This is a genomic window from Janthinobacterium sp. BHSEK (assembly GCF_056174685.1).
Genome location: NZ_JBWBYV010000057.1, coordinates 1 through 53460 on the forward strand (window position 1 = coordinate 1; position 53460 = coordinate 53460).

At 62.1% G+C, this 53460-nt stretch carries 40 protein-coding genes, 1 rRNA gene and 1 pseudogene; 15 read left to right on the plus strand and 27 right to left on the minus strand.

Annotated features, from left to right (window positions below; all coding sequences use genetic code 11):
- Window positions 1-101: 101 nt before the first annotated feature.
- The 7 genes from AC0V2Y_RS19170 to aptA form a co-directional block, all read right to left on the minus strand.
- Entirely contained in the window at window positions 102-1337 is a 1236-nt protein-coding gene (locus AC0V2Y_RS19170) for a Zn-dependent hydrolase (RefSeq protein ID WP_475414067.1), read from the minus strand.
- Between the two features lie 15 nt (window positions 1338-1352).
- The gene (hydA, locus tag AC0V2Y_RS19175) at window positions 1353-2744 is read right to left on the minus strand and encodes a dihydropyrimidinase (protein WP_475414068.1); all 1392 of its coding nucleotides are present in this window, start codon (window positions 2742-2744) and stop codon (window positions 1353-1355) included.
- Window positions 2745-2765: 21 nt separating this feature from the next.
- The gene (locus tag AC0V2Y_RS19180; protein WP_475414069.1) at window positions 2766-4250 is read right to left on the minus strand and encodes an NCS1 family nucleobase:cation symporter-1; all 1485 of its coding nucleotides are present in this window, start codon (window positions 4248-4250) and stop codon (window positions 2766-2768) included.
- A gap of 109 nt (window positions 4251-4359) precedes the next feature.
- Window positions 4360-5640 (minus strand): NAD-dependent dihydropyrimidine dehydrogenase subunit PreA, encoded by a 1281-nt coding sequence (gene preA, locus AC0V2Y_RS19185; protein ID WP_475414070.1) that lies wholly within the window; start codon window positions 5638-5640, stop codon window positions 4360-4362.
- Window positions 5640-7007, minus strand: a complete 1368-nt coding sequence (locus AC0V2Y_RS19190) for an NAD(P)-dependent oxidoreductase (protein ID WP_475414071.1) — start codon at window positions 7005-7007, stop codon at window positions 5640-5642. The genes preA and AC0V2Y_RS19190 overlap by 1 nt, the downstream gene beginning before the upstream one ends.
- Before the next feature lie 44 nt (window positions 7008-7051).
- On the minus strand, window positions 7052-8557 hold the full coding sequence (locus AC0V2Y_RS19195; protein WP_475414097.1) for a CoA-acylating methylmalonate-semialdehyde dehydrogenase: 1506 nt from the start codon (window positions 8555-8557) through the stop codon (window positions 7052-7054).
- Between the two features lie 75 nt (window positions 8558-8632).
- Entirely contained in the window at window positions 8633-9949 is a 1317-nt protein-coding gene (aptA, locus tag AC0V2Y_RS19200; protein ID WP_475414072.1) for an omega-aminotransferase AptA, read from the minus strand.
- Between the two features lie 199 nt (window positions 9950-10148).
- On the opposite strand from aptA, the gene AC0V2Y_RS19205 reads away from it, so the two are divergent.
- Both AC0V2Y_RS19205 and AC0V2Y_RS19210 read left to right on the plus strand, forming a co-directional pair.
- Entirely contained in the window at window positions 10149-11606 is a 1458-nt protein-coding gene (locus AC0V2Y_RS19205) for an aminotransferase-like domain-containing protein (protein ID WP_475414073.1), read from the plus strand.
- Between the two features lie 10 nt (window positions 11607-11616).
- Window positions 11617-12315: a TetR family transcriptional regulator C-terminal domain-containing protein gene (locus AC0V2Y_RS19210; protein WP_475414074.1), complete on the plus strand. Its 699-nt coding sequence runs from the start codon at window positions 11617-11619 to the stop codon at window positions 12313-12315.
- Between the two features lie 13 nt (window positions 12316-12328).
- On the opposite strand, the gene AC0V2Y_RS19215 is transcribed toward AC0V2Y_RS19210, so the two are convergent.
- Window positions 12329-13273 (minus strand): choice-of-anchor A family protein, encoded by a 945-nt coding sequence (locus AC0V2Y_RS19215; protein ID WP_475414075.1) that lies wholly within the window; start codon window positions 13271-13273, stop codon window positions 12329-12331.
- A 301-nt stretch (window positions 13274-13574) separates the two neighbouring features.
- On the opposite strand from AC0V2Y_RS19215, the gene AC0V2Y_RS19220 reads away from it, so the two are divergent.
- The 4 genes from AC0V2Y_RS19220 to AC0V2Y_RS19235 all read left to right on the plus strand — a co-directional run bounded on the left by AC0V2Y_RS19220 (window position 13575) and on the right by AC0V2Y_RS19235 (window position 16226).
- On the plus strand, window positions 13575-14057 hold the full coding sequence (locus AC0V2Y_RS19220; RefSeq protein WP_139090112.1) for a hypothetical protein: 483 nt from the start codon (window positions 13575-13577) through the stop codon (window positions 14055-14057).
- A gap of 142 nt (window positions 14058-14199) precedes the next feature.
- Window positions 14200-14469: a hypothetical protein gene (locus tag AC0V2Y_RS19225; protein WP_475414076.1), complete on the plus strand. Its 270-nt coding sequence runs from the start codon at window positions 14200-14202 to the stop codon at window positions 14467-14469.
- A gap of 159 nt (window positions 14470-14628) precedes the next feature.
- Window positions 14629-15051: a VOC family protein gene (locus tag AC0V2Y_RS19230; RefSeq protein ID WP_475414077.1), complete on the plus strand. Its 423-nt coding sequence runs from the start codon at window positions 14629-14631 to the stop codon at window positions 15049-15051.
- 11 nt (window positions 15052-15062) lie between these two features.
- Complete coding sequence (locus AC0V2Y_RS19235) at window positions 15063-16226, plus strand: dipeptidase (protein ID WP_475414078.1); 1164 nt, start codon at window positions 15063-15065, stop codon at window positions 16224-16226.
- Window position 16227: 1 nt separating this feature from the next.
- Here the strand turns inward: AC0V2Y_RS19235 and AC0V2Y_RS19240 are convergent, their stop codons facing one another.
- From AC0V2Y_RS19240 to xapA, 7 genes are all read right to left on the minus strand, one after another.
- A complete protein-coding gene (locus AC0V2Y_RS19240) occupies window positions 16228-17445 on the minus strand; it encodes a nucleoside deaminase (protein WP_475414098.1) in 1218 nt (405 codons plus the stop codon).
- A gap of 4 nt (window positions 17446-17449) precedes the next feature.
- Entirely contained in the window at window positions 17450-17857 is a 408-nt protein-coding gene (locus AC0V2Y_RS19245; RefSeq protein ID WP_099379413.1) for a cytidine deaminase, read from the minus strand.
- A 100-nt stretch (window positions 17858-17957) separates the two neighbouring features.
- Window positions 17958-19280: a thymidine phosphorylase gene (gene deoA / locus AC0V2Y_RS19250; RefSeq protein WP_475414079.1), complete on the minus strand. Its 1323-nt coding sequence runs from the start codon at window positions 19278-19280 to the stop codon at window positions 17958-17960.
- A gap of 75 nt (window positions 19281-19355) precedes the next feature.
- Window positions 19356-21737: an aldehyde dehydrogenase family protein gene (locus tag AC0V2Y_RS19255; RefSeq protein ID WP_475414080.1), complete on the minus strand. Its 2382-nt coding sequence runs from the start codon at window positions 21735-21737 to the stop codon at window positions 19356-19358.
- A gap of 12 nt (window positions 21738-21749) precedes the next feature.
- Window positions 21750-22709, minus strand: coding sequence for a deoxyribose-phosphate aldolase (gene deoC, locus AC0V2Y_RS19260; RefSeq protein ID WP_034785577.1), 960 nt, complete (start codon window positions 22707-22709; stop codon window positions 21750-21752).
- Window positions 22706-23899: a phosphopentomutase gene (locus AC0V2Y_RS19265; protein ID WP_475414081.1), complete on the minus strand. Its 1194-nt coding sequence runs from the start codon at window positions 23897-23899 to the stop codon at window positions 22706-22708. Before AC0V2Y_RS19265 ends, deoC begins: the two co-directional genes overlap by 4 nt.
- 118 nt (window positions 23900-24017) lie before the next feature.
- Window positions 24018-24857 (minus strand): xanthosine phosphorylase, encoded by an 840-nt coding sequence (gene xapA, locus AC0V2Y_RS19270; protein WP_092798101.1) that lies wholly within the window; start codon window positions 24855-24857, stop codon window positions 24018-24020.
- Window positions 24858-25218: 361 nt separating this feature from the next.
- Between xapA and AC0V2Y_RS19275 the strand changes: the two genes are divergently transcribed.
- The 7 genes from AC0V2Y_RS19275 to AC0V2Y_RS19305 all read left to right on the plus strand — a co-directional run bounded on the left by AC0V2Y_RS19275 (window position 25219) and on the right by AC0V2Y_RS19305 (window position 33334).
- The gene (locus AC0V2Y_RS19275; RefSeq protein ID WP_475414082.1) at window positions 25219-26376 is read left to right on the plus strand and encodes a carbohydrate kinase; all 1158 of its coding nucleotides are present in this window, start codon (window positions 25219-25221) and stop codon (window positions 26374-26376) included.
- Between the two features lie 12 nt (window positions 26377-26388).
- Window positions 26389-27309 (plus strand): pseudouridine-5'-phosphate glycosidase, encoded by a 921-nt coding sequence (locus tag AC0V2Y_RS19280; protein WP_436499157.1) that lies wholly within the window; start codon window positions 26389-26391, stop codon window positions 27307-27309.
- Window positions 27310-27393: 84 nt separating this feature from the next.
- Window positions 27394-28296, plus strand: a complete 903-nt coding sequence (locus AC0V2Y_RS19285; RefSeq protein ID WP_475414083.1) for a LysR family transcriptional regulator — start codon at window positions 27394-27396, stop codon at window positions 28294-28296.
- A gap of 379 nt (window positions 28297-28675) precedes the next feature.
- Window positions 28676-29671, plus strand: a complete 996-nt coding sequence (locus tag AC0V2Y_RS19290) for a BMP family lipoprotein (RefSeq protein WP_475414084.1) — start codon at window positions 28676-28678, stop codon at window positions 29669-29671.
- A gap of 81 nt (window positions 29672-29752) precedes the next feature.
- Entirely contained in the window at window positions 29753-31282 is a 1530-nt protein-coding gene (locus AC0V2Y_RS19295) for an ABC transporter ATP-binding protein (protein WP_475414085.1), read from the plus strand.
- Complete coding sequence (locus tag AC0V2Y_RS19300) at window positions 31279-32358, plus strand: ABC transporter permease (RefSeq protein WP_070219324.1); 1080 nt, start codon at window positions 31279-31281, stop codon at window positions 32356-32358. Before AC0V2Y_RS19295 ends, AC0V2Y_RS19300 begins: the two co-directional genes overlap by 4 nt.
- A 4-nt stretch (window positions 32359-32362) precedes the next feature.
- Window positions 32363-33334: an ABC transporter permease gene (locus AC0V2Y_RS19305; RefSeq protein WP_034754516.1), complete on the plus strand. Its 972-nt coding sequence runs from the start codon at window positions 32363-32365 to the stop codon at window positions 33332-33334.
- 507 nt (window positions 33335-33841) lie between these two features.
- On the opposite strand, the pseudogene AC0V2Y_RS19310 reads toward AC0V2Y_RS19305, so the two are convergent.
- Window positions 33842-34432, minus strand: a pseudogene (locus AC0V2Y_RS19310) (NUDIX domain-containing protein); the annotation flags it as partial.
- An 85-nt stretch (window positions 34433-34517) separates the two neighbouring features.
- On the opposite strand from AC0V2Y_RS19310, the gene AC0V2Y_RS19315 reads away from it, so the two are divergent.
- The gene (locus AC0V2Y_RS19315; RefSeq protein ID WP_475414086.1) at window positions 34518-35282 is read left to right on the plus strand and encodes a DeoR/GlpR family DNA-binding transcription regulator; all 765 of its coding nucleotides are present in this window, start codon (window positions 34518-34520) and stop codon (window positions 35280-35282) included.
- A gap of 35 nt (window positions 35283-35317) precedes the next feature.
- Here AC0V2Y_RS19315 and AC0V2Y_RS19320 read toward each other — a convergent pair whose 3' ends face one another.
- From AC0V2Y_RS19320 to puuE, 10 genes are all read right to left on the minus strand, one after another.
- Window positions 35318-36388, minus strand: coding sequence for a S1/P1 nuclease (locus AC0V2Y_RS19320; protein WP_475414087.1), 1071 nt, complete (start codon window positions 36386-36388; stop codon window positions 35318-35320).
- A gap of 8 nt (window positions 36389-36396) precedes the next feature.
- Complete coding sequence (locus tag AC0V2Y_RS19325) at window positions 36397-37626, minus strand: phospholipase D-like domain-containing protein (protein WP_475414088.1); 1230 nt, start codon at window positions 37624-37626, stop codon at window positions 36397-36399.
- 17 nt (window positions 37627-37643) lie between these two features.
- Window positions 37644-39353 (minus strand): bifunctional metallophosphatase/5'-nucleotidase, encoded by a 1710-nt coding sequence (locus AC0V2Y_RS19330; RefSeq protein ID WP_475414089.1) that lies wholly within the window; start codon window positions 39351-39353, stop codon window positions 37644-37646.
- Between the two features lie 113 nt (window positions 39354-39466).
- Window positions 39467-42883 (minus strand): TonB-dependent receptor, encoded by a 3417-nt coding sequence (locus AC0V2Y_RS19335; RefSeq protein WP_475414090.1) that lies wholly within the window; start codon window positions 42881-42883, stop codon window positions 39467-39469.
- A gap of 793 nt (window positions 42884-43676) precedes the next feature.
- Window positions 43677-45179 carry an adenosine deaminase family protein gene (locus AC0V2Y_RS19340; RefSeq protein WP_475414091.1) on the minus strand — a complete coding sequence of 501 codons (1503 nt, stop codon included), beginning with the start codon at window positions 45177-45179 and terminating at the stop codon, window positions 43677-43679.
- 43 nt (window positions 45180-45222) lie between these two features.
- Entirely contained in the window at window positions 45223-46539 is a 1317-nt protein-coding gene (guaD, locus tag AC0V2Y_RS19345; RefSeq protein ID WP_475414092.1) for a guanine deaminase, read from the minus strand.
- 9 nt (window positions 46540-46548) lie between these two features.
- On the minus strand, window positions 46549-47628 hold the full coding sequence (gene xdhC, locus AC0V2Y_RS19350; RefSeq protein WP_475414093.1) for a xanthine dehydrogenase accessory protein XdhC: 1080 nt from the start codon (window positions 47626-47628) through the stop codon (window positions 46549-46551).
- A gap of 9 nt (window positions 47629-47637) precedes the next feature.
- Window positions 47638-49983: a xanthine dehydrogenase molybdopterin binding subunit gene (gene xdhB / locus AC0V2Y_RS19355; protein WP_475414094.1), complete on the minus strand. Its 2346-nt coding sequence runs from the start codon at window positions 49981-49983 to the stop codon at window positions 47638-47640.
- Window positions 49984-49993: 10 nt separating this feature from the next.
- Window positions 49994-51460 (minus strand): xanthine dehydrogenase small subunit, encoded by a 1467-nt coding sequence (gene xdhA, locus AC0V2Y_RS19360; protein ID WP_475414095.1) that lies wholly within the window; start codon window positions 51458-51460, stop codon window positions 49994-49996.
- Between the two features lie 99 nt (window positions 51461-51559).
- The gene (puuE, locus tag AC0V2Y_RS19365; protein WP_475414096.1) at window positions 51560-52513 is read right to left on the minus strand and encodes an allantoinase PuuE; all 954 of its coding nucleotides are present in this window, start codon (window positions 52511-52513) and stop codon (window positions 51560-51562) included.
- 120 nt (window positions 52514-52633) lie between these two features.
- Between puuE and uraH the strand changes: the two genes are divergently transcribed.
- Window positions 52634-52987, plus strand: coding sequence for a hydroxyisourate hydrolase (gene uraH / locus AC0V2Y_RS19370; protein ID WP_086145089.1), 354 nt, complete (start codon window positions 52634-52636; stop codon window positions 52985-52987).
- A 248-nt stretch (window positions 52988-53235) separates the two neighbouring features.
- On the opposite strand, the gene rrf is transcribed toward uraH, so the two are convergent.
- A 5S ribosomal RNA gene (gene rrf / locus AC0V2Y_RS19375) occupies window positions 53236-53348 on the minus strand.
- Between the last annotated feature and the right edge of the window lie 112 nt (window positions 53349-53460).

Below are 53460 nucleotides of genomic sequence, written 5' to 3' on the forward strand. Positions count from 1 at the left end.
GTCTCATCCTGGTCAACTACAACTGTTTTAACTGACTAGCTGAGTGCCGTAACGGCCCCCAATAGCCCTTACGGCACTATTTATTTCTTGGCATAGCCCTGTTACACGGCCACGGCCCGCTCCAGCATCGCATGCAGCAGCACGTTGCAGCCCGCTTCCAGGTGCTCGGGCTTGGCGTCTTCGATTTCATTGTGGCTGATGCCGTCCTTGCACGGCACGAAGATCATGCCGGCCGGCGCCAGCCGGGCCGCGTAGATGGCGTCGTGGCCGGCGCCGGACACCACGTCCATCACGGAGTAGCCGAGTTTGGCCGTGGCGTTGCGCACGGCGCCCACGCAGTCGGGGTGGAACGGACATGGCGGGTAGTAGGAGACTCTTTCCAGTGAAATGCCCAAGCCTGTTTTTTCGCGCGTGGCATCGATGAAAGCCGTGATCTCGCCGTGCATGGTGTTGAGCAGCTCGTCGTTCACGTTGCGCAGGTCGATGCTGAATTTGACTTCGCCGGGGATCACGTTGCGGCTGTTCGGGAAGACCTGCACCATGCCCACCGTGCCGCGCCCGTACGGCGGGTAACGGTTGGCAATCGCCACGACTTCCTGCATGATGGTGGTGGCTACCTGCAGCGCATCCTTGCGCAAGCCCATGGGCGTGGGGCCCGCATGCGCTTCCATGCCCGTCACCACGCAGTCATACCAGGAGAGCCCCATCACGGCCGGCACCACGCCGATAACCTTGTCCGCGTCTTCCAGCACGGGGCCCTGTTCGATATGCGTTTCAAAATAGGCGCCGATCGGATGGTCGCCCGGCACCTGCTCACCTTTGTATCCGATGCGCGCCAGCTCCTCGCCCACGGTCTTGCCTTCCGTGTCCTTGGCCGCATACGCTGTTTCGAGCGAAAAGGCGCCGCAAAACACGCCCGAGCCCATCATCACGGGCACGAAGCGCGAGCCTTCCTCGTTGGTCCAGAAGGCCACTTCGATCGGTGCCTGCGTCTTGATCTTCAGATCGTTCAGGGTGCGCACCACTTCCAGGCCCGCCAGCACGCCGTAATTGCCGTCGAACTTGCCGCCCGTGGGCTGCGTGTCGATATGGCTGCCCGTCATCACGGGCGGCAAGGTATTGTCGGTGCCGTCGCGGCGCATGAAGACATTGCCGATCTGGTCGATCGTGATGCTCATGCCCGCTTCGCGGCCCCAGCCCACCACCAGGTCGCGGCCTTCCTTGTCGAGGTCCGTCAGGGCCAGGCGCTTCACGCCACCCTTCGCTGTCGCGCCGATACGCGCCAGTTCCATCAGGGCTGCCCACAGCCGTTCGCCATTGATGCGTAGATCATCCATTATTGTCTCCTGACTTCATGCGGTCGTGGCGGCAAACGCGGGACGCTCGATATAGCGCCCTGCCCCTTCGAGGGCCGTCAGTTCACCCTGGTGGAACACCACCTTGCCGGCGGCAATCGTGGTGCGGGGAATGCCGCGCACGGTGCGCCCTTCGAAGACATTGAAGCCCCCTTTGGCGAACTGGGTGGCGGCGGAAATGGTGCGCGTGCCTTGCGGATCCCACAGCACGATGTCGGCGTCGCTGCCAACGGCGATGACGCCCTTGCGCGGATACATATTGAAGATCTGCGCCGCATTGGTGGACGACACCTTGACGAATTCGGAGGGCGTGAGCATGCCTGAATTGACGCCAGCATCCCACACGACGGCCATGCGTTCCTCGACGCCGCCGCAGCCGTTCGGGATGCGCGTAAAGTCGTTCTTGCCAGCCGCCTTCTGCTCGGCGCAAAAGGTGCAGTGGTCGGTGGCCGTCGTGTGCAGGTTGCCGCTTTGCAGGCCGTGCCACAGGGCCGATTGATGGTGCTTGCCGCGGAACGGCGGGCTCATGACGTGGCCCGCCACGTAGTCGAAATCGTCGCCATGGTAGACGCTGTCGTCGATCACCAGGTGGCCCGCCAGCGCTTCGCCATACACGCGCTGGCCGTTGGCGCGCGCCCGCGTGATGGCGTCAAGCGACTCGGCGCACGAGACGTGCACGATGTACACGGGGGTATTCAAGACATTGGCGATGGCGATGGCACGGTTGGCCGCCTCCGCTTCCACGGCCGGTGGGCGCGACAGCGGGTGCGCCTGCGGCCCGGTAATCCCCTTCTTCAGCAAGGCTTGCTGCAACTGGAAAACCAGCTCGCCATTCTCCGCGTGCACGGTGGGCAGCGCCCCCAGTTCCAAGGAGCGGGTAAAGCTTTTCACCAGCGTTTCATCGTCGGCCATGATGGCGTTTTTATAGGCCATGAAATGCTTGAAGCTGTTCACGCCATGCTCGCGCACGAGAGTGCCCATCTCTTCATGTACCTGCTCGCTCCACCAGGTGATCGCCACGTGGAAGGTGTAGTCGCCGGCCGCCTTGGCCGACCACTCGCGCCACTGGTGATAGGCCTCGATCAGCGACTGCTTCGGCGCGGGGATGACGAAGTCCATGATGGTGGTGGTGCCGCCCGCCAGGCCCGCCGCCGTGCCCGTGAAAAAATCGTCGGACGTCACCGTGCCCATGAAAGGCAAATTCATGTGCGTGTGGGTGTCTATCCCGCCCGGCATCACGTACAGGCCGCCCGCGTCGATCACGGTGGCACCGGCCGGCAGCGCCAGGTTCTCGCCGACGGCGGCAATCGTGTCGCCCTCGATCAGCACATCGGCGCGAAACGCGCGGTCGGCGTTGACGACGGTACCGCCACGTATCAGTGTAGTCATCTTGTCTCCCTCTCGAAAAGATCAGGACTGCGGCGCCTGCTGTACGCGCGCAGCTACCTTGCCCTTCATCATGACGCCGTAGACGACGGCGGCGATGGCCACGCCCACGAACCAGGCGTAGGTATAGATCGTCTTGAAGCCTTCGCCCACGCCGGGAAACGCCATGGGAAAGGCCGCGTTCAAAAAGCCCGGGATATTCGGCAGCACGGCGATGACAAAGGCGATCAGCGCCGCCATGTTCCAGCCATTGCCATACGAGTAGACGCCGTCGTCGCGGTACAACTGCCTGACGTCGAGCTGCGTCTTGCGCACAAAATAATAGTCGACGATGAGGATGCCGGCGATGGGACCCAGCAAGGCCGAATAGCCGATCAGCCAAGTGAAGATATAGCCCTGTGTCGATTCGAGCACCTTCCACGGCATCATGACGATGGCGATGAAGGCGGTGATGTAGCCGCCCATCTTGTACGAAATCTGCTTCGGCGCCAGCGAGGAAAAGTCATACGCCGGCCCGACCAGGTTGGCCGCCAGGTTGACGCTGACCGTGTCGATCAGGAGGATGATCAGGGCGATCAGCACGGCGGCGCCCGTCATGCGGCTGGCCAGATCGACGGGGTCCCAGATGGCCTTGCCGTACATGACGACCGAACCGGCAGTGACGATCACGGCCAGCATGGCGAGCAAACCCATGGGCACGGGCAAGCCGACCGACTGGCCCACGATCTGGTCGCGCTGCGTCTTGGCGAAGCGCGTGAAGTCGGGGATGTTCAAGGCCAGGGTGGCCCAAAAACCCACCATGGCCGTCAACGATGGCCAGAAGACGCTCCAGAACTGGCCAGCCTTTTTACCGCCGGGGATGAATTGCGATGGCTGGTCCAGCAGGCTGGCCACGCCGCCGGCCTTGCTGTGCACCCAGTACAGCAGCACGAAGCAGATCAGGATTTTCAGGGGCGCCGTATAGGTTTCCAGTTTGCGGATCGATTCCATGCCGTGCAGGATGTAATAGAACTGGATGGCCCAGAAGGCCAGGAAGCACAGCAGCTGGCTGCCGTTGATGCCCAGGCCCGCGATCTTCTCGCCGCCCAGTTCATGCCCCACCAGCACGCCCATCAGCGTGTAGATCATCTGTCCGCCGAACCAGGTCTGGATGCCGTACCAGCCGCAGGCGACGATGGCGCGCATCAGGGCCGGCAGGCGCGCGCCCATGGTGCCGAACGAGGCGCGCGCCAGCACGGCATACGGGATGCCGTACTTGGTGCCCGCATGGCCGATCAGCAGCATCGGCAGGAGCACGATGGCATTGGCGAGAAATACCGTGAGCACGGCCTGGTAGCCGGACATGCCGCTGTCGATCAGGCTGGCCGACAGGGTGTAGGCGGGAATGCACATCACCATGCCCACCCACAGCGCGGCGAAGTGATACCAGCGCCAGGTGCGCTGCGCCGCCGTGGTGGGCGCCAGGTCTTCATTCCAGAGTTGCGTGTTGCCTGAATAGTCGTGGTTCACAGGGTTGCTCCGTCGGTTGGGAGGTTGGGCGTTTTAAAAACGGCGGCGGCCTAGCTTACTGCAAAGTTGGGCAACTGTTTATAAAATATACGTACGCAAAAAACGTGCCCTATACCGACTCCGCCAATGCCCGGGGGTTGCGCGGATCCTGCGTCCAGTTCATGTACGGCTTGCCCGTGGCTTGCGGCACCATCGTGATGCAGCCCTGCACCGGACAGGTGATTTCGCACAGGTTGCAGCCCACGCATTCCTCCTTGATCACCTCATACGTGCGCGTGCCGGCGGCGTCGATCAGCTGCGCAATCGACTGGTGCGACGTATCCTCGCAAGCCACGTAGCACTTGCCGCATTTGATGCAGTCATCCTGGTTGATCTGCGCGATCACCTGGTAATTCATGTCCAGGTATTTCCAGTCCGTCGTGTTGGCCACGGCCTTGCCGGAAAAATCGCTGATGCGTGCATAGCCCTTCTCATCCATCCAGCGCGACAGGCCATCCTTCATCTCGTCGACGATGCGAAAACCATGCAGCATGGCGGCCGTGCACACCTGCACGCAGCCGGCGCCGAGGGCGAGGAATTCGGCCGCGTCGCGCCAGTTGCCGATGCCGCCGATGCCGGAAATGGGCAAGCCGCGCGTCTGCGGATCGCGCGCGATTTCCGCCACCATGTTCAGGGCGATCGGTTTCACGGCCGCACCGCAATAGCCGCCGTGCGTGCTGGCGCCACCGACAATCGGCAAGGCCACCATGCGGTCCAGGTCCAGCGAGGTGATGGAATTGATGGTGTTGATCAGCGAGACGGCGTCCGCGCCGCCCGCCTTGGCCGCGCGCGCCGGCATGCGCACGTCCGTGATGTTGGGCGTGAGCTTGACGATGACGGGTAACTTGCTGTGCTTCTTGCACCAGGCGGTGACCATCTGCACGTACTCGGGCACCTGGCCCACGGCGGCGCCCATGCCGCGCTCCGGCATGCCGTGCGGGCAGCCGAAATTGAGTTCGATGCCGTCCGCCCCCGTCGCCTCGACCTTGGGCAGGATGTCGGCCCAGTAGTGCTCTTCGCAGGGCAGCATCAGGGAGACGATCATGGCGCGGTCGGGCCAGTCCTTTTTCACCTGCGTGATTTCGCGCAAGTTGATCTCCAGCGAGCGGTCGGTGATCAGTTCGATGTTATTGAAGCCGACCACTTCGCGGTTCTTGCCGTACAGGGCGGAATAGCGCGACGAGACGTTGACGGCGGCAGGGTCTTCGCCCAGCGTCTTCCATACGACGCCGCCCCACCCCGCCTCGAAGGCGCGCACCACGTTGTAGGCCTTGTCGGTCGGCGGTGCGGACGCCAGCCAGAAGGGATTCGGTGCCTTGATGCCGCAAAATTCGATGCTGAGATCAGCCATTATGCAGCCTCCACTTTATTCAACAAATCGGAATGGATGGCCAGTGCGGCCAGCTTGCCATGCTGGACGGCCTGCACCGTCAAGTCCTGCCCCGGCGCCACGCAGTCGCCGCCCGCATAGATCCCCGGCAGCACCGTACGAAAACCCGCATCGACGGCGATCTTGTCGCCTTCGCGCTGCAACAGGGATGCCATCGGGTCATGCAGCACCTGCGTATCGAGGCTCTGGCCGATGGCCTTGAAGATGGCGTCGGCCGCCACGTCGAAGGTTTCGCCCGTGCCCGCCAGGCGCGTGCCCCGCATGGCGGTTTTTTCGAAGCGCATGCCGGCCACCTTGCCCCCGCTATCGAGCAGCACCTGCTGCGGCTGGGCCCACGTCAGCATGCGCACCTGGTTTGCCTTGGCAATCTCCTGTTCGTGGTGCGTGGCCGTCATGGCGTCGAAACCGCGCCGGTAGACGAGCGTGACTTCCTCGGCGCCCAGGCGCTGGATTTGCACGGCCATGTCGATGGCCGTATTGCCGGCGCCAATCACGATCGCCCGTTTCGGCACGGGCAGCGCGGCCAGGTCGTCCGCCTGGCGCAGCGCGCTGATATAGTCGACGGCGGCCAGCAAGCCCGGTGCCTCCTCGCCCGTCAAGTCCAGCTTGCGGCTGGCGCCCAGACCCAGGCCGAGGAAGACGGCGTCGTACTGCGCATGCAAGTCGCGCAGCTGCACGTTTTCGCCCAGCGCCTGGCGACATCGGATGGTGATGCCGCCTATGCCCAGCAGGAAGTCGATTTCCTTTTGCGCGAAATCGTCCGTCAGCTTGTACTTGGCGATGCCGTATTCATTCAGGCCGCCCGCCTTACCCTCTTTTTCAAAGATCACCACATCGTGGCCCAGCATGGCCAGGCGGTGTGCGCACGACAGGCCGGCTGGTCCCGCGCCGACGATGGCGACGGTCTTGCCCGTGGCGGCCGCGCGCCGGAACGGGTGGCTGGTGAAGTGCATGTGGTCGACCGCGTAACGCTGCAAGAGGCCGATCTTGACGGGCTGGCCTTCGGCGTCGTGATTGCGCACGCAGACGTCTTCGCATAGGATTTCCGTGGGACAGACGCGGGCGCAGCTGCCGCCCAGGATGTTCTGTTTCAGGATGCCGGCGGCGGCGCCGTTGATGTTCTTGTCGTGGATATTGCGGATGAAGCTGGCCACGTCGATTTCCGACGGACAGATACGGCTGCACGGCGCGTCGTAGCAGTACAGGCAGCGGGCGCTTTCGATGGCGGCCTGGCGCGCCGTCAGGGGCGGCGCCAGGTCCGTGAAATGGCCCGCCAATTCCTCGTTGGGCAAGGCGGGATGCGGTAAATAGTTCAAGGACTCGATCATCGCGGTTTCCTTTTTTTGTGCGGCCGATGTTTGACTTAAAACCCTTACTTCATCTGGGGAAAAGCAAATTCCACACCAGCGCTTGCCGTGTTCGGCCAGCGCTGCATCACGGCCTTGTGGCGCGTGTAGAAGCGCACGCCTTCGGGGCCATACGCGTGGTGGTCGCCGAACATGCTGCGCTTCCAGCCGCCGAAACTGTTGAAGGCCATCGGCACGGGCAAGGGGATGTTGACGCCCACCATGCCGACCTGGATCTGGCGCACGAATTCGCGCGCCACGCCGCCGTCGCGCGTGTAGATGGCCACGCCGTTGCCAAACTCGTTGGCGTTGATCAGCTCCACCGCCTGCACCACGTCAGGACACCGCAGCACGCACAGCACGGGGCCGAAAATCTCTTCCTTGTAGATGCTCATGTCGCGCGTCACATGGTCGAACAAGGTGCCGCCGACAAAGAAACCGTTCTCGCGGCCAGGCACCACATGGTTGCGTCCATCGACGACAAGAGTCGCGCCCTGCTCCACGCCCGAGGCGATGAGTTTTTCGATGCGCTGCTTGGCTGCCAGCGATACGACCGGTCCCATTTCCGCACCATCTTCCATGCCGTCGCGCACTTTCAGTGCGGCCGTGCGCGTTGCCAGTGCATCGATCAATTTGTCGCCCGCGTCGCCCACGGCCACGACGACGGAGATGGCCATGCAGCGCTCGCCCGCCGAACCGTAGGCCGCGCCGATCAGCGCATCGACCGTCATGTCCATGTCCGCGTCGGGCATCACCACCATGTGGTTCTTCGCGCCGCCCAAAGCCTGCACGCGCTTGCCGCTGGCGCTGCCGCGCGCATAGATGTATTCCGCGATCGGCGTCGAGCCGACAAAGCTGATCGCCTGCACGACGGGGTGGTCGAGCAAGGCGTCGACCGTCACCTTGTCGCCCTGCACCACGTTGAAGACGCCGTCGGGCAAGCCGGCTTCTTTCAACAGTTTCGCGTGCAGCAGCGAGGCCGACGGATCGCGCTCGGATGGTTTCAAGACGAAGGTATTGCCGCAGGCAATCGCCACCGGGAACATCCACATCGGCACCATCACGGGAAAATTGAATGGCGTGATGCCGGCCACCACGCCGAGCGCCTGGCGCATGGACCAGGCGTCGATGCCGCGCGAAATCTGGTCCGTGAATTCGCCCTTCAACAGTTGCGGTATGCCGACGGCAAATTCCACCATCTCGATACCGCGCGCCACTTCGCCCTGGGCATCGGCAAAGGTCTTGCCATGCTCGCGCGTGAGCATGGCGGCAAATTCATCCGTGTGCTGCTGGCACAGCTGCAGGTAGCGGAACAGGACCCTGGCGCGCGTCAGCGGCGGCGTAGCCGACCACGAGGGAAAGGCGGCGGCGGCCGCCTGCACGGCCGCGTCCACGTCTTCCACGGTGCCCAGCGCCACGCGCGCCACAGGCTCGCCCAGGGCCGGGTTGTAGACGTCGCCGTAGCGGCCGCTTTGGGTGTCGACCTTGGCGCCGTTGATGTAGTGGGTGATGGTGTCGAGCTGTGTGTTAATTTGGTTCACGTTATTTCCTCTCTTTACCCCAAGGGCAAATTCTGGGGTCAGACCCGGCGGGTCTGACCCCGGGGCTTAATCAAGGTTCTTCAGCACCGTGGCCAGCTTGCCGAACAGCTCGTCGACATGCTGTTTCTCCAGCACCAGCGGCGGCGACAGCGCGATGATGTCGCCCGTCGTGCGTATCAGCACGCCGTCGGCGAAGGCCTGCTTGAAGGCGTTGAAGGCGCGCGTACCCGGCTTGCCGGCGATGGGATCGAGCTCGATGCCGGCGATCAGGCCGATGCTGCGCAGGTCGATCACGTGCGGCAAGCCTTTCAAGGAATGCACGGCGTCGCTCCAGTACGCCTGCATCGCTTTCGCGTGGCCCAGGATGTCCTGTTCCTCGAACACCTGCAAGGTGGCCAGCGAGGCGGCGCAAGCGAGCGGGTGGCCGGAATACGTATAGCCGTGGAACAGTTCGATGCCCGGTGGCGCATCCATGAAGGCGTCGTGGATATACTTTTTGCTGAACACGGCGCCCATCGGCACCATGCCGTTGGTCAGGCCCTTGGCCGTCGTCATCAGGTCCGGTTCGACGTCGAAATAGTCGGCGGCGAACGGCGTCGTCATGCGGCCGAAACCCGTGATCACCTCGTCGAAGATGAGCAGGATGCCGTGTTTGGTGCACAGCTCGCGCAAGCGCTTCAGATAGCCTTTCGGCGGAATCAATACGCCCGTGGAGCCGGCCACCGGTTCGACGATGACGGCGGCGATCGTCGAAGCGTCGTGCAGGGCGACGATGCGCTCGAGCTCGTCGGCCAGGTGGGTGCCGTATTCGGGCTCGCCCACCGTGTAGGCGTTCTGGTTCAGGTTATGCGTATGCGGCAGGTGGTCGACGCCGGGCAGCAAGGGCCCGAAGGTCTTGCGGTTGCCGCCGATGCCGCCCACGGAAATGCCGCCGAAGCCCACGCCGTGGTAACCGCGTTCGCGGCCGATCAGGCGGGTGCGTGCGCCCTCGCCGCGCGCCCGGTGGTAGGCCAGCGCGATCTTCAACGCCGTGTCCACGGCCTCGGAGCCGGAGTTCGTATAGAACACGTGGCCAAATTTATGCCCCGTGTAATCCATCAGTTTTTCCGCCAGATCGAAGGCGGCCGGATGGCCCATCTGGAAGGTGGGGGCGAAGTCGAGCTGGCCCACCATCTCGCGGATGGCGCCGACGATTTTCGGCTGCGCATGGCCGCACGGCACGCACCACAGGCCCGCCGTGCCATCGAGGATGGCGTTGCCATCGACGTCCTTGTAGTACATGCCTTCGGCCGACACCAGCAAGCGCGGATGGGCCTTGAAATCGCGGTTGTTCGTAAAGGGCATCCAGAATGCCGACATCGATTCCGGCCTTGTTTCGTTCATGACCTTCTCCTTGGGATGGGCTGGCGCGGGGCCAGGATCGTTTTTGACGAAGCGTAAAATAATTTACCAGTTGGCAAAAAGCTGATGTAATAATAGACAGGCCATCCCCAATGGCACAGATACACAAACGGCAAAGTATCCCAACCGTACAGGTCGAAAAACCACTACAGTTTTGTGCAAGGCAGCAAAGGAGCCACCGGTGACACACAACGTGAAGCAGGACGAGGGCGAAGGTCACGCCAGCGGCTGGCCCGTGCTGGACATCGACCGCCAGAAGAAGGGCGGCCTCGTCGAGCAGATCGTCATCGCCATCAGCGTCATGGTGGGCAGCCGCGCCCTGCGTATCGGCACGCGCATGCCGTCCGTGCGCCAGTTCGCCCGCTGCAATGGCGTATCGACCTTTACCGTCGTCGAATCGTACGACCGCCTGGTCAATCTGGGCTTGCTGTCGTCGCGGCGCGGTTCCGGCTATTTCGTCGCGCGCCACGATATCGCCGCCTCGCCGCAACTGGCCGTGCATGCGAGCCCCACGGCCATCGACGCCCTCACGCCGGACCTGTATTCGGGCGTGTCCGACGCCCTGCCCGTGGGGGCGGGCTGGCTGCCGCCCGAGATGTATGGCGAAGCGACGGTGCTCGACGCCGTGCGCCAGGCCATGCGCATTCCCGCCAGCCGCCTGCGCGGCTATGGCCACCCTCTCGGCTTTCCCTCACTGCGCCAGCACCTGGCAACCAGCCTGTCGGAAGAGCTGTTCCAGGTGGAGCCGGACCAGGTCCTGCTGACGCACGGCGCCACGCATGCCTTCGACCTGATCCTGCGCAGTCTGACCAAGCCGGGCGACACGGTGCTGGTGGAAGACCCCGGCTACAGCAACCTGCAGTCGCTGATACGCCACCACGGCTGCATCCCCGTGGGCGTCCAGCGCGGCGAAGCGGGCCTCGATCTCGATGCGCTGGCCGTTGAAGCCGCGCGCACCCAGCCGAAACTCATGTTCGTCAACACGGTGCTGCAAAATCCGCTCGGTACTTCCTTGAGCCAGGCGCAGGCGCACCGCCTGCTGGCGCTGGCCGAGCAATTCGATTTCTGGCTGGTGGAAGACGATATCTACCGCGAACTGGCGGCGCGCGGCGAAGCGTCGCTGGCGGCGATGGACGGCTTGCGCCGCGTGATCCGCGTGGGCAGTTTTTCCAAGACCCTGTCGCCCGTGCTGCGCGTGGGATCGATTTGCGCCTCGCCGCCGCTGGTGGCGGAACTGGTGCGCGTCAAAATGCTGGCAGGGTTGACGACGTCGGAAATCAACGAGCGCGCCGTCTACCACGCCATCTCTGCGCGGCCCTACAAGCGCATGGTCGAACGGCTGGTGGCGCAGCTCGATGCGGCCCGCGAGCGCAGCATCGACTGCCTGGCGCAGGCGGGCATGGCGCCCGTGGCGCGTCCGCGCGGCGGCATGTTCGTCAGCGCCGGCTGGCCCGACGTGCAAACGCCGGAATGGAATGGCAAGGTCATCGCCGACATGGCCTTGAAGGCGGGCATCCTGCTGTCGCCGAACGAGTTTTTCATGCTGCGCGCGCCCGAGACGGTATGGTTCCGCTTCAACGTGGCCTACACCGATACCCCCGTGCTGCAGGCCTTCCTGCAATCGATACGCCCACGCTAAAGAATCCGCCATGGCCAGCGACAAATCCCCTGCCCTTCCCGTGAAAAATGCCGGCGGACGGCGTTTGCAAAACCGCGACCGCCTGGAAGCGGACATCCTCGAACAAGCCGTGCGCGCGTTCGCGGAATGCGGCTATGAGGGCGCGTCGATCGCCACCATCGCCGAGCGGGCCGGCCTGTCGAAGCAAAACCTGATGTATTACTTCCCGTCCAAGCAGCTGCTGTACCAGCGCGTGCTCGACGACGTGCTCGACGACTGGCTGGCGCGCATGGAATCGCTGGCCAATGAACACGACGAGCCGCGCGACGTACTGCGCGCGTATATCGGCGCCAAGCTGCGTTTTTCGCGCGAACAGCCGTGGGCCTCGCGCGTGTATGCGCTCGAAGTGATCAATGGCGCGCCCCTGTACGGCGCGCAGATACGCGACAGGGTCGTGCCGCTGCTGCGCAAGGATATCGCCGTCTTCGAAGCGTGGATCGCGGCCGGCAAGATCGCGCCCGTCAACGCCACGCACCTGATGTTCGCCATCTGGGCCATGACGCAATCGTATGCGGATTTTTCGGCGCAGATGGCCCTGGTGCTGGAGCGCAAGCAGCTCACGCGCAAGGATTACGAGAATGCGGAAGCCCTGATCGCGCACATGGTGCTGGCGGCGGTGGCCATGCCGCCAGCGGGCGAAAAAAAACCGCCTCGACAGGCGGTTTCCTGAACGGCGCGAACGCTTACGCTGCCGTCCTGCTCTTGCGGCGGCGCGCCATGAAGCCGACCAGGCCCAGGCCTGCCAGCAGCATCGCATAGGTTTCCGGTTCCGGCACGGCCGACACATAACCGGCTACATTGGTGGCGTTGAAATAATGGTTCGCATTGACCTGGATGTTCGAGGCCCAGTTCCCCACCACCACGCTGCCGTTGATCTGGCCATTGCCGCCGGCCAAGGTCGCCAGCGGCGCCAGGACGCTGCCGTACAGGCCCACGCCGTTCAAGGTGATGGTTTTCGCTTCATAGAAGTTGTACAGCACATTGTATTTGCTGAAATCGCCGTAGCCGCCGGACAGATTCACATTCGTGCCGCTGATATTGAGGATCAGGGTGTCGTTCGCGTGCAGGTTGCTGAACTTGAAGTTGTTCACCGAGCCCAGCGCCGCGGAAGTCAGGTCGAACACTTGCACATTGCCCGTGCCGCCCTTCAGGGTCATGCCGCCATAGGCCACCGAGCTGCTGCCCGTCGATGCCACGTTGGCCAGCGAGGTCGAAGTGTTTTTCAGCTGGGCCGACGTCGCGGCGAACGATACGGGCGAGGCCGTGGTCTTGCTTGCCGTGTTCAGGCCCACGCTGCTCGTCGTCGTGCTGCCGCCCACATAGTAATTGCCGTTCTTGATCGAGCCGGAGCTATAGTTCAGGTTGCCGCCAACGACCAGCGCATAACCGGTGTTGCCATGCGTGACGTAGGCATCCTTGTTCTTGTCATTGACCGAATAGTTCGATGCCGTCAAGTTACCGGCAACCAATACGCCGCCTTCGACATCGCTGCCGGACGCGCTGAAGTTACTGAGGGAATACAAATTGGCGCCACCGATGCCCAAATCGACAACACCGGCTTGCGCGGCGCCGGCGGCAAACGCGGTCGACAGAACGAGAACGAATGATGATTTGAGCATGATTGACATTTTATTTCCAAAAAGAAAATTAACTTGACGCCAGAATATCATATCCATCGTGTTTGACATGTCGCAAATCAACAACTTTTGTAACAATAATGAAAACATAGTTGCACAATGAGAATCATTCTCCTCGCGCTGCCCGGAGAACGCCCCAGCCATCCGGCTGACGCTGAAAACAGACGGGCAAACAGCCGTCTGTTCTGCACTTTCAATATTGCTTAGAAGCGCAGCCAACTTGGTGATACGATCGCGGCAGCGCCAGACCAGGCCAGCCCACAGAGTACGAAATCATAAGGATGAAGCACGCATGAAACGATTGTCCCTAGGCGCACTGATGCTGGCATATGCCTGCGGCGCGCACGCCGATGTGTTTAACATGATCGACAACCAGCCGCTCAGCGAAACCTGGCTCAACGCGGGCTTTTATTCGTATCACTTTCAGCGCGACAAGAATCTGAACGACAGCAATCCGGGCCTGGGCGCCGAATACCGCTTTTCCACGGTCGCGTCGGTCACGGCCGGCCGCTTCTACAATAGCGACCGTGCCTACTCGAACTACCTGGGCGTGTACTACCAGCCGATCAAGGTGGGCCCGCTGCGCATCGGCGCCGTCGTTGGCGGCTTCAGCGGCTATCCGAAGATGCGCGACGGCGGCTGGTTCCCGGCCCTGGTCCCCACCATCAGCTATGAATACCAGCGCGTGGGCGTGAATATCGCCATCGTGCCGTCCTACAAGGACCGCCTGTATGGCGCCCTCAGTTTCCAGCTGAAACTGAAGGTATTCGACTAACCGTTTGTCCCGGCCTGTCGCCGTTCGGTCCGCCATTCCTGCGATTCGTCGCATACGCAATGCCCGGCAGCAAGGATTTGCCTATAGTGGATTCATCGCCAGCATGCATACGGCAGCGGCACCCACACGACAGGAGAACGGCATGAAAGACATCAATCCGGCACCGGGCAGCACTTCCTTCAGCGCTTTCTGGAACGAGCTGTGCGCCTATGCGCGCCAGGGCATGGCCGCCATGCGCGCCATGTCCTGGCCCATGTTGCTGGCGTGCTGCCTGGGTCTGGCGTTCCTGATCACCATCTTGCCGCTGGCCATCATGCTGTTTGCCCTCGTCATGCTGCTCAGATGGGCGAGCAACAGCGACGATACGGGCGCGGACACGAAGGCGGCGGGCGCTCAGCAGCCACCGCAGTAAAATTTGCGTTGTGGCAGGAGTGTCATGATTGTTTTATGGCACTATGGATGCGCGCAGCATTGACAGGCGTCAATACCATCCCGATGGATGGTGCGAACGCGGAACGCCGCGCATCCTGGACGATCGAAGCTACTCCCCACCTGCCATAGGAGTTTTCAGATGACCAATACAGCAAAAGCGACAACCGCAACCACCATCCCCTGCCTGCGCTACCGCGACGCGCCCGCCGCCATCGAATGGCTGTGCAAGGCGCTCGGTTTTGAAAAGCAATTGATCGTGCCCGATGGCGAAGGCGGTGTCGCGCACGCCCAGCTCAGCTTTGGCAACGGCATGGTCATGGTGGCGCCCGCCCTCGACAGCGACTACGGCCGCCTGATGAAACTGCCAAGCGACGTCGGCGGCGCCAACACGCAAAACTGCTACCTGGTCGTCAGCGACGCCGATGCCGTCTACCGCAGCGCGCGCGAAGCCGGCGCCGAGATCGTGCTCGACATCAAGGATGAAGATTACGGCGGACGGGGCTTTACCTGCCGCGACCCGGAAGGCCACATCTGGAGCCTGGGCACCTACGATCCATGGTAAAACGGAGAACAATGATTATCAGCACCCTCACCGCCGCCAGCCTTGCGCTGATCGGCGGTTTCCTGTCCGCTCCCGTCCTCGTCGACGAGCACCTCAACCGCATCCACGCACCATCCGGCAAGACGCCGTCGCCAGCGGCCATGGCCCTGCACCAGAGCCTGTGGATCGCCGACCTGCACGCCGACAGCCTGCTGTGGCAACGCAATCTGAACCGCGACAGCCAGCGCGGCCATGTCGACTTCCCCCGCCTGCAGCGGGCCAACGTGGCGCTGCAAGCCTTTTCCGTCGTCACCAAGACGCCGCGCAAGATGAATATCGCGCGCAACGGCGGCGACACGGACAACATCACGGCGCTGGTGGTGGCGCAAGGCTTGCCGCCCGCCACCTGGAACAGCCTGCTGGCGCGCGCTACTTACCAGGCCGACGAGCTGCGCCAGCAAACAGCCAAGAGCCACGGCAAGGTCCGGGTCATCGGCAGCCGCGCCCAGCTGCGCAACTTCATCGCCGCGCGCGAAAAAGACCCCGCCCTGCTGGCCGGCTGGCTGACGCTGGAAGGCGCGCATGCGCTCGAAGGCAAGCTGGACAACCTCGATACCTTGTACAAGGCCGGCTACCGCATGGCCGCGCCCACGCATTTCTTCGATACGGAACTGTCGGGCTCCCAGCACGGCCTGAAGAAAGGCGGCCTGACGCCGCTGGGCCGGCAATGGCTGCGCGACATGGAGCAGCGCAAGATGATCGTCGACCTGGCGCACGCCTCGCCGGCCACCATCGACGACGTGTTAACGATGGCGAAACGCCCCGTGATGGTGTCGCACACGGGCGTGCGCGGCACCTGCGCCAACGGGCGCAACCTCAGTGACAGTCAATTGAAGCGCATCGCCGCCCAGGGCGGCCTGGTGGGCATCGGCTTCTGGAATACGGCCGTCTGCGGCAAGGACGTGGCATCGATCGCGCGCGCCATCCGCTACACGGTCAAGCTGATCGGCGCCGAACACGTGGCCTATGGCTCGGACTTCGACGGCGCCGTCACCACGGCCATCGACGCGGCGGGCTTGCCGCGCTTGACGCAGGCGCTGCTGGATGCTGGCCTGTCGGAAGCGCAGATCCGCCGCGTGGCCGGCGCGAACGTGCGCGACTTCTTGCTGAAAAACCTGCCCGACGATGACGCCTAGACTAGCCTAGCGCCTGGACCAGGGCCTGGTCCGCCACCTGGCGCGGCCGGATGCGTATCAGCTTGCGGTACAGGGGCGGCATCGACTCGCACAGCGCCAGCAGCGCGTCTGGCGCCATGGCCGGACGCACGTACTGGAACTGTGCGGGATTATTCTCCGGCAGCGCCCCTTCCATGGTGGAGCCGTAGGCGCCCAGGGTCATGAAACTGGCGGCGCTGTCGTCCGGGCCGATGGCCAGCACGAAGGTGCCGTGCTTGGGGTGACCCAGGTAGCTTTTGATTTCTTCCTGCAGCGCCGGCGCCGCATTCGCCATCAATTCATAGCGCAGCTGCGCGTACTGGCGCGTGCATTCCATGAACGGCGTGCGGATGGCCGACTGGCTCAACTTACCCGGCATGCACAGCAGCAGGTTGCCGAAGGAATCGAGCAAGGCGGCCGCATCGCCCTGGCCGCCATCGCGCGCGTCCTGCTCCATGGCCGCCTGCAGGAATGGCGCCAGGCCCGCATCGGGCGCGTGCGGGCCGCAACGGTAAGTCAGGGCGTCGGGATAGCGGCGCCGCAAGGCGCGCACCACGGCATGCTCAGACGGCAAGGCGGCGGGATCGCGCAGGGGCACGTCGTCGCCGGCGTTCAGCAGCTGCATCACCTGCGCCGATGTTGCTTCGAACACGAGCGAGCACAGTGCCTGCGTCGCCTCGTGGATGCTCTTGCCGATGAAAAAAGATTTGGGCACGGCGCCGGACGGCAGGCGCGCATACTCCGTGGCGCCGCGCACGGCCGGATAGCAAAAACTGCGGCCCGCCTGCGCCTGCAGCGGCGCCGGCAAGGCCGTAAACGTGGCGCTGCCATCGTAATTGATGCCCGCCTTGACGTCGGGCGCGGCCACCACCACGTTGAAACCGGCCGCCAGGATGGCGCCCGTGCACATGCAGCAGGGATCGAGCGACGTGACGATGGTCAGTTCCCCCGGCGGCGGCAAGGGCGTGCCCTTGGCCCGCTCGGCGAAATACCAGTCCACCAGCTGGCGCTCGCCATGCGCCGTGGGGTCGAACACGAGGCCCTGGCGCACGACGTTGTTGTGCATCGATTGCAGCACGTTGCCGGCGCCATCGAGCAGCACGCCGCCCACGCCAAAGGTACCCTGCGTCTTGGCCGCCATGGCTTCGGCCGCGGCGATGGCCACGGCGGCCTGGATGTCGATCGTCTTGTTCAAGCGGATCCTGTTACTTCATGTCCAGGTCGGAATTGCCGAAGCCGTGCGGCAGCAGCCAGCCCGCCGTCACTTCCATGATGTCGTTTTTCAGGTTCGTCAGGATCACCGGCAGGTCGGCGCCGCCCATCTCGAAGATCACCTGGCGGCAGGCGCCGCATGGCGAAATCGGTTCGGCCGTGTCGCCCGTGACGGCCAGTTTGGCGAAGTCGCCCGGTTTGCAGCCATGCGCGATGGCGCTGAAAAACGCCGTGCGTTCGGCGCAGTTGCACAGGCCATACGCGGCGTTTTCCACGTTACAGCCGCGGAAGACGCGGCCATCCTTGCACAGCAATGCCGCGCCCACCTTGAAACGCGAGTATGGCGCGTAGGCCAGTTCGCGGCCGGCGTTGGCTTCGGCGATCAGTTCTTGGTTGTTCATTTGTTCTCTCTACACTAGACAACTACCGGGGTCAGACCCTCAACACCGCTGACACATAGCTCTACGCCATCGCAAACGGGGGTCTGACCCCAGATTTAAATTATGGACGAATGGTACGATAAATCACCGGATTGCCCGCCAGCGCCACGGCGCCGATGGCATACGCGTCCTGGATTTCCCTGACGGCTTGCTGCGCCGCCGCTTCCGTGCGCGCGTGGACCATGGCCAGCGGCTGGCCGATCGCCACCTGCTCGCCCAGGCCCACGAGGTCCGTCAGGCCGACGGCGAAATCGATGCTGTCGCTCGGACGTCGGCGGCCACCGCCCAATGCCACCACGGCCAGGCCGATGGCGCGGCAATCGCGCACGTTGGCATAGCCGGCGGACAGCGCCGGTGCCGGCACGACGAACGGCGCCTGTTCCAGGTGTTTATCAGGATGCTCGACCAGGTCGGCCGGGCCGCCCAGGGCCGACACCATGCGCGCAAAGCGCTCGGCCGCCGCGCCCGAATCGAGGGCCGCCGTCAATTTCACGCGCGCTTCCTCTTCGGTGGCGGCCAGGCCGCCCAGCACCAGCATCTCGGCGCACAGCGCCAGGGTGACTTCATGCAGGCGCGCGGGACGCGAACGGCCCGTCAGATAATCCATGGCGCCGCGCACTTCCAGCGCATTGCCGGCGTACGGCGCCAGCGACTCGTTCATGTCCGTCAGGATCGCCGACGTCTGCATGCCCGCGCCATTGCCCACGGCGACGATGCTCTCGGCCAGTTCCACCGACTTGTCGTAGCTCGGCATGAAGGCGCCCGTGCCCACTTTCACGTCCATCACCAGCGCGTCCAGGCCGGCCGACAGTTTCTTCGACAGGATGGAGCCGGTGATCATCGCCACCGATTCCACCGTGGCGGTGACGTCGCGGATGCTGTAGAAACGCTTGTCGGCCGGCGCCAGCTGCGCCGTCTGGCCGATGATGGCCACGCCGATCTCCTGCACCACCTTGCGGAACAGTGCATTGTCCGGCACCGTGCAATAGCCTGGAATGGCGTCGAACTTGTCCAGGGTGCCGCCCGTGTGGCCCAGGCCGCGGCCCGAGATCATCGGCACGTAGCCGCCGCACGCGGCGACCATGGGGCCCAGCAGCAGGGAGACGACGTCGCCCACGCCGCCCGTCGAATGCTTGTCGACGATGGGACCCGGCAGGTTCAGCGAACGCCAGTCCAGCACCTGGCCGGAATCGCGCATGGCCAGGGTGAACGCCACGCGCTCGTCCATGTTCATGTCGTTGAAATAGACGGCCATGCCCAGCGCCGCGATCTGCCCTTCGCTGACGCTGCCGTCAGTGATGCCACGTACGAAAAACTGGATTTCCTCGGCGCTCAAGACGCCCTTGTCGCGCTTCTTGCGGATGATTTCCTGGGTTAGAAACATGAATTAACTCCGATCATAATAGACTGGGGTCAGTCCCTACGGTTCTGACCCCAGCTTTGCAACTCCAGTTGTCAATCAGACGCCGTAAGGAATCCACACGTTTTTCACTTGCGACGCATGCGCCAGCACGGCACGGCCACCGCTTTGGGCGGCGCTGTACCAGTCGCGGCCCTTGGCGCCGCCGACCCAGGTGCGTTTCAGGGTGCCGGCAGACAGGCGCTCGACTTCGGCGCAACCGTCGGCGGAACCGTCATGGCGCCAGACGGCGTCGATATCGGCGTGCGTGGCCAGCGTGCGCGCCAGTTCATCGGCGTTGCCGCTGATGATGTTGACGACGCCGCCCGGCAGATCGGACGTGTCGAAGACCTGGTACAGGTCCAGTGCGGACAGCGGATGCGCTTCCGACGGCACCACCACCACGCGGTTGCCCAGCGCGATGGCCGGCGCCACCAGCGAGATGAAGCCGAGCAAAGGCGCTTCATTCGGGCAGACGATGCCGATCACGCCGACCGCTTCGTTCAGCGCCACGGTGATGCCCTTCGTCGGCGGCTGGTGCGCCAGGCCGTCGTACTTGTCGGCCCAGGCGGCGTAGTAGAACAGGCGTTCGATCGATGCCTGCACTTCCTTCTCCGGATTTTTACTGCCCGTCATGGCGGCGATGCGGGCGGCGAATTCGTCGGCGCGCGCTGCCAGGTTTTCAGCGATGTAGTACAGCACTTGCGCGCGGTTGTGCGCCGTGGCGCTGGTCCAGCCGGACGCCTTGTGCGCCGCCTCGACGGCGTTGCGGATGTCCTTGCGGCTGCCCACGCCCACTTCGGCCAGCAGGGCGCCGTTGGCGCCGAACACCGGAGTGCTGTAGGCGCTGTCGGGGCGTGCCTGCTTGCCGCCGATGTACATCTTGGCCGTGCGGTCGATGGCGAACGGGTCGGCTGCCGCCGGCTTCACGTTGGCCTTGGTTTTCGCTTCCACCACCGGCAGGGCCGGACGTGCATCTTCGGCCAGGGCCGTCATGTATTCCAGCATGCCTTCGCGGCCGCCTTCGCGGCCGAAGCCCGATTCACGGTAGCCGCCGAAGCCGCAAGCGGCGTCGAACTGGTTCGCGCTGTTGATCCACACCACGCCAGCCTTGATGGCGGGCGCGATATCGAGGGCCAGGCTGATCGACTCGGTCCACACGCTGGCGGCCAGGCCGTACACCGTGTTGTTGGCCAGCTGCACCGCTTCAGGCGGCGTGCGGAAGCTCATGGCCACCAGCACGGGGCCGAAGATTTCAGCCTGCGCCACGGCGGCCGAGGTCGACGCACCGGTGATCAGGGTGGGCGGGAACCACGAGCCGTCAGCCGGCAGTTCGCACGCCGGTTGCCACACGTCGCAGCCTTCGGCGCGGGCCGAATCGACGAGCGCGGCGATGCGCTGGCGCTGCACGGGGTCGACCAGCGCGCCCACGTCCATCGATTTGTCCAGCGGTGAGCCGAGACGCAGGTTTTCCATGCGCGCGCGCACCTTGTTCAGGAAGCGCTCCTGAACCGATTCCTGCACCAGCAGGCGCGAACCGGCGCAGCACACTTGCCCCTGGTTGAACCAGATCGAATCGACCAGTCCTTCCACGGCGCCGTCCAGGTCCGCGTCTTCGAAGACGATGAACGGCGACTTGCCGCCCAATTCGAGGGACAGCTTCTTGCCGCTGCCGGCCGTCGCTTCACGAATGAGGCGGCCCACTTCGGTGGAACCCGTAAACGCGATCTTGTCGACGCCAGGATGGTTGACGATGGCCGAGCCCACGCGGCCGTCGCCGGTGACGATGTTGACCACGCCGGCAGGCACGCCCGCCTGCACGCACAATTCGGCGAACAGCATGGCGGTCAGCGACGTGAATTCGGCCGGCTTGAAGACGACCGTGTTACCGGCCGCCAGTGCCGGGGCGATTTTCCACGACAGCATCAGCAAGGGGAAATTCCACGGCACGATCTGGCCCACCACGCCCACGGCGCGGTAGCCGGCGAATTCTTCCGACTGCAGCTGCGCCCAGCCTGCGTGATGGTAGAAGTGGCGCGCGGCCAGCGGCAAATCGATATCGCGCGTTTCGCGGATGGTCTTGCCGTTGTCCAGGGTTTCCAGCACGGCGAACAGGCGCGAATGCTTTTGCAGCAAGCGGGCCAGCGCGTACATGACTTTCGCGCGGCCATGGCCGCCCATGCCTTGCCATACGGGCAGCGCGCGGCGCGCCGCTTCCACGGCGCGTTCCACGTCGGCGTCGGTGGCTTGCGTCAGTTCGGCCAGCTGCGTGCCGTCGGCAGGATTGGTCGAGGCGAACAGTTCGGCCGGCTCGCTCCATGCATTGTCGATAAACAGGCCGAATGTGCGCTGGTGGCCGTCGAGCCACGCCTGCGCTTCTTTTTGACTTTCGGGAGCAGGGCCGTAGTCCATAGTAGTGAGAATCTCGTTAATTGTAGGCATGACGATTGTTCTTTAAGGTTGTGCGTGACGATGATTGGCCGAGTAGCTGCCGGTGACGTAGTGCTCGAGCTGGCGCTCGATGTCGGTCAGCAGGCTGGAAGCACCGATGCGGAACAGGTGCGGCTGCAGCCATTCGTTACCCAGTTCTTCCTTCATCAGGGTCAGGTATTGCAGCGCGCTCTTGGCCGAGCTGACGCCGCCGGCCGGCTTGAAGCCCACCTGGAAGCCCGTCTGCTCGTGGTATTCGCGGATCGTGCGCACCATCGTCAGGGCGACGGGAATGGTGGCGTTCACGCCTTCCTTGCCGGTGGAGGTCTTGATGAAATCGGCGCCCGCCATCATGCAGACCCACGATGCCTTGGCCACGTTTTCCATGGTCAGCAAGTCGCCCGTGGCGAGAATCGCCTTCACGTGCGCCTCGCCGCACGCCTTGCGGTAGGCCAGCATTTCGTCGTACAGCACCTGCCAGTTGCCGTTCAGGACGTGCTGGCGCGTGATGACGATATCGATTTCGGAAGCGCCGGCGGCGACCGACAGTTCGATCTCGCGCAGCTTCGTTTCCATGCTCGTCAGGCCGGCCGGGAAACCCGTCGACACGGCGGCGATGGGCAAGCGGCCCTGGATGACTTTCACGGCTGGCTGGATCATCTCGTGGTACACGCACACGGCGCCGGTGCTCAGCTGCGTCAGGCCCAGCGCGTCCATCAGGTCGGCGCGCAGCGGGCGCATGGCCTTCATGCACAGGCGTTCCACGCGGCCCGGCGTATCGTCGCCGCCCAGGGTGGTCAGGTCGATCATCTGGATGGCTTTCACCAGCCAGGCGGCCTGGTATTCCTTTTTCACGGTACGGCGGTTCGCCAGGCTGGCCGCGCGGCGGTCCGTCGCGGCGCGGTTGACGCGGATCTGGTTGATCCAGCCCAGGTCGAGGCCGACGGCCTCGTTACGCTTGAATTCGGGGTGCATGAGTGTCATAACAAGCTGGTTCCATTAGCAAGTGGTGGTACGCCAAGGTGCTTGGCGAGGGTTTGGCCAATATCGGAGAACGTCTCGGAAATGCCCAGTGCGCGCGGGGCGACGCCGGGACCGAAGAAGATCATCGGAATGTGTTCGCGGGTGTGGTCGGAGCCGTGCCAGGTGGGGTCGCAGCCATGGTCGGCGGTGATCACGACCAGGTCGCCTTCCTTCAGCTTGGCCATGAATTCCGGCAGGCGACCATCCATTTCGCGCAGCGCGTCGGCATAGCCCTCGACGTTGCGGCGGTGGCCGAACGCCTGGTCGAAGTCGACGAAGTTCACGAAAGTGAGCGACTTGTCCTGCACTTCATCGGCCGTCTTCAGCAGCGCTTCGAACAGCGCCATGTTGTCGACGCCCTTCACGACACGCGAGATGCCCTGGGTCGCGAAAATGTCGCTGATCTTGCCCAGGCCGACGACTTCGCCGCCCGCATCCTTGACGTGGTCGAGCAGGGTCTTGCTTGGCGGCGCCACCGCATAATCGTGGCGGTTGGAAGTGCGCGTGTAGTTGCCATTGCTGCCCGTGAACGGGCGGGCGATGACGCGGCCGATGTTGTACGGCTCGACCAGCTTGAAGGCCATTTCGCACACCTGATACAGGCGCTCGAGGCCGAACGATTCTTCGTGCGCGGCGATCTGCATCACCGAGTCGCCCGAGGTATAGATAATCAGCTTGCCGGTGGCGACGTGTTCATCGCCATGCTTGTTGATGATGTCCGTGCCCGAGGCATGGCAGTCGCCGAGGAAGCCGGGCACGCCGGACAGGGCTTTCAATTTATCGGTCAGGTCGGCCGGGAACGATGGCGTGGTGCGTGGGAAGTAGCCCCAGTCGAATTCGACGGGCACGCCGGCGATTTCCCAGTGGCCGCTCTGCGTGTCCTTGCCGGTGGAGCGCTCGCGCGCCGCGCCGTAGGCGCCGGTGTAGCCGTCGCGCTGGTCGAAGCCGGTGGCCCATTCGCCGCTGGCCAGGTGCGCGGCGGCGCCCAGGCCCAGGCGTTCCATGTTCGGGAGTTTCAAGGTCTTGCCGCTTTTGGCGACAGTGCTGGCAATGTGGCCAAAGGTATTGGCACCTGCGTCGCCATACTTGGCGGCGTCTGGCGTTGCGCCAAGGCCGAAGGAATCAAGCAGGAGGATAAATGCGCGTGACATGATAAGGCTCGCTTTATGGAATGATGCAAAGATGATGCGGACAGTGTAGGCCGGATTTTCCCGGCCTGCCGCGCGGCGGCGCCGATGGCCGGCGCGCCGCTGCTGCGTAAAAAAGTGCTTAGGCTTGCGGCGTAGCCGATACGGTCGCCAGGAAGGCCAGGATCAGCTTGACCAGGTCTTTCGCGCCGATGGCCGCGTATTTCAGGGTTTGTTCGTGCGACAGGGCGAATGGCGACATGCCTTCGGCCAGGTTGGTGATGACGGACACGCCCACCACTTTCAGGTCGCAATGGCGGGCCGAGACCACTTCAGGCACCACGGACATGCCGACCGTGTCGGCGCCCAGGCGGGCCATCATGCGGATTTCGGCGGCCGTCTCGAAGTTCGGGCCAGGGTAGGCGACGAACACGCCTTCGTGCAGGGTGATGCCGTTCGACGCGGCCGTGTCCTTGACCAGCTTGCGCAGGTCCGCATCGTAGGCATTGGCCATGCTGAAGAAGCGCGGGCCGAAGCGGTCGTCGTTCGGGCCGACCATCGGCGTGCCTGGCAGCAGGTTGATATGGTCGCTGATGGCCACCAGGCTGCCGGCGTCCACTTCAGGGCGCAGGGAACCGGCGGCGTTGGTAACGAACAGCATTTCGCAGCCCAGCAGTTTCAAGGTGCGGATGGCGCTCGTCATCACGCCCATGCCATAGCCTTCATAGAAATGGCCACGGCCCTTCATGCAGACGACGGCGACGCCCGACAGGGTACCAACCACCAGTTCGCCGGCATGGCCGTGCACGGTGCTGATCGGGAAACCTGGCAATTCGTCAAAGCTGATGCTGACGGCGTCCGTCATCTGCTCGGCCAACACACCCAGGCCGGAGCCGAGGATCATCGCCACGCGCGGCTTGAAATTTTCAGGAGCGCGGGCACGGATGATTTCGGCGGCGTGGAAAGGGGCGTTGTTCGACATGGTTATCCTCGTAATGACTAATGATGATGGTTGCTGCCTGCGCAGCGGCACGGTGCCGCAGCCCAGGTATCGGGTATGTATGGGTGTTGCTGGACTATCCAGATGCGTATTGCCTCTATTTGCCGCCACTATGCATCAAACGGAATATGTATGGCAAATACCATTTTTCTTGCCCATTTATACAATTCAAATATAAATGGCCGATATTATAGTCGAGGCTAGCCCAGGCCTGCCATGCCCTGGAAATGCATGCATACAAGCTCCATACGAAGGTTTTTTATGCACGCTTGACACCCGCTTGACACCTGAAAGACAAATGTTTACAGTCGCAGACAAATGTTTAAACCTTCATCGAAAACTTGTGACCGATACCAATAAAAAAGACCAGCTATATGCGCTGATCCGCAACAACCCCTTCATTTCGCAGCAAGACCTGGCGAGCGAACTGGGCTTGTCGCGCTCGGCCGTTGCCGGCCACATCGCCGGGCTGATCCGCGAGCGACGCCTGCTGGGACGCGCCTACGTGCTGCCCGACAGCCGCCCCGTGCTGTGCATAGGCGCCGCCAACCTCGACCGCAAGATGCGCACGCTGGCGACCTTGCAGATGGGCACCTCGAATCCCGTGCGCTCGGAAGAAGTGTTTGGCGGCGTGGGCCGCAACATCGCGGAAAACCTGGCCCGATTGTCGATTCCCGTCGCCCTGCTGACGGCGCTGGGCGACGACGCGGCCGGCCATGCGCTGCAGACGCACGCGGAAGACGCGGGCATCGACATGCGCGGCAGCCTGCATTTAAGCAACACCAGCAGCGGCACCTACACGGCCGTGCTCGACGAACATGGCGAAATGCTGCTGGCGATGGCCAACATGCAACTCTATGAACAGCTGACACCGGCCTTTTTGCATAGCCGCCAGCCGCAGCGCGCCGCCGCCGCCCTCACCGTCTGCGACCTGAACCTGGGCCACGACAGCGTGCAGGCGCTGCTGGCCGATGCGCGCCAGGACGCGGCCCACGCGACGCCGCTCGTCATCGTCGCCGTCTCGCAGCCGAAGATGGCGCACCTGCCGCAAGACCTGACGGGCTTGTACCTGCTGATCCTCAACCGGGGCGAACTGGAAACGCGCGTGGCGCGGGCTTTGCCGACGGCATTCGAGGTGCGCGCCGCCTGCCGCGAAGTGCAGCGCCAGGGCGCGCGCCAGGTGATCGTCACCTGCGGCGGCGAAGGCGTGTACTTCACCGATGGCGACAATCTTGATGCGCCCATCGTCCACCTGGCCGCGCGCGAGGTGGACGCCGTCGACGTGACGGGCGCCGGCGACGCGTTTTCCGCCGCCGTCTGCTGGTCGCTGTACCACGACAGCAGCGACCTGAAACTGGCTTGCCGGCGCGGCCTGAAGCTGGCCGCCATGACCCTGGAATCCGACGCCACCGTCTCGCCACTGATCTCGGCCGGCGCCCTCGACGACATTGACGACGCCGACCTGGCGCCGCCTCCCCCTACCCTCTTTCAACAGGATTGACACATGACGCAACTGCATAACTTCCTCTCGTTCTCGCAAGAAGTCCTCGACGCGCGCGCCGCCGGCAAGGCCATCGTGGCACTGGAATCGACCATCATTTCGCACGGCATGCCGTATCCGCAAAACGTGGAGATGGCGCGCGAAGTGGAACAGATCATCCGCGACGGCGGCGCCGTGCCGGCCACCATCGCCATCATCGGCGGCAAGATCTGCGTGGGCCTGTCGCCGGAGCAGCTGGAATTGCTGGGCACCTCGCCCGACGCCATGAAGGTCAGCCGCCGCGACCTGCCGTTCGTGCTGTCGCAGGGCAAACTGGGCGCCACCACCGTGGCCGCCACCATGATCTGCGCGGAACTGGCCGGCATTGCCGTGTTCGTCACGGGCGGCATCGGCGGCGTGCACCGCGGCGCGGAAACGAGCTTCGACATTTCCGCCGACTTGCAGGAATTGGCGCACACGTCCGTGGCCGTCGTCTGCGCGGGCGTCAAATCCATCCTCGACATCGGCCTGACCCTGGAATACCTGGAAACCCATGGCGTGCCCGTCATCAGCGTGGGCCAGGAAGGTTTCCCTGCCTTCTTCACGCGCGAAAGCGGCTTCAAGGCCGATTTCCGCCTCGATACGGCAGCCGAGCAGGCCGCCTTCATCGGCACGAAATGGCAGCTGGGCTTGAAAGGCGGCGTGATCGTCAGCAATCCCGTACCGGCCGCGCAAGCGATGCCCAAGGAAGAAATCGATGCGATCACCACGCAAGCCTTGCAGGAAGCGGACGCGGGCGGCGTGAAGGGCAAGCAAGTCACGCCTTTCCTGTTGTCGCGCATCAAGCAGCTGACGGATGGCCGCAGCCTGGCGACGAATATCGCCCTGGTCAAGCACAATGCGCAAGTCGGCACCGCGCTGGCCATTGCCATGCAGGCGGTCGTGGCACGATAATAGGACTGCTGTAAAGAAAGCGCGCGCGCCTGCACGGTCCGCGCGCCGTTCCATCGCCAAGCACCACGCAACGCCAAGGAAAGCATGTCCATCGATCTGAAACAGTTAAAGTATTTTCTTGCCGTTGCCGAGGAGAAAAGCTTCAGCCGCGCCGCCGAGCGCCTGCATATCTCGCAGCCGCCCCTGAGCCAGCAGATCATGAAACTGGAAAGCGAACTGGGCGTGCGCCTGTTTGCGCGCACCACGCGCACCTTCGAGCTGACCGTGGCGGGCAAGGCGCTGATGAACGAGGCGGCCGAACTGCTGGCCAAGATGCGCATGACCATCGACACCATCCGCCAGATCGACCGGGGCGAAGTGGGCCGCTTGCGCGTGGGCATCGTCGGCTCGGCCATGTGGGGCCCCATCCCCAGCCTGCTGGAAGAATTCCAGACCAAATTTCCCCGCGTCACCTGGACCATCCATGAATTCGGTCCCACGGTGCAATACGAAGCCTTGCGCGCCAAGCAGATCGACGTGGGCTTCTGGCGCGAACCCAAACTCAACGACGACGACTTGCGCCACGACAACCTGCGCCAGGAACTGTGCTTCCGCGAGAACGTGTGCGTGGCCGTCAATGAACACCATCCGCTGGCGAAAAACACGGCCATCGAGCTGATCGACATCGCCCAAGAGCCCATGCTGACCCTCAACCTCGACAAATCCGCGTTTCCCCGCTACCTGGTGCAATGCTGCATCAACGCCGGTTTCGAACCCGTGATCTTCCAGGAAGCGAGCGAACCGCAAACCCTGCTGGCCATGGTGGGCGCGGGCCTGGGCGTGACCCTGGTGCCGGAAACGACGAGCCGCATCGGCTGGCCCGGCGTCGTATTTCTACCGATCAAGACCAATCCGCCGTCGGCCAACCTGTACATCAGCTACACCACGCTCGACGACGCTCCCGTCGTGCGGGCTTTCTTGAATATTATTAATCCCCCATCCGCCTGACAGGCCATTTATATGCGCCGCATATAAATACATAAACAAAAACGTATTTGTCATACATATCTGGCATGATGCATAGTGATTCGGACGCCCATCGCGGCGCCGGTCCCGTGCTTGCCCTGCCCGTCCACTGACGGCGCATCCCAGCCCGCTCCGGCCGCCCCATTCGATGTTGTACCTATAAAAGAGACGGGGCGCGACTGTTGCATGAGCATCACACTGTCGACATAAAAGCATACGAGGCCAGCAATGATCTTGTGCAATACAGTGCAATGTTGATAAGGAATCATCACCTCGTGCATCAAAAACAGGCTAAATCGGCCCCAAATTATATGTTTCACCTATAAAAAATATACAATATCGATCTTCCAGGAGCCAATTCATGAAACTTACACAATTTAGTTTGACGATCGCAGCCGTTTTTCTGACTGCTCAAGCGTCCGCGGCTACCCCAAAACTGGGTGTCGTGTATGACGCGGGCGGCAAGTTCGACAAGTCGTTCAACCAATCCGCTTTCGAAGGCGCATCGCGCTTCAAAAAAGACACGGGCATTTCCTTCATCGAAGTGCAGGCATCGAGCGATACGCAGGCCGAGCAAGTCATGCGCGGCCTGGCCCGCAAGAAACTCGACATGATCGCCGCCATCGGCTTTGCGCAAACGCAAGCCGTGCAAAAGGTCGCCAAGGAATTCCCGAACGTAAAATTCGTGCTGATCGACGGCCAGGCCGCCGGCAGCAACGTCAATTCCGTCGTCTTCAAGGAAGAAGAAGGTTCCTACCTGGTGGGCGTGGCCGCGGCCATGGCCAGCAAGAGCAAGAAGGTCGGCTTCATCGGCGGCATCGATATTCCCCTGATCCGCAACTTCGCCTGCGGCTACGCGCAAGGCGTCAAGGCAGTGAACGCGAAGGCGGAAATCACGCAAAACATGGTCGGCACCACGTCCGGCGCCTGGAATGACCCGGCCAAGGGTGGCGAACTGGCCCGCTCGCAATTCGAGCGCGGCGTCGACGTCGTCTTCGCCGTCGCTGGCGGCAGCGGCATGGGCACCCTGCAGATGGCCAAGGAAAAAGGCAAGCTGGCCATCGGCGTCGATTCGAACCAGAACCATCTGTATCCAGGCAGCATCCTGACCTCGATGGTCAAACGCGTCGACAACACCGTCTACGACAGCTTCATGCAAGTCAAGAACGGCACCTGGAAGGGCGGCGTCAGCTATAAAGGCTTGAAAGAAGGCGGCGTGGATTGGGCGCTCGACGCGAACAACCGCAAGCTGATCACGCCGGAAATCGAAAAACGCGTGTTGGGTGCGCGTAAGGACATTATCGATGGCAAGATCAAAGTGATCGATTACCGCGTCGGCAGCAGCTGCCCGGTTTAATTTTTCTCCGTATCTTTTAGCGCGCCGCCGGGGCCTGTCTCCGCGCGGCGCGTTTCCATGAAACTATCCAGTTATGAACCTATGCAGCCAGCAGTAGAATTTCGCAGCATTTCCAAGCAGTTTGGACATGTGAAGGCGAACGCCGACGTCAGCTTCTCCATCGCCAAGGGCAGTATCCACGGCCTGGTGGGAGAGAATGGCGCCGGCAAATCGACCTTGATGAGCATCCTGTACGGGTATTACCGTGCCGACGGCGGAGAAATCTTGCTCGACGGTAAAGTACAGCCTATCCGCAACAGCCAGGAAGCGATCAACCTCGGCATCGGCATGGTGCACCAGCACTTCATGCTGGTCGAGAACTTCACCGTCCTCGACAATATCATGCTGGGCACGGAAGGCGGTTTTCGCCTGGCCAGCCACCGCACGGAAGCGGAAGCGAAATTGCGCGAGATTTGCGCGCGCTACCGCCTCGACGTCGACCCGCTGGCGAAGATCGAAGACTTGTCCGTCGGCGCGCAGCAGCGCGTGGAAATCCTCAAGCAGATTTACCGCAGCGCCAACATCCTGATCCTCGACGAGCCGACGGCCGTGCTGACGGCACAGGAAACGGCATCGCTGTTTGAAATCCTGCGCCTGTTCAAGGAACAGGGCAAGACCATCATCCTGATCACACACAAGCTGCAAGAGATCCTGGAAATCACCGACAACGTCACCGTCATGCGCGGCGGCACGGTGGTGGGCGCCGTGGCGACCGCCGGCACCTCGAAAGAGGAACTGGCCAACATGATGGTCGGCCGCCCCATCCAGAGCCACTTGCCCCGTGCACCGTACAATCCCGGTGCCACGGTGCTGGAAGTGGCTGATTTGCAATTGGCCGACGAGCAGCAGGTCAAATTGCTGGCCGACATAGGTTTCAACTTGCGCGCCGGCGAAATCGTCGCCATCGCGGGGGTCTCGGGCAATGGCCAGAGCGAGCTGCTGGAAATCCTCTCGGGCATGCGCTTGCCCACGTCCGGCACGCTGCGCTTCCTGGACAAGGACTTGCCGTTTGCCAAGCGCCACGATGCCGACGGCTTGCCGCTGGCCTTCCGCGAGCTGGGCATCGCCCACATTCCGGAAGACCGCCTGCGCGATGGCGTGGTGAAAAATTTCTCCGTCATGCAGAACACCATCCTCGGTTACCAGGACCACCTGAAGAACCGCTGGGGCCTGTTCAACTTCAAGGCCATCGGCGCGCGCTGCGCTGAACTGCTGAAGACGTTTGACGTGCGTCCGGCCAACCCGGACCTGCGCATCGGCTTGTTGTCCGGCGGTAACCAGCAAAAGGTGGTGATCGCGCGCGAAGTGCTGGCCAAGCCGAAACTGATGCTGGTGGGGCAACCCACGCGCGGCGTCGATATCGGCACCATCGAAAGCATCCATACGCAATTGCTGGCCCTGCGCGACGCGGGCGTGGCGATCCTGCTGGTGTCCGTCGAACTGGAAGAAGTGCGGGCGCTGGCCGACCGCATCCTCGTCATGTGCGGCGGGCGCATCACCGGCGAACTGAAAATTGAAGAATTCGATACCACCCGCATCGGTCTGTTGATGGGGGGAATGCATAAATCATGAATAACGACTTGCCACGCTGGGCGACAGCCTTTGTCATGCCCATGTTAAACCTGCTGTCGGCCTTGCTGGTCGCCGCCCTGGTCATCTATATGCTGGGCGAAGACCCGGCCGAATCGCTGTCGATCCTGGTCCACAGCGCCATCCTCAATCCGGAAGGCTTGAGCTACACCCTGTTCTACGCCAGCACCTTCATCTTCACGGGCCTGTCGGTTTCCGTGGCGATGCAGGCCGGGCTGTTCAATATCGGTTCCGAAGGCCAGATGTATATCGGCGGCCTGGGCTTGACTGTCGCCATGCTGGCCTTCGACCAGACCCTGCCCGCCTGGCTCCTGATTCCCGCCGCCATGATCGGCGCGGCCCTGTTCGGCGCGTTGTGGGGCTTTTTGCCCGGCTATCTGCAGGCGAAGCGCGGCAGCCACATCGTGGTGACCACCATCATGTTCAACTTCATCGCCGCCAGTCTGATGAATTTTATTATCGTAAAGTACCTGATTCCGCCGGGCGAGCAGAACACGGCCAGCCGCGTGTTTGCGGAAAGCGGCGAAATGCCGCGCCTCTCCACCTGGTTCCCGTCGCTGGGCGACACGCCGCTGAACATCAGTTTTATTTTGGCGATCGCCGCGCTGGTGATCTACGGCGTGATGGTCTGGCGTTCGTCGTGGGGCTTCAAGCTGCGCGCCACGGGCCTCAACAAGCATGCGGCCCACTATGCGGGCGTGTCGATCAGCAAGATGATCATCGTCGTCATGCTGATTTCGGGCGCGCTGGCGGGCCTCGGCTCCGTCAATTCCATCATGGGCTCGACCCATTACCTGTCGCTCAACTTCGTCGGCGGCGCCGGCTTCATCGGCATCGCCATCGCCCTGATGGGCCGCCAGCATCCGGTCGGCATCTTTTTGTCGGCCGTGTTGTTCGGCGCCCTGATCCAGGGCGGCTTCGACCTGTCGCTGGAAAAACCGAATATCCCGACGGAAACCTTCATTTTCATCCAGGGCTTGATCATCCTGTTCTGCGGCGCCATGGAAAACTTCTACGCACCGGCCATTTCCGCCCTGCTCAAGCGCACCAAAGGCTAACACCATGACACTCGACGACTTTCAATTCGCCAGCATCCTGGTATCGACCGTGCGCAATGCGCCCGTCCTGATCTTTGCCGCCATGGCCGGCCTGTTTGCCGAACGCAGCGGCATGATCGACATCGGCCTGGAAGGCAAGATCCTGGCCAGCGCCTTCGCTTCCGCCGCCGTGGCCTACACGACGCAAAACCCGTATTACGGCATGGCGGCCGGCATGCTCGTGTGCGTCGCCCTGGCCCTGCTGCAGGCGTATGTCAGCATCACGCAAAAGGGTAATCAGCTGGTGGCCGGCATGGCGATCAACATCGCCATGAGCGGCCTGACCTTCGTGCTGGCGCAATTTTTCTTCCAGCAAGGCGGCCGCACGCCGGACCTCGGTTCGGCGCGGCTGTTCGACGTGGTCTTGCCGGGCACGCAGTACGTGGAACACATCCCCTTCATCGGCTGGGTGTATGCCCACTTGATCGGCGGCCATTCCATCCTCGTCTACGTAGCCTTCCTCCTGATTCCGCTCGTGCACTGGCTGCTGTACCACACGCGCTTCGGCCTGCGCCTGCGCGCCTGCGGCGAAAACCCGCATGCGGCCGACTCGGCCGGCGTGAGCGTGGAAGCGACGCGCTACCTGGCCATGCTGGTGGCCGGCATCCTGTGCTCGTTCTCGGGCGCGTATCTGGCCATCGTGCAAAGCGGCTTCTTCCTGCGCGACATGTCGGCCGGTGCCGGCTACCTGGCCCTGACGGCCATGGTGTTCGGCAACTGGCGCCCCGTCTACACCTTCCTCGGCTGCCTGATGTTCGGCTTCTTCGCCGCCATCCAGATCCAGATTGAAGGCGTGGACTTGCCCGTCGTGGGCCGCATCCCCGGCTCGCTGATCCAGATGGTGCCGTACGTGGTCACCGTGATCGTGCTGGCGGGCTTGATGGCGAAATCCATCGCGCCGAAGGCGATCGGTATCCCCTTTGTAAAATCGCGTTAAGAGCACCTGAGAAAATACCCATGGCGTCGTTGCCTTGCCTCGTCGTACATTCGTACTGCCTTCGGCAAGACGCCTAGCCCTGGGCATTTTTCAGGCGCTCCCTGAAATGACAAAAAGCGAAGCCCGCAGGCTTCGCTTTTTTTACGCCTGGGCAATCTCGTCCAGCGAGAAAAACACGGCCAGCCCCAAGCCGCGCGCCACTTCGACCATCTGGTCGGCCCCTTGGGAGGCGCCGCCAAGCCGCAGCACGGCATCGCAATGGCTTAATAAACGCGTCGCATGCGCGTGGAACAGTTCCTCATACACGGCATCGCCCACCCCGGTTGAACCGGCCAGCGCCAGCATGGGCAAGGCCAGCCATTCACCGAGCACGGGCATGTGTCCCTTGGCATACAAGGGCAGGCAGACGGCTTCCATGGCTGCCACATTCGCCGCCATCAGGGCCGGATCATCGCCCGTGCCTGAACGGTAGGGGCCGGCAACGAGAATCTGCAGCCCCCGTTTGGCTGGCATCAAATACAGCTGCGCATGCTGCAGCAGCATGATGGTCTTGCCGTCGCAGATGTGCCCGTCCGCCACCATCCGCATGGCTTGCGCCAGGGGCAGTTCCAGTACCTCGATGTCTTCCCCTTCGTGCGCCAGGCCGCCGCCGTCGCCGATGCGGCTGGAGGGGTCGTATTCGGCGACAAAAAAATGCAAACGCTCCGTCACGGAACCGGGGCTCATGAAGGCCTGGAACACCTTGTGCACCTGCCCCACCCGGTAACCGGTTTCCTCTTCCACCTCCGCGCGGATGCGCTGCTCGGCGCTGGCCTCTTCCAGCAAACCGGCGGCAGATTCGATGAGGAAACCATCGTGGCCTTCGCGGTAGGTAGGGAAGCGGAACTGGCGGATCAGGATCACCGTGCGTTTGGCTTTGTTGTAGAGCAGGATGGTGGCGCCATCGCCGCGGTCATAGGTTTCCCGCGTCTGCGTCTGCCACTGGCCGTCGTGGCGCAGGTAATCGAACGTGGTCTTTTGCAATAGGTACCAGTCGTGCGACAGGGTTTGCACCTGCTGGATGCGGACCCGTTGCTGCTTGCTATTTTCTTCGCGCATATCGTCTCCTTGTGCTTGCGTCCGACGACTTTATCATGCAAACTCGTGCAATATCAAGAAAATACAAGAATACTCAAGAAAAACCATGCTGACACATCAACGCAAACAATACCTGCTGGACATGCTCCAGCGCGAAGGGCAAATCGTCGCCAAGGCCGTCAGCGACGCCCTGGGCTTGTCGGAAGACACGATACGGCGCGACCTGCGCGAGCTGGCGAAAGAAGGGCTATTGGAACGCGTGCACGGCGGCGCCCTGCCCTTGCTGCCCCGTTCGCCCGCGCTGGCGCCGTTTGCGGGGCGCGAACAGATTTCCGCGGAAGCCAAGCCCGCCATCGGCCGCGCGGCGGGCGCCATGATACAAACGGGGCAAGTGGTGTTCATCGATGGCGGCACGACCGCCGTGCAGCTGGCGCGCCAGCTGCCGCGCGATTTGCGCGCCACCGTCGTCACGCACAGCCCGTCGATTGCCGTCGAGTTGCTGCATCACCCGTTCATCGAGGTGCTGATGCTGGGCGGACGCCTGTACAAGCACTCGATCGTGGGCGTCGGCGCCGCGACCGTGGAAGCCATCGGCCGCATCCGCGCCGACCTGTATTTCATGGGCGTATCCAGCCTGCATCCGCAAGCGGGCATCACCACGGGCGATTATGAGGAAGCATGCGTGAAGCGCGCGTTGAGCGAGGCGTCAAGCCGCACCGTCGTGCTGGCCTCGCCGGAAAAGTTCAACACGGCGTCACCGTTCCAAATCGCGCCCTTGAGCCAGGTCAACGATATCATCGTGCACCGCGATGTGGAAGACGCCCTGGTCGCGCCCTTCCGCGAGATGGGAATCGCCATCACCCTGGCCTGAAAAAAACGGCCCGCAGGCCGCTTTCGGATGACACCTTACTGTGGCCAGATCGCCTGCAGCACGGCGGCCAGGCGATAGCCGCCCTCGATCAGCTGCTGCTTTGCCAGCGCAGAACTCGGTACCGGATAGTTGTCCGGCACCGTCAAGCTCCAGACGTTATAGACGTCACCCTTGCGGCTGGTCTGCTGCGTGGCCGGGCCGGCCACCACGTCCGTGAAGGCAATCTTGGACGCCGCCAGCGCGGCATCGGCCCACTGATACGGCCAGGTGACGGGGTCGCCGCTGTTGGCGCTCACCACGGGCGCGCTGGCGATCACGGTGCTGGCGAACTGCTGCGGCGTGCGCGTGCTCAAACGGCGCATGGCGTAATCGACCACGGTCGTATCCCAGTAGGAATGCAGGGGCTTGGTGGGCGACTTCGGATAGCTGCTGGCAGGCTTGGCCGTGCCGTTTTCCGCCGGCAGCGGCGCGGGAATCACGGCATCCGACAGGGCCGTCATCTTCGCATCGTCGAGCAGCAAGTCGTTACCGCCGCGCGCATTGAAAACGGCGACGTCGTCGATCTGCGCCTGTGTGGCAGGCACGAAAAACTGGCCATCCTTGCCGAGAAACGCATTGCCCACATGCAGCGGCTGGTGGATATCACCCACCAGGTGCGTGATCAGGATCAGCGCTTCGCGCTGGCTGAAGCCGTGCGGATTGCTGGCCGCATCGGCCTTGCCCTGCAACACCAGGATCGCTTGTTTCAAGGTTTGCACGATATCGTCGTCGGCCGTGCCCACGCCATGATCGTGGTAGTGCGCGTTCTGGAACGGCACGTTCGTGTAGTGGTATTCGCCATGCTTGGGATTCGCCGCCACATACGTCAACATTTCCGGCGATTGGGGGCCGCAATACGTGCCCTTCACGCAATCGGGCCAGTTGGCGATCTTTTCCAGGCTTTCACCCGGCAACAGCAATTGGGAGATATGCGCCTGGGCCACGCTGCCCTTGAGCAATTGATCGGCGATGGCGCCTACGGCGCGGTGGCCGTCATTGCCCCAGGCCAGCACATTGCCGGAAGCGAATGCGGCGCCCAGCGCCAGCACGCAGAGTAATTTTTTCATGCTCACCATTACTCCTTGCCTTGCGGCGCGGCCTTGGCCGGCTTCGGATACTGCTTGTTGATGTCGATGGGTTGCGCGTACGCCGAGCTCCACGTCTGCTCATGCAGCGCAGCGATGCGCTGCGCCATCTGCTCGTTGCGCAGCACCACTTCCAGGTTGCGCGACAAATCGAAATAGCCGCCCGCCCAGTTGCTCGTGCCGACCCAGGCCAGCTTGCCGTCGATGCTCATGGTCTTGCTGTGGATCACGCGCGCGAATGGGATGAAGCCCGTCGAGGCCGTGGGAATCGTCACGATGCGGATTTCCACGTTCGGCAACAGGGCCAGGCTTTTCAGGTAGACGATGGCCGGCGCTTCCGTGTTCCAGCTTGACACCATCAGCTTGATCTTCACGCCGCGCTGGGCGGCCGCGCGCACGGCGTTGTCGATCACGGCGTAGTACGGACGCGTGCGGTTAGGGCCGTAGGACAGGGGCGCGTAATCGAGCAGCTGGATGCGCACTTCGCTTTGCGCTTGCGCCAGCAAGGCGGGCAAGCCCGTTTCCGAATCGCCCACGCCAGCGGGGTTGTAGGCGTTCGGGCTGGCCAGCAAGAAAGCATTTTGCGCGTAATTGGCCGGCACCACCTTGCTGTTGAGCACCGTGGCGCGGCTGCCTTGCGACGTCAGCGCCTGGGCTTGCCAATCCTGCTCGAAGATGGCTTGCACCTGGCTGACCATGCCTGGCTCCGTGATTCGCAAGCCCGTTTCATGGATGTGCTCGAACGAGCGCCAGTCGAAGTTCTGGCTGCCGATGTACGCGACCTGGCCATCGACGGCCAGGTATTTTGCGTGCACGATGCCATTGCCCGTGATTTTATTGAAATCGATGAGGCGCAAGTCCAGGTTGGGAATCGCCTTGATCTGCGCGATGGTGGCCGCTTCCGACAGGCCCACGCCCTTCTGGTCCAGCAGGAAGCGGATCTTCACGCCGCGCTGGCCGGCGGCCGTCAGGCTGGCCAGCACCTTTTCAAAAGCCGTGCCCGGCTTGCTGACGGCATAGAACTGGGCGATGACGATCTCTTTTTTTGCACCATCGAACAGCTCGCTCCACACGGCGACGGGTTCGCGCAGGTCGGGATTGGTCAACGTGGTTTCCACGGGCGAGGTGTGCACGAGTTCAAAGCCGGGTATCGTGAAATCGGCGTGGGCCGTGCCCGCGAACAGGCTGGAAAGAAGAACGGAAACAAATAAGCGACGCATGGTTATTCCTTGTAATGTTATTTGACGCGCACGATGCGGCCCGCCGACGTGGCGCTGCCGGCCGGCTTGCCGGCGCGCGCGCGGGCGATCAGGTAATCGCTGAAGGCGTCGATGTCGCGCACGCCCGTATCCAGACGGCGCGTGCCGGCCGCCAGCACGGTGAAGCGGTCGCCGCCGCCGGCGAGGAAACTGTTGGCGGCGACACGGTATTGTTGATTATCGTCAATAGGGCTGCCATTCAGCATGATGCTGCCGGGCAGCACGCGCTGCCCCTGGGGCCGCGTGCTGTCCCAGCGATAAGTAAAACCTTCGGACACTTGCAGCAAATTGCCTTCGCCGGCCTCTTCGCCCGGCCATTGCTGTTCGAGCAAGGTGCGGATTTGCGCGCCGGAAAGACTGACGACGATCAATGTATTGCCAAACGGCACCACAGCCTGGTTCTGACCCACGTTCGTCATCAGGTCGGCACCCGCTTCCAGGTCCTTGCGGATGCCGCCATTGTTCATCAAGCCGATTTGCGCGCCGGCAGCGCGCGCGCCGAACAGGGTGCTGTCTGCCACCAGGTCACCCAATGGGGAAGCGCCGCCGCCCTTGGTGCTGCGGCCCACGCTAGATACGGCGATGGCGGCCACGGGACGCGACAATTCGGCCGCACTGCGTTGCTTGACCGATTCCAGGTAGGCTGCCACTGCCGGGTCCGGCTCATACATGCCTGGCAGCATGACGACGTTTTGCGCGCTGGCATCGATCAGCGCATTCTTGACGGGATCGACCTTGAGCTTGATGCGCGTCAGCATGTGTCCGCCCATCTGCGCCTGGGTCACCAGCCGGCCATCGACGCGGCACAGATAGCCCTGGTGCGAATGGCCGCTGATGACGAGCTGGATGGCCGGGTCGAGGCGCTTCACCACGTCGACCACTTCGCCCTTCAGGTGACTGCAATCGGGCTGGTCGACGGCTTCCTTCGTCTCGCCGCCCTGGTGCAGCAGCACGACGAACACCCCCACTCCCTGCGCGCGCAACTGCGGCAAGGTGGCGTTGATGGCGTCCGCTTCATCGCCGAACTGCAGGCCGGCAATGCCGGCGGCCGTCACCACGGACGGTGTATCTTTCAGCACGGCGCCGATCAGGCCCACCTTGACGCCATGCGCCTCTTCGATGCGGTAGGCGGGCAGCAGCGACTTGCCCGTTTGCGTGTCGATGACATTGGCCGCCATATAGGTATAGCTGGCGCCCTTGAAGTCGGGCGTGAACTTGCACGCCTTGTCGGCGCGCGCGGATTCGCAGCCGCCGCGCTGCTGGCGCAGCAATTCCGCCTTGCCCTGGTCAAATTCGTGGTTGCCGACGGAACTGGCCTTCATACCCAGCATATTCATGGCGACGATGCTCGGTTCGTCCGCCCACAGCGCCGACATGGCGGGGCTGGCGCCGACCAGGTCGCCATTGCCGACAAAGATCAGCTGCGCATCTTCGCGCCGCCACGCCTTCAATGCGCCGGACAAGGTGTCGATGCCGCCGGCCTGCACCGTCTTGCGCCCGGCATCGCCAGCGCTCGTATAGGTAAATTTGCTGCGCTCGAGGTTGCCGTGAAAATCGTTCAAGGCGACCAGGTTCACTTCAATCGGGCCGCTGGGCGCAAGCTGTGGCGCGGAAGCGAAATTACTGCAGCCGGACAGGCTGAGGATCAGGGCCGCGCTGGCGACCGGAGTGCGTAGGAAGTGAGCCATGGAATGATATGTATTGAAAAGGGGAAAGAGTAAACCATCTGGTCTATAAAAAAAACGGCTGGTGTCGCCACCAGCCGTTTTTTATCTTGCCAAACTACGAGGCAACTACGACATTAAAATTCGTACTTGATCGTTGCTTGCAGCGCCCATTGCGATTCGCCTTTGGCTTGGCGCGTTTCCAGGTCTTCCACGACAGGGCGGGTGTTGTAGACGTACTTGCCGTTTTCCATACCCACGTAGTCGACGAAGCTGCGTACCTGACCGCCGGCCGACTGGAAAGCCACTTCATTGATGCGGCCCCATTTACGGTTGATCATGTTGCCAACGTTCAAGATATCGAAAGTAAAGATACCCTTGTGGCCCTTGAAGAGGCCTGGTACTTCCTGGCTCAGACGCACATCGAAGCTGTTGGTCCATGGTGCAAAGCTTTCATTACGGCCAATCACGCCGCCCTTGGCTTTACGCAGGTCGCCATTCGCGTTGACGACCTTCCAGAACGCCGCCTCATTGGCAGCCTTTGCCGCCGCCGTGGCGCCGGCAAACACCACATCGCCCGAACCTGGCGCGCTAGGAATGTACATCAAGTCATTGCCGGCCAGACCGTCACCGTTCAAGTCATTGTTGATGGTCCAGCTGTATGGCTTGCCGCTACGGCCTTCATAGAACAGACCGAAGGTGGTCTTGTATTCGCCGAAGAAGCGTTTTTGCCAGTTGACGTTTGCCGTGAAGCGGTCCTTGACCATGTAGTTCGAGTTCGACGCGACATTCTCGTTCGGATTGAAGACAGCACGGCCACCCCAGTTCGAGCTCGAGGTCGAAGACGTCAGCGGCGACACTTCCGTGGCATCGCTGTACGTGTACGACGAACCCCACGACAGGCCTTCGCGCAGCGGGCTACGCAGCGACAGGGTCAGCACGTTCGATGCGCCCTTGTCGGTATTCGTGGCCATCAGGACTTGACCGAACGCAGCATTGCTGCCCGCCTTGGTCAAGGCGCTGCAAGATGCGCCACCTTTCAAGCTACCCGAAGCATTCCAGCACGTGGCGTCATAAGCATTCTTGCCATAGTACAGAGGACGGCCATCGCTACCAGTTGCCGTTGGCGCACCCAGGTTCAGCTCCTGGTAGTAGATCGAGTTCTTGGTTTGCAGACGCAGGTATTCGGCACCTACGATCAGGCCCATCCATGGCAATTCATGTTCGAATGCCAGGTTGGCTTTCCACACCGAAGGTTGCGCCAAATCAGTGCTCAGCAAGTCCACTTTCATCGCCGGGATCACAGGACCCAGATTGGTAGGCTGCTTGGTTGGATCTGGATTGAAGAAGCCAGGCGTATCCAGGCAAGTACCGGCCGAAGACGAGCAGGTGTAGTTTTGCGTGGCCATGCCGGTGTTCTGGTATGGATTGCCCAGCCAGACACTGGCTGCCGCGCCCTGGAACAGGCCGAAGCCGCCGCGCACTTGCGTCGGACGTGCCGAGTCAAACTTGTAGTTGAAGCCGACGCGTGGCTGGTACAGGTTTTCACCGTCGATGGTACGCGTATTATCCACACCGAAACCGCCCGTTTGACGACCAAACTGGCTGGTACGTGCGACCGTTGGCAGCGCCGCGGTCGGATTGTAGATGGGCTTTTCGCCGATGCGGGTACCATCGATGCGCAAGCCCGCGCTGATGGTCAGCTGCTTGCTGACGTCCCAGGTATCTTGCACGAACAAACCGATGTTTTTCAGCGAGAACGTTGCAGTGGCGTCTGCCAGCGTGCGGCCCGGCTGCGGTACCTGATAGCTGTACGAGCTTGGTCGGCCCAGGCGGAAGTTTTCCAGTACGGCGGCCTGGATCTGCGCCGCGGTCGTGGCCTTGTTGCCGCAATCGATAGCACCGAACGAATACGTCACCTTGGTGCTGCTGTTGATACAGCCAAAGGTGTAGTTACCGTTAACGTTTTGCAAGAATGCATTGTAGACATCGTTCTTGCTGTAGTCCGTGCCGAACTTGACTTCGTGATCGCCCAGCGCCCAGGTACCGGCCGCATAGAAATCTTTGGTCTTGGTGCCCAGCACGTTCATCTGACGGCTTTGTTCCGTACCGAAGTTCAGGAAGCGGTTACCGGTAGCCAAGCTGGCTGGCGCGCCATCCGGTAGCGCACCCGAGAACTGCAAGCCCATGGATGGCAGGTAAGCATTGTTTTTCGGCACGCTATCATACTTGCGCGACGATACCTTGACCTCTGTCGAGAACGTCGGCGTCCACTCGGACGTCCATTGGCCAACCAGCGTTTCCAGGTTCTTTTCCTGGTTATACCAGTAAGAACTCAGCGACAGGCCGGTCGGCGAGAAACCCGTGTAGATAGGTTCAGCTTGCTCGGTCTTGGCGTAACGCAACATGATGCGTTGGGTATCGGTCAAGTTCCAGTCCAGTTTCAGCAGCTTTTCCTTGGCCGTGAATGCCGAACCGTCAGGGATCGCCAGGCTGCCGATAGGGATGCCATACTTGTCCTTGGCGATGGCGATGGCGCCATCGATGGCCGATTGGGTGATCGCTACGTTGGTCTGTGCACTGCCGACCGGACCGAAGGCCGGGGCGCCGCGCGAGCTCTTGGTTTCTTCGTAGTTAGCAAACAAGAACAGTTTGTCTTCGATCAGCGGGCCGCCCAGGGTGATGCCCTTGGTGGTGTCCTTCGATTTTGGCGGTGCGTAGTACGCGCCCGTCGTATCGTTATAGCGGTCGCCAGCGGTGCTGTCATTGCGGAACACGTAGTAAACGCTGCCCTTGACCTTGTTGGTGCCGGATTTGGTCACGGCGTTGATGTTGGCGCCCGTGTAGCCTTTTTGCGTCACGTCATAGTTGGCGACGTTCACTTGCACCGACTGGATCGCTTCGATCGAGATCGGTTGCTTGCCGGTAGCCGTACCGGAAGCTTCCAGACCGAAGGTGTCATTCACGGCCACGCCGTCGATCGTCATCGAGTTGTAGCGCGAGTTCTGGCCAGCGACGGAAATTTCACCGCGCTCCTTGTCCGTTTGCGACAGGCGCGGGTCGGCGCGGGCGTAATCCTGCAAGCTGCGCGAAATCGATGCCTGGGTTGCCAGTTCTGTCGGGCTGATATTGGTGCCGGCGCCCATGTTGTTACGGTTAAATACCTGATTGCGGATGGCATTCGTGCTGACTTTCACCACTTGCATCTGCGCACCCAGGGTCGCATCGACGCTGGCCGTTTCAGCCAGTTGGATGAAGACGCCTTCGCGTTTTTCCACTTCGCCATTCTTGGTGATGGTGATCGTGTAGGGACCGCCTGCGCGCAAGCCACGTGCAACATAACGGCCTTCGGCATCGGTGGTCACGTTGCTGACGGAGCCAGATTCAACGTGAACGATATTGACCTGCGCGCCAGCTGCAGGCTTGCCGTCATTGGCAGAGATACGTCCGCTGATGGCCGACGTAGTGTTCTGTGCGAACGATGGTGCCGCCGCCAGTGCAATAGACAGGCTGAACGCGATTTGCGTTAGCCGAAGTCGCTTGTGATTGATCATCTTTAACCCCAGAAAAGACTATTATTTTTGAACATCCTGGATTGCCCCACCGTCCGGCTGCGCCGCACAGCAACACAAACACAAGATCTCCTCTTTACGATGCTGCAACTGTTACGCCGGCTGGACTGGCTGCGGTCCTGACAAGACCATCACAAACGCCTCTCCACACATCACAGCCCCTGGCAATTCAAGCAATAACGACGGAAAACGAGGTCTCCTGGCCGTACAACACAGCGCGCTAGCATCTGTGTCATTCACCCGACATGCTGAGCCGGCCAACATGGCAAGCCGCGAGTGTAATTGTTAAATATTTCAAGACTGTGACACGGCGGAAAAATACAGAGGAATGTCGTCATTTAGCTGCGCGACTGTTTGTTTCACTCTGCATCTCACCTTTATTTACTGCAAATACCCAGCTTCATACGATATCGCCCAGATGAATTGTGACTTTTTAATATCACCTTCATCCCACTATGCATCATCAAAAAATGGATGACAAATACGATTTTTTTTACATATTTATATATTTAAAATATAAATAGCATAGGGTAAGGAGCGAGATTGATATCGTGCTGACAGCGTTCGGGCTTATGGCGCGAGATTATAAATGAGCAATATGTACTTGAAATTGATTCATCCAGGAAATTGGATAAAGTCGCGTATCTGCCGTCAATTGTGTCGCATGGCCGCCACAACATTAACAAAAAAACATTGCGGGTATTGGAGGGGGAAAATGGAAAACGGCCGGAAGATCCGGCCGCTCTGAAAGTATCAGTTGCGAAGGTCGCGCAACTTACGGTTTGCTGCTCTTGCCGGCCTTGTCGGCCGCGGCAATTTGCGCTTCAAAACGGGTAAAACGGGCATCGAGCGCTTTCAGCAAACGCTGCTTGTCCGCCTCCGCCAGGAAGGAATAACGCAAGCTGTTATACGACAGCTTTTTGATTTCCGCATAATCGGTCTTGTACTGGCTGGCAAACAGCACGTACTCGTTCGACAAGGTGTTGCGCGATACGCCGGCATCGTCGGTGGAAATCACGAAGGGCACGCCGTACTTGCGGTACAGGGTAATCGGATGGGCCTGGCCCTTGATGCCGAGGATGTAATCATTGCTGGTCAGGTTCACTTCCACGGGAATATTGCGTTCGCGCATCTTCTGCATGGTCCCCAGCGCATTATTTTCGTAAGCGATATCCATGCCGTGGCCGATGCGGTTGGCGCCGGCCACGTCGACGGCTTCGGCGATATGGAAAGCCATGCCTTCCGGCGGCACCATGCCCAGCGCCAGTTCACCGGCGTGCAGGGCGATCTTGACGTTCGGATATTTCGTCTTGAGGAACTTGAACATTTCCATGTGCAGGCTGTAGTCGCGCATCGACACATTCACGCTTTCCTGGCCCACGATATTCACGCCCACCACCAGCGGATTCAGGCTGGCCGCCTTGAAGGCCGCCACCATCGAAGAGAACACCTGTGATGGCGACAGGAAGCGCAGCACATACGCCTGGTAGCGCATGGTGAAGTTGGCATCGTCGATGCCGGCGCTGCTGGCGTTCACATTGTCGTTATAGGCAGTGATGCTCTTCTGGAAGCTGGCGTCCTGCTCCAGGCTGGCTGTCCACTTGGCCAGCAGCGCTTGCAACGCTGCCGGCGGCAAGCCCGGTGCCAGCACTTGCTGGTCGAACTGGGTGTTTTGCACGAAGGGCGACAGTTCGAAAATCGTCTCGATGTAGCTGAGGTTTTCCGCGATGGCGCGTTGCTTCAGGGTTTTCAGGCCATCCGCCGTATTCGTCGATGCCACGGGACCGAAGTAGCCGAAGGTATCAAAGAAGGTACGGTCCGGTGGCGTCTGGACGGCGCCGTGGTTATAGAAATCCTTGGTCGACCAGCGCTGCAGCAACTCCACATACAGGCCCGCGTCGGCAAACACTTCCGTGGACGACAGGCAGCTGCGCTGTCCGGCCGGCTTGGCGCGCTCGGCCGCCACGACGTCCTTGTTGCTTTCGATGCGGTAGGTCGTCTTGTTGACGCAATAGTTTTCCTTGTCGACCCAGTCGAGAAATTGCTCGGCGTAAATGGCGCCCGAATAATGGTGATGCAGATCACCGCCCTTGGGCATCATGGAAAAGAACAGGCTCAACTCGGCTGTCTTCGGCTGTGCACCGGCAAGCAGGGTGGCAAAATGCCGCGCCGTGGCCGCTTCGTTGGAAGACGGAGTGGCCACGGCCTTGGCGGCTTGCGCCGTTCCGGTCAATGCCAGCGCGGCGCCAAGCGCCAGGCCAGTGAGTTTCTTGTGCATTCGCGTTCTCGCTCAGGATAATTCGTGTTGAACAACGGGTAGGTCAGCCCTGCCCCCGCACATGCACGCATTGCCCGCCTGAATAGGTGGCGGCCACAGCGCGGTCGTCGCCCAGCAGCGCGAAGGCAAACAGCAATTCCTCCAGGCTTTGACAGCCAGCCGTGCGGCGTTCGAGCAGCGGCGTCGATTGCTTGTCGAGCACGATGAAGTCCGCTTCCGTGCCGGCAGTGAAATTGCCCAGGGTGCCTTCCAGCTGCATGGCGCGCGCGGCGCCCAGGGTCGCCAGGTAAAACATGCGCAAGGCGGGCAGATAGCTGCCTTTCAAGCGTGCTACTTTATAGGCTTCGTTCATTGTTTGCAACATCGAGAACGAGGTGCCGCCACCCACATCGGTGGCCAGCGACAGCAGCACTTTCGCCGCATCGGCCCGCTCGAAATCGAACAGGCCGCTGCCCAGGAACAGGTTTGATGTAGGACAAATGGCGGCTGCCGAAGACGTTTCCGCCATGCGCGCGCGGTCGCGCTCGTCGAGCCAGATGCAGTGGCCGAACATGGCACGTGGGCGCAGCATGCCGTACTGGTCATACACATCGAGGTAGCTGCGCGCCTGCGGGTGCAGTTCGCGCACCCAGCGGCATTCATCCTCGTTTTCCGACACGTGGGTCTGCAAGTACGTATCTGGATAAGCGCGCGCCAGCTCGCCCGCCAGATGCATCTGTTCATTCGTGGACGTCGGCACGAAACGGGGCGTGATCGCGTACAGCGAGCGGCCGCGCTTGTGCCAGCGGCGGATCAGCTCCTCGCTGTCGCGCGCGCCGGACTCGGCCGTGTCGCGCAGGAACTCGGGGCAGTTGCGGTCCATCAAGACCTTGCCCGCCACCATGCGCAAGCCGCGCGCCTCGCTGGCGCCAAAAAAGGCATCGACCGATTGCGGATGCACGCTGCCATACACCATGGCCGTCGTGGTGCCGCAGCGCAGCAGTTCATCGAGAAAGAACTCGGCGACATCGCGCGCATGCTCTGGGTTCTCAAACGCGCGTTCGGTAGGAAAAGTATACGTCTCCAGCCACGGCAGCAAACCGGGCGCGGGCGAGGCGATCATTTCCGTCTGCGGAAAATGCACATGCGTGTCGATAAAGCCGGGTACGATCAGCTTGCCCCGGTAATCGACGATCTGCGTGACCGGCGGCAATATCGCTTGCAGCTGCGCGTAATCACCGGCTGCCACCACCTTGCCATCGGCCACGATCAGCAAGCCATCCGCATGCCAGGCGTGCGCCTCTTCGCTGAAAGCAGGATCGGCGTGGAAGTGCAGCAAGCTGGCACGGTAAGCTTGCAAAGTGGCAGGAACAATCGGCATGACTTCTTTCTATAAAAGATGATTGACCGCGCGCTGCTTGCGGCGCGGTGGCGCGCTGGCAGACGCCAGCCGCAGCGGTGCGGCCAGGGCGGCAGCGGCCGCTTCCTCCCACACCATGAGTAATTGACAGGCAACGGAGGCGGCGATCACGGCCGGTGCCTTGTTGCGGATGCCGGGCATGCCGATCGGACACACCATGGCCGCAATGCGCTCGTCCGGCACGCCACGCGCCTGCAGCCGGTGCTCGAACTGCTTGCGCTTGGTGTGCGAACCGATCAGCCCGAACCAGCCCGCATCCTCGCGCGCCATGATGGCTTGCGTCAAGCGTTGATCCAGCGCATGGCTATGCGTCATGACCAGATAGCTGCCGCCTGGCGGCGCCATGGCGACGAATTCTTCGGGCGTGTCGGTGGCGGCGATGCGCACATTAGCTGGCAACCCCGCCGGCAATGCTGCGAGAAACATGTCTTCGCGTTCATCGACCCAGGTGACATTGCAGGGCAAGTGGGCCAGCGCGCGCACGATGGCCGCGCCCACGTGGCCAGCGCCGAACAGGGTCAGATGGGCGCGCGGCGCCAGGCAGGGATCGACCAGCCAGCGCCGCCCGTCACTCCCCTGCACGACATGGGTTGCGCGCTCGCGTGAAAACGTGTCGGGCGCCTGGCCTGGCGTGCCGGCGATCAAGCGACCGTCAGCATCGAACAGCGCAGAGGCGGGTTCGCCATCGAGCGCCGTCAGGCGCCAGCTATCCTGCTGGCGGCGCTCGCGCAAGGCAGACAATACATCGTTCAAGCTGGCATCGACAGGTTCAAAGGCAAGATAAACAACACCTCCGCAGCATTGGCCCAGGCTGGGGCCCAGCGCAAAACGTTCGAACCGCGCGCGGGTGTCGCCCGTGGTCAGCATGGTCTTGGCGATTTCCACGGCGCGCAATTCCAGGTGGCCGCCGCCGATGGTGTCCACTTGGCCTTCGAGGGTGACGCGCATCTTCGCGCCCCCCTCGCGCGGCCCGGAACCTTCCACCAGGGCCACCGTCACCAGCACGGATGCCCGCGTGTCGTTCTCGATTGCCGTCAGCCAGTCGCTCATCTTCTGCTCCTATGCGCCGGCATGCGCCGCTTGGACGGCCATGACCGCCTTGAGAATTTCCTCGCTGGTGGCCGGTGCATTCAGCGGTGGCTGCACGGCGTGATGGCCCACGCTGGAAATGGCGTCGCGGATGGCAAAGAACACGGAAAACGGCAACAGCAGCGGCGGCTCGCCCACGGCTTTGGAACGGTGGATGCTGTCTTCCACATTGCTGTTCTGGAACAGTTTCACACGGAAATCTTCCGGACAATCGGAAATGCCGGGAATCTTGTACGTCGACGGCGCATGCGTCATCAGCTTGCCTGCCCCATTCCACCACAGCTGCTCCGTCGTCAGCCAGCCCATGCCCTGGATAAACGCGCCTTCCACTTGACCCAGATCAATCGCGGGATTCAATGACTGGCCCGCGTCGTACAAGGCATCGGCGCGCAGCAGTTTCCATTCGCCCGTCAAGGTATCGACCACCACTTCGGCCACGGCCGCGCCATACGCGTAGTAGGAAAACGGATGGCCCGTCATCGTCTTCGCATCCCACGACAGCCCGGGCGTGGCATAGAAACCGTCCGACCACAGTTGTACGCGGGCCAGGTACGCCTTCTGCACCAGCTCGGCAAACGGCACGACGTGACCATTGACGTGGATATGCTTGTCGAAGAAGCGCACGCCAGCGGATTCGCCGCCGTACAGTTTGACCGCGTAATCGGCCAGGCGTTCACGGATCTGGCGTGCCGCGTCCTGCGCCGCCTTGCCGTTCAAGTCGGCGCCGGTGGACGCCGCCGTGGCCGACGTGTTCGCCACCTTGCTGGTGTCGGTAGCCGTGGCGCGTACGCATTCGAGGTCCAGTCCCAGCTCGTGCGCCACTACCTGCATGACCTTGGTATTGATGCCCTGCCCCATTTCCGTGCCGCCATGGTTGACCAGCACGGAGCCATCCACGTACACGTGCACGAGGGCGCCGGCCTGGTTCAGATGCGTGACGTTGAAGGCGATGCCGAATTTCAAGGGCGTGAATGCCAGCCCCTTTTTCAGGACAGGACTGGCCTCATTAAAGGCGTCGATAGCGCGGCGGCGCGCCCGGTAATCGCTGCTCTCTTCCAGTTCCGCGACGAGTTCATGGATCACGTTGTCGACGATTTTTTGCCCGTACGGCGTGACGTTGCGCCCTTCCGCATCGTTACGGCCATAGAAGTTGAGCAGGCGGATATCGAGCGCATCGCGTTGCAAATGGCGGGCGATTTCATCGATCACGTACTCGATGGCAATAGCGCCCTGCGGCCCGCCGAAGCCCCGGAAAGCCGTGTTCGACTGCGTATTCGTCTTGCCGCAGGCGGCGCGAATGTCCACATCGGACAAATAATAGGTGTTATCGAAGTGGCAAACGGCGCGCGTGGCGACGGGACCGGACAGGTCGGCCGAATACCCTGCGCGCGTGGTCATGTCGACCTTGGCGGCAAGGATACGGCCATCATCGTCGTAGCCCACTTCGTACTCATAGTAAAAACAGTGGCGCTTGCCCGTCACCAGCATGTCGTCGTCGCGGTCGGCGCGCAGTTTCACGGGACGCTTCAGTTTGGCCGCCGCGATCGACGCGGCCGCCGCCCACAGGGCCGACTGCGATTCCTTGCCGCCGAAACCTCCCCCCATGCGCCGGCATTCGACCGTGATGTTGTGCGAATGCACGCCCAGCGCATGCGCTACCACGTGCTGCATCTCACTCGGATGCTGGGTAGAACACAGCACCAGCATGCCCTGCGCTTCTTTCGGGATGGCGTAGGAAATCTGTCCTTCCAGATAAAACTGTTCCTGACCGCCCACATACAGCTGGCCCTTGACCACATGCGGCGCGCCCTCGAATGCGGCTTGGTAATTCCCGCGCGTCAGCTGCATGGGCGGCAGCACATACGATTGCGCCGCCTTGGCCGCCTGCGGCGTCATGATCGCGGGCAACTCGTCATAGGACACTTGCGCCAGGCGGGCGGCGCGGCGCGCATGGTCGTGCGTATCGGCCACCACAATAAAGATGGGCTGGCCCACGTATTGCACCAGATCAAAAGCCAGGATGGGATCGTCGTGGATGATGGGGCCGCAATCATTGGTGCCGGGAATGTCCTGCGCCGTATAGACGGCGACGACACCCTGCGCATCGCGCACGGCGGAGATATCCATGGCCGTGATGCGCGCGTGCGGCTTTTGCGACAGGCCCAGCGCCGCGTGCAAGGTGCCCTGCAGTTCGGCAATATCGTCCGTGTACGTGGCTTGCCCCAGCACATGCAGTTGCGCCGATTCATGGGGGCTGGGCTTGCCCACGGCGGCCCAGGCGGCCGCTTGCAGTTCGGGCGTGGCAGGATAATTCATGCTGGTCCTTTCAGGCGCGGCAAGCGTAGGCGTTGAGGGACGTCGGGGGCAATGGCGCTCCAGGACGGGTTTCCAGCCAGAAGCGGCGCAACAGGTTTTGCGCCGTCGTCATGCGGTAGGTGTTCGACGCACGCATGTCCGACATGGGAACGTAATCGTCAGCCAGCAGGCGCATGGCAATGAGCAGATTGTCTTCCGTCCACGCCTGCCCCCGCAGAAACGCTTCCGTCTGCGCGGCGCGCTGCGGCGTGGCCGCCATGCCGCCAAAGGCGATGCGCGCATCCACGATGCGCTCGCCGTCGAGCTGGAAGGCGAACGCGGCGCACACGGCCGAGATATCCTGGTCGAAGCGTTTCGCCAGTTTATACGTGCGGAAATGCACGCCGGCACGGGGCAAGGGCACGCGCACGGCTTCGACGAATTCGCCCGGTTGCATATCTTTCTTTTGATAGCCCAAATAGAACTGCTCCAGCGGCATGATCCGCTGTCCAGCCGGGCCGCGCAGCACGATATCGCTGCCCAGCGCAATCAGCCACGGCATCGAGTCGCCGATGGGGGAACCATTCGCCACATTGCCGCCCAGAGTACCCGCGTTGCGGATCGGCAAGGAAGCAAAACGCTGCCACAGTTCCGACAATTCGTCCGGATAATGCCGGCACAGCGCCGCATACGCATCGTTCAGGCTGGCGCCGGCGCCAATCTGCAGCTGGCCGTCAACGATGCCGATGGTTTTCAGCGCGGCCACATTGCCCAGATAAATGATGTCGCCCAGGTCGCGCAGTTGCTTGGTGACCCACAAGCCCACGTCCGTGGAACCGGCCAGCAGGCAGGCCCGCGGTTTTCCCGCGCGCAACGCCACCAGTTCATCGATGGTACGCGGCGCGTGGAAGTGCTGGCCGCCATGTTCATAGGTACTCACGCTGACGCGCTGCAGCGCCTGCAATTGCTGCGCCAAGGCATCGCGGTCAAACGTGACGTGCGGCAACTCCCCCATGCGCCTGGCGGCGTCGATGATGGGCCGGTAACCGGTGCAGCGGCACAGATTGCCCGACAGCGTATCGTCGATTTCGCAGCGCGTGGGCGTGGCGCCACTTTTCTCCAGATACATGCCCCACAAGGACATGACGAAGCCGGGCGTGCAAAAACCGCACTGGGAACCGTGGCACTCGACCATCGCCTGCTGCACCGGATGCAAGGCGCCATCAGGCTGCTGCAAGTCTTCCACGGAAAACAGGGCCTTGCCATCGAGCGTGGGCGTCAGCTGAATGCAGGCGTTGACGGCTTTCATCTCGACCTGGCCATCCACCAGGCTGCCGATGACGACGGTGCAGGCGCCGCAATCGCCCTCGGCGCAGCCCTCCTTGGTGCCCGTGCAATGCAAATCCTCGCGCAGGTGCTGCAACACAGTCTGCGTAGGGGCGGCGTTGCGTACTTCCTGTACGGCACCACGGTAGTAAAAGCGGATCGGTTCTGACATGCTGGCCTCGGTATAGTCCCAGTATAGGAGATTAACACCGGCATATGGGACAACTATATGCAAAGACTGATTTTACTTATCATCCAATAACAATATGCATCAGATAGTGCAGGGATGCGTCGCATGCCAGTGTTCTGCGATATCGATGCGGCGCGTGATCCAGACCTGCTCATGGCGCTGTATATAGTCGAGGAAGCGCGCCAGCGCCGCGGCCCGTCCCGGCCGCCCCACCAGGCGGCAATGCAGGCCGATGGACAGCATCTTCGGCTGGTTCAAGCCGTTCGGATCGCCTTCCGCGTACAGCACGTCGAAGGCATCCTTCAGGTAATCGAAAAACTGCGTGCCCGAATTAAAGCCCTGCATGGCGGCAAAGCGCATATCGTTCGTATCCAGGGTGTAGGGCACGATCAGCTGCGGCTGCATGGCCGGCATGCCGGCCGCGTCCGTGTACGCCACCTTTTCCCAGAATGGCAGGTCATCGCCGTAATAATCGGCGTCGTAGCGGAAGCCGCCATGCTCGACCACCAGTTTGCGCGTATTCGGAGAGTCGCGCCCCGTGTACCAGCCTTGCGGGGAGGAACCCGTCAATTCGCGGATGATCTGCACGGCTACACGCATGTGTTCGCGCTCCGTCGCTTCATCCATGTTTTGGTAGGAAATCCAGCGCAAGCCGTGGCAGGCGATTTCATGCCCCAGTTGCTGGAACGCAGCCACCGCTTCCGGATTGCGTTTCAAGGCCATCGATACGCCAAACACCGTCAATGGCAGGCGCCGCTCCTCGAACATGCGCAGCAAACGCCAGAGTCCGGCACGCGAACCGTATTCATAAATCGACTCCATGCTCAGGTGGCGCGCAGGAAAAGCGGCCGCACCGATCATTTCCGATAAAAACGTTTCCGAAGCGGGATCGCCATGCAGCACGCTGTTTTCCGCCCCTTCCTCGTAATTGAGAACGAATTGCAGGGCGATGCGGGCCTGGCCCGGCCATTGCGGATGCGGTGGCGTGCGGCCATAGCCGATCAAGTCGCGCGGATAATTTTCATAAGTGCTCATGCGGTGGCTCGCCTATAGGAGACAATGTTGGTTATACGCCCAATCATATAGCCAGGTGCTGACGCAGGTATATGATTTGCACGATAAGCACATTCACTCACCCTATATACAGGATAGCAAATGGGAAAACTCAGCACGCATGTACTCGATATCGCCCACGGCAGGCCGGGAGCCGGCGTCAAGGTGGCCCTATTTTCGGTCGCGCCGGAAGGTAAAGTGTTATTGAAGATGGATATAACCAATAGCGACGGCCGCTGCAGTTCCCCCTTGCTGGAAGGAGACAGCATGAAAGCGGGCCAGTATGAGCTGGTATTCAATGCCGGCGATTATTTCGCCGCCCAAGGCGTGGAATTGCCCTCGCCCCGCTTCATCGATCTGGTGACGCTGTCCTTCGGCATTGCACATACGGATGAGAACTACCACGTGCCGCTGGTGGTGTCGCCGTGGTCATACTCGACCTATCGCGGTAGCTGATCTCCCACCATACCAACAATGTTGTCGGATTACGCGCTGCGCGCTAATCCGACCTACCCGACCTACCCGGTTTGGTCGATATCGGCCGGTGTCGGCCGGCGTAGGTCGGATCAGGGGTAGGCCGGCGCAGGTCGGCGTAGGTCGGCTTAGCGCAGCGTAAGCCGACAGCACCAGCGGCGCATCCAACCGCCAGACGAAAAAAAACCCCACCGGAATCCGGTGGGGTTTTTCTCTACTGCGAATAACAAGCCTGACGATAACCTACTTTCACACTGGTTGCAGCACTATCATCGGCGCAAAGTTGTTTCACGGTCCTGTTCGGGATGGGAAGGGGTGGGACCAACTTGCTATGGTCATCAGGCATAACTTGTACCGGCATTTGTCCTCAGTGGAGCGACAAAGCCATGAATCTGGAAGAAGCGGATTATTTAGAATTTTGGGTAATGATTGCGATCAACAACTTCGCAACATGT

Coding starts and splice junctions, on each gene's coding strand:
- AC0V2Y_RS19170 (WP_475414067.1), bottom strand. CDS start 1,337: ATGGATGATCTACGCATCAATGGCGAACGGCTGTGGGCAGCCCTGATG.
- hydA (WP_475414068.1), bottom strand. CDS start 2,744: ATGACTACACTGATACGTGGCGGTACCGTCGTCAACGCCGACCGCGCG.
- preA (WP_475414070.1), bottom strand. CDS start 5,640: ATGGCTGATCTCAGCATCGAATTTTGCGGCATCAAGGCACCGAATCCC.
- AC0V2Y_RS19190 (WP_475414071.1), bottom strand. CDS start 7,007: ATGATCGAGTCCTTGAACTATTTACCGCATCCCGCCTTGCCCAACGAG.
- aptA (WP_475414072.1), bottom strand. CDS start 9,949: ATGAACGAAACAAGGCCGGAATCGATGTCGGCATTCTGGATGCCCTTT.
- AC0V2Y_RS19210 (WP_475414074.1), top strand. CDS start 11,617: ATGGCCAGCGACAAATCCCCTGCCCTTCCCGTGAAAAATGCCGGCGGA.
- AC0V2Y_RS19215 (WP_475414075.1), bottom strand. CDS start 13,273: ATGTCAATCATGCTCAAATCATCATTCGTTCTCGTTCTGTCGACCGCG.
- AC0V2Y_RS19220 (WP_139090112.1), top strand. CDS start 13,575: ATGAAACGATTGTCCCTAGGCGCACTGATGCTGGCATATGCCTGCGGC.
- AC0V2Y_RS19225 (WP_475414076.1), top strand. CDS start 14,200: ATGAAAGACATCAATCCGGCACCGGGCAGCACTTCCTTCAGCGCTTTC.
- AC0V2Y_RS19230 (WP_475414077.1), top strand. CDS start 14,629: ATGACCAATACAGCAAAAGCGACAACCGCAACCACCATCCCCTGCCTG.
- AC0V2Y_RS19235 (WP_475414078.1), top strand. CDS start 15,063: ATGATTATCAGCACCCTCACCGCCGCCAGCCTTGCGCTGATCGGCGGT.
- AC0V2Y_RS19245 (WP_099379413.1), bottom strand. CDS start 17,857: ATGAACAACCAAGAACTGATCGCCGAAGCCAACGCCGGCCGCGAACTG.
- deoA (WP_475414079.1), bottom strand. CDS start 19,280: ATGTTTCTAACCCAGGAAATCATCCGCAAGAAGCGCGACAAGGGCGTC.
- AC0V2Y_RS19255 (WP_475414080.1), bottom strand. CDS start 21,737: ATGCCTACAATTAACGAGATTCTCACTACTATGGACTACGGCCCTGCT.
- deoC (WP_034785577.1), bottom strand. CDS start 22,709: ATGACACTCATGCACCCCGAATTCAAGCGTAACGAGGCCGTCGGCCTC.
- AC0V2Y_RS19265 (WP_475414081.1), bottom strand. CDS start 23,899: ATGTCACGCGCATTTATCCTCCTGCTTGATTCCTTCGGCCTTGGCGCA.
- xapA (WP_092798101.1), bottom strand. CDS start 24,857: ATGTCGAACAACGCCCCTTTCCACGCCGCCGAAATCATCCGTGCCCGC.
- AC0V2Y_RS19285 (WP_475414083.1), top strand. CDS start 27,394: ATGTCCATCGATCTGAAACAGTTAAAGTATTTTCTTGCCGTTGCCGAG.
- AC0V2Y_RS19290 (WP_475414084.1), top strand. CDS start 28,676: ATGAAACTTACACAATTTAGTTTGACGATCGCAGCCGTTTTTCTGACT.
- AC0V2Y_RS19295 (WP_475414085.1), top strand. CDS start 29,753: ATGCAGCCAGCAGTAGAATTTCGCAGCATTTCCAAGCAGTTTGGACAT.
- AC0V2Y_RS19300 (WP_070219324.1), top strand. CDS start 31,279: ATGAATAACGACTTGCCACGCTGGGCGACAGCCTTTGTCATGCCCATG.
- AC0V2Y_RS19305 (WP_034754516.1), top strand. CDS start 32,363: ATGACACTCGACGACTTTCAATTCGCCAGCATCCTGGTATCGACCGTG.
- AC0V2Y_RS19315 (WP_475414086.1), top strand. CDS start 34,518: ATGCTGACACATCAACGCAAACAATACCTGCTGGACATGCTCCAGCGC.
- AC0V2Y_RS19320 (WP_475414087.1), bottom strand. CDS start 36,388: ATGAAAAAATTACTCTGCGTGCTGGCGCTGGGCGCCGCATTCGCTTCC.
- AC0V2Y_RS19325 (WP_475414088.1), bottom strand. CDS start 37,626: ATGCGTCGCTTATTTGTTTCCGTTCTTCTTTCCAGCCTGTTCGCGGGC.
- AC0V2Y_RS19330 (WP_475414089.1), bottom strand. CDS start 39,353: ATGGCTCACTTCCTACGCACTCCGGTCGCCAGCGCGGCCCTGATCCTC.
- AC0V2Y_RS19335 (WP_475414090.1), bottom strand. CDS start 42,883: ATGATCAATCACAAGCGACTTCGGCTAACGCAAATCGCGTTCAGCCTG.
- AC0V2Y_RS19340 (WP_475414091.1), bottom strand. CDS start 45,179: ATGCACAAGAAACTCACTGGCCTGGCGCTTGGCGCCGCGCTGGCATTG.
- guaD (WP_475414092.1), bottom strand. CDS start 46,539: ATGCCGATTGTTCCTGCCACTTTGCAAGCTTACCGTGCCAGCTTGCTG.
- xdhC (WP_475414093.1), bottom strand. CDS start 47,628: ATGAGCGACTGGCTGACGGCAATCGAGAACGACACGCGGGCATCCGTG.
- xdhB (WP_475414094.1), bottom strand. CDS start 49,983: ATGAATTATCCTGCCACGCCCGAACTGCAAGCGGCCGCCTGGGCCGCC.
- xdhA (WP_475414095.1), bottom strand. CDS start 51,460: ATGTCAGAACCGATCCGCTTTTACTACCGTGGTGCCGTACAGGAAGTA.
- puuE (WP_475414096.1), bottom strand. CDS start 52,513: ATGAGCACTTATGAAAATTATCCGCGCGACTTGATCGGCTATGGCCGC.
- uraH (WP_086145089.1), top strand. CDS start 52,634: ATGGGAAAACTCAGCACGCATGTACTCGATATCGCCCACGGCAGGCCG.